Source organism: Edwardsiella anguillarum ET080813 (assembly GCF_000264765.2).
Classification (GTDB): domain Bacteria; phylum Pseudomonadota; class Gammaproteobacteria; order Enterobacterales; family Enterobacteriaceae; genus Edwardsiella; species Edwardsiella anguillarum.
On the sequence record NZ_CP006664.1, the window covers coordinates 3385314 to 3442984 of the forward strand.

Below are 57671 nucleotides of genomic sequence, written 5' to 3' on the forward strand. Positions count from 1 at the left end.
TCATTAATTATTAATATATTAGCTCTATCGGGTATCTTGTTTTCGATGCAGGTATATGACCGGGTGATTCCTGCGCAATCGCTTCCGACACTATATGTGCTATATGCTGGAGTGATATTAGCGGTTTCTTTTTCATTTTTATTAGGGTTAAGTCGTGGCCATATTTCAGATATTTTAGGTAAACGAGCAGATTTGCGAGTCTCAGAGCGGGTTTTCGGCCATACATTACGTTTGCGTGAAAGTGCAACTCCTCGCTCGACAGGAAGTTTTATTGCACAACTGCGCGAGTTGGAGCAGATTCGAGAAATGGTGACCTCTACTACGGTAACGGCTGTAGTCGATATCCCATTTTTTATATTTTTTATATTTGTGCTATTTCTAATATCACCGCAGTTAGCCTGGGTTGCACCATTAGCTGCATTGTTCATGATTATGCCAGGCTTTTTCTTGCAGAGAAAAATGGGGGAGCTAGCTAAGAATTCCATTCATGAATCTGTGTTACGTAATGCTGTATTAGTTGAAAGCGTTCAAGGGCTTGATGATATTAAGCAACTGCAAGCAGAAGAGCGTTTTTTACAGCAATGGAATGGTTATGTTCGTATAATTTCTGAATCAAATATTAGACTCCGTAGATTGACACAAGGATTAACTACTTGGGGAGGCGCGATCCAAAGTCTGGTCTACGCGACGGTGATCTTTGTAGGGGCTCCAATGGTAATTGATGGTGACCTCACGACTGGCGCAATTGTTGCAGTGTCGCTGCTTTCATCGCGGATGATTACACCCATGACCAAATTATGTGGTATCTTGGCCCGCTGGCAGCAATTGAAGGCGGCTAAGGCAGGGTTAGATAGTATCCTACAGCTTCCTATCGAAATAGATAATGAGCAGCAATGTGTGCATTGTCCCGTATTGTATGGGCACTATCAATTTAATCATGCCGTGATGCAATACACTATTCATGATCCATTAGCTCAGTTGAAAATTAATAAATTGGAGATTAGGCCTGGTGAACGTATAGCGCTGTTAGGTCCTAATGGAGCCGGGAAATCAGCCTTGTTGAGAGCGTTGTCTGGCGGGATGACGCTCGTTTCTGGGGAGGTTCGCCTCGATAATATAAGTTTACCTCATATTGATGTTTATGATGTACGGCGTAATGTGGGATTTTTGACACAAAATGCTAGATTGTTTCACGGAACATTGCGTGAGAATTTAATGTTAGGCGCTCCCCATGTTAATGATGAAAAATTATTTGAAATATTAGAAATAGTCGGAGCAGCCAGCTTTGTACGTCGTTTACCATTGGGCATAGAACATATGGTAATGGAGGGTGGGGGCGGGCTTTCTGGTGGCCAACGTCAATCTCTTCTGCTAGCAAGAACTCTACTGCGTGATCCTAATATCATCCTGTTGGATGAGCCCAGCGCGCTACTGGATGAGAATACTGAGCGGGAGTTTATTAAGCATTTTAATAAATGGCTAGCGGGACGCACACTTATTGTTACAACTCATCGCCGTGCGATATTAGAGTTAGTTGATCGTGTCATTGTGTTACGAGATGGCATGATAGCGCTCGATGAGAGAAAAGATAAAATCATTAAATAAGTATTAGAGGAATGGTATGAAGCGTATGTTTGAGCGCTTTTTAAAACCGAGAAAAAAACAGAACCAGGGCTTCGAAAATGATGAGGTCACTGGGTCTATATGTCTCATTATAACAATATTTTTATTATGTCTAACACTTATGATTTGGGCTTGGGGGGCCGTATTGGATGAAGTGTCATCAGGGGCAGGAAAGGTCATTCCGAGCACTCGTGAGCAGATTGTTCAATTGATTGATGGTGGCGTCTTACTTGAGCTAAATGTTCGCGAAGGGGAGACGGTAAATGAGAATGATATTATTGCAAAACTGGATCCAACTCGTCATGAATCAAATGTAGGAGAGAGTCTTGCACGATACCATGCTGCATTGGCTGCCTCTGCACGCTTACATACTGAGGTAAATGATTTGCCTCTACATTTTCCAGATGAGTTGCAGGAATTTCCTGAATTAATTGCTAGCGAGACGCGACTTTTTAATTCACGTCGAAAGCAACTTAATGATGCGACGGCAAGAATTAATGAGTCTTTATCCCTAGTTAATAATGAGCTGCTGATTACTGAACGGCTTGCTAAGAACGGTGCGGCCAGTGAGGTTGAAGTATTAAGGTTACGTAGACAACAGTCTGAATTGAGACTAAAACTGACGGAAATAATCTCCCAGTATTATGTTCAGGCACGTGAGGAGTTGGCTAAAGGTAACGCTGAGGTTGCCTCGTTAGCTCAGGTCATTAAGGGTCGGGCAGATTCGTTGGCTCGTTTGGTCGTTCGCTCTCCGGTTCGCGGTATTGTTAAGAACATTAAGGTGATGACTATTGGAGGGGTAATTCCAGCAAACGGTGTATTAATGGAGATCGTACCATTAGATGATCATCTATTGATCGAGGTGCGTATTTCACCTCGTGATATCGCATTTATCTATCCCGGACAGCAAGCAATGGTTAAAATATCTGCCTATGATTATGCCATTTATGGGGGGATGACGGGTGTCGTCGAGAGTATATCACCAGATACACTGCAGGATGAAGTTCGTCCTGAAATATATTATTACCGAGTATTTATCAAAACAGATGTCGATTATCTGAAAAGTAAATCTGGTGCGCAGTATGCTATTGTTCCAGGAATGGTGGCAACGGTGGATATAAAAACAGGTGAGAAAACTATTCTTAATTATCTGATTAAACCATTTAATACAATGCGCGAAGCATTACGTGAAAGATAGCCAGGAGGGCTGGTATGCAGTGTCAGCAAGAATATATAGGGCGTGAGATCGTTATGCTTTATCCTAGAATTGGCGCTAAGAAAAATGGATTAGTTATGGCGATGTTAAAGCGAGCTAATACGTTGGGAAAGGCTGGATGTAGTGTAACCATCTTAACGGTGGAGTATGATTCTGACCTTTTGCTTATTTATCAGGATTTGTTGGCAAGAAATTTAATACATCCGCGGGTAAGGTTTGTTAATATGTATGCATATTACCTTGGTATGCCATTTACGCCGCACAAGCAGCAGATTGATCCTCCTCCTGTGACTCGATATCTGGCGCCAGATGCTTCAGGGAATTTTGTTTTTGATAACGTAAAGGGAGAAAAGCGTTATGAGGTGACCCGAGATAATGGAGTGCTTGCTTATGTTAATTACTTGCGGAATGGACAGATCATTTTACGTGCTAAATATGATGGGCATCAGTGTCTAAGTTGTGTTCAATCATTAGTAGATGGAAAGGTTCTCGTTGAATATTACTTTAAGCGTGATGGTAAACTTAAAATAATTAATAGCTACGATGCCAAAAAAGAGGGTAAGGTATTAACTAGTTGTTTATTATTTACTGATGATGGTTTTATCGAAAATACGTTTGCCAGTGAGAAGGATTTATTTTTATATTTTTTTGATAAACTATTTTTACGCACTGATTATTTTTATCATTTTATCATAGATCGAGCTATCTACTTTGGTGAAATTCTTTTATCTAGAGTAAAGAAAATAAATCACGCTTATTATGCCGCAATCCATGCGGCACATTATGTGCGCGCTGACGATATAAATTCACGGCCAAATAAAAACTACGTTTTTTACTTTGAGAACGTGAAGGAGGTAGATGCATTTGTATTTTTAACGCGCCGGCAATTGCTTGATGCACAAGCAAGGTTTGTGCTCGGCGAAAAATGCCATCATATTCCTCATGTGGCAGATAATCTCATCAGAGAAAAAGCTATTGAGCGCAAGAAATATAAATGTATTTCACTCGGTCGCTTTGATCCTGTTAAAAGATTGCCCGAGTTAGTTAAAATATTTTCTTATGTGGTTCAAGCGATTCCAGAGGCAATGTTAGAGATCTATGGTTATGGGTCTGAAAGTGAGAAGATCATGCAGGCGATCGAGACGTATGGTTTGCAAAATAGTGTTAAGTTGTGTGCTTATACTGAAGAAGTGAGTGCTATATATCAATCTGCAGATTTGATGCTATTTACTAGCTCTTCAGAGGGATGGGGGTTAGTGATTATGGAAGCATTAGCTAATGCTTGCCCTGTGATTGCTTTTGACATTAATTATGGCCCTGCTGATATGATCCGAGACGGTGAGAATGGTTTCTTGATCGAGGATAAGCAGTATAGGGTGTTTGCCGAAAAGGTTATTGCAGCATTGCGGGATCGAGATGGCATACAATTATTACAAGATAATGCAATCCGTAGTGCGAAAGAGTATACAGAGTTCAATTTTTCACAACGTTGGATGACGTTGTTGAGTCAGATTGAGTTAGCTAAAGGTTGTCAATTACGCTTATTTTAAGAATGTGTCATCAGTCGTAAATAAAGTGGCGCGGATATGAGCCGTCTATTACCTTAGTGTAGTCGTGGAGAGTAAGGGCGTTCTCAATCCTCAGCTGGAAGAGGAATACAACATAATACTTATGCTGAGATATAGTTTATCTTTTCCTTTTAGTATCTATTATCATTCAATTGATTCTATTCGTGTCATATGATTGAAATATCAAAATAATTGATGCTGAATGTTTTTTATTCAAAAAATTAGTTGATAGCGTGTGATGTCACCGCCTATTTCACCGATGCGCGCAGGGGGAGAGCGCGTCAGAAAGAAGGGCCAGCGCCGCCTGACGGAATGGGGCTAAGGTCAATCCATCAGGTTAACCTCCTGCAGCAGATCGCTCGCCGAGGGGCGTGGATGCTGACGGGGTATCGCCGTGAAAGGGGCCTCGCGCCGAAGGGAGAGCGGGGCGTATGACACGCCCCTTTCACCGCCTGAACGGCGCCAGGCAGGGTTAGCGGGACGCCGCGTCTTCCGCCGGTGAGCGGCGTCGCGGGGGAAAGGCGGGCAGCACCGCCTGCTGGAGTGCCTGCCCGGCGGCGGAGGTGAGCGTCAGGCGTTCACCGACGCTCTGCGTCTCGACGATCTGCCCCTGATCCATCACGAGTACCCGCTGACAGAAGCGTTCGACCAGGCGTAGATCATGGGTGATGAACAGGTAGCCGGTGTCCCGCTGCTGCTGGATCCGTTTGAGTAACGCGATGATCTCGGCCTGTAACACCAGGTCGAGACTTGAGACGGCCTCGTCGAGGATCAGCAATTTGGGGTTGACCACCAACGCCCGCGCCAGGCAGACGCGCTGGAGCTGGCCGCCGCTCAGCTGGGGAGGGCGCTGATCGAGCACCCCCTCGTCCAACTCCACCGCCTGCAGTATCTCGCCGGCCCGCACCCGCTGCTCCGCCGAGGAGAGCGACAGCAGATGGCACATCGGCTCGCGCAGGATCGCCCGTACCGTCTGGCGCGGATCGACCGCGCCGATCGCATCCTGGAACACCAGTTGGATGTCGCGGCGGAACGCCTTTTTCGCCCGGCGATCGAGCTGTGGCAAGGGGGTATCATGCCAGCATACGCGCCCCTGCGTGGGCGACTCCAGCCCGACTAACAGGCGCGCCAACGTGCTCTTGCCGCAGCCGCTGCGCCCTAGCAGGGCGACACTCTCGCCGCGATGCAGTTGCAGCGAGATCGTCTGGAGAACCGGTTGCGCCTGGCGTCCCAATGCCGCGTGGCGATAGTGGTGGGAGAGGGTCTGCGTACTGAGTAGGTTCATCCGGCGATCTCCAGGCCATACAGGGCCAAATGCGCGGCGACTAACGCCCGCGTCACGGCGTGGCGTGGTGCGTGAAACACCTGCTCGACGGCGCCCTGCTCCACCACCCGCCCCTCGGCCATCACCGCCACATCGTCCGCCAGGCGGGCGACGACCCCCATGTCATGGGTGATCAGCAGTATGCCGGGCGCGCGTTGGCGCATGATCGCCGCCAGCAGATCCAGGACGCGCGCCTGGGCCACCGCGTCGAGATCGGTGGTCGGCTCGTCGGCGATGAGAAACGGCGCGTCGCTCAGCAGCGCCATGGCGATCATCATCCGTTGCAGCATGCCGCCGCTCATCTCGAAGGGATAGCTCTGCAGCACCCGCTGGGGATCATCCAATCCGACCGCCGTCAGGGCGCGCGTCAGCGTGTCGTCGTCTGCCGGCGTCGCCAACGCCAGGCAGGTTTCTCGGGCATGGCTGGCCAGGGTGTGCAGGGGATTAAAGGCGCTGCGCGGATTCTGCATGATGGTGGCGATATGGCGGCCGCGCAGCGCGGCGGGGGCGATGGGCACGCCATCCAGCCGGATCTGCCCGGCCAGTTGGCGTACCCCGGCGGGCAAGACGCCCAACGCGGCGGCGCAGGTCAGGGACTTGCCGCTGCCGCTGCTGCCGACCAACGCCAGCACCCGGCCGCGTCGTAGGGTCAGCGAGACCTCGTGCACCAGCGGGAGCGCCGCCTGGAGAGAGATCTGGTGTAAATCGAGTCGTTGCGGCATCAGTGTGCGTGCTCCGTTACCAGATGGGGATCGAGATGGTCACGCAGTGCGTCGCCCACCAGATTAAAGGCCATTACGCTGAGGAACAGCGCCAGGCCGGGCCAAAACATTTGTAGCGGCTGAGTCCAGATGTACTGGCGGGCGTCGTTGATCATCACCCCCCATTCGGCGGTCGGCGCCGCCACGCCGAGGCCGAGGAAGGACATGCCGGCGACGTGTAGCATCATGTGACCGATGTCCAGCGTCGCCAAGACCAGTAGCGAGGGGATCACCGCCCCCGACAGGTGGTCGACGAATATCCGGAGATGGCTGGCGCCGGAGAGGCGGGCGGCGAGGATGTACTCGCGCTGGCGTAGGGAGATGACCAGGCTACGCACCATGCGCGCATACCAGGCCCAGTGCGACAGGGCGATGGCGATGATCACGTTGGTCAGGCCGGTGCCCAGCACCCCGACCATGAAGAAGGAGAGGATCGAGGTCGGAAAGGTCATGAACATGTCGGCGAGGCGCATGCTCGCCTGATCGATGCGCCCGCCGAGTAACCCGGCGCTGCCGCCGATGATCAGGCCCAGCGCCAGTACCAGCAGCAGGCAAGCCAGTACCGATCCCAGCGAGACGCGTGTCGCGGCCAGCAGGCGCGAGAGGATGTCACGCCCCAGATGGTCGGTGCCGAGCCAGTGTTGGCCATCCGGCGCACGCAGGCGCGCGGCGAGATCGATGGCGTAGGGATCGTGTGGCAGCCAGTAGTGGCTGCTGAGGGCGATTAGCGTCAACAGGGCGATGAGCAGCAGGGCCAGGCGCACCGACCCGCGGGCAGAGCGGTAAAAATTCATGCCTGTGCTCCCTCGTGACGGCGAATACGCGGATCGAGCGCGGCGTTCAGTAGGTCGACCGCCAGGTTACAGAGCACGAAGACCACCACCATGATCAGGGTGAAACACTGGATCACCGGATAGTCACGATTGAAGATGGCCGACACGGCATAGCGGCCGACGCCGGGCCAGGCAAAGATGTTTTCGATGATCATCGTGCCGCCGATTAGCTCGCCGATGTGCATCCCGACGGCGGTGACGATGGGCAGCGCGGCGTTGCGCAGGATATGACGCCGCTCGGTCTGGCGGCGATCCAGCCCGCGCAGCCGCGCCCACGTGACGTGGCGCTGACCGGCGACCTCCAGCATGCTGGCGCGCAGTAGGCGGGCGTTGATCGCCAGCGACATGAAGGCGATCGAGGCGGCGGGCAGGATCAGATGACGCCAGCTGCCGTAGCCCATCGCCGGCAGCCATTGCAGGTAGACCGCGAAGAGCATCACCAGCAGGAAGGCCAACCAGAAGTTCGGCATCGAGACACCGAGGAAGGCGATCAGCCGGACGATGAAGTCTGGCAGGCGATCGCGATGGCGCGCCGCCCAGATCCCCAGCGGAATCGAGATGAGTAGGATCAGCAGCAGGGCCGCCCCCGCCAGTAACAGCGTCGCGGGCAGGAAGCCCAGCACGTCATCCAACACCGGGCGCTGGGTGGCGTAGGAGAGGCCGAAGTCTAGCTGTAGCGCCCGCCATAGCCAGTGGGCGTACTGCATCCATAGCGGCTGATCCAGCCCGAGCATGGCGCGGGTGGAGGCGACCATCTCGGGAGTCGGCGGGAGATTGGAGAGGCGCAGGTAGTCGAGCGCCGGATCGCCGGTCCCCAGGCGCAGCATCAGGAAGATGAGTAGCGAGGCGGCGAAGATCATCGGGATTAACAGCAGCAGGCGCCGCACAACGTAACGCCACATCAGGGGGCCTCCGGGGTGATCTGTTCGAAGGGGATCTCCGAGGCGATGGGCGCATACGGGATGGGGCCGAGCGCCGGCTTCGCGACCACCATCGTCGAGACATAGCTGATGGGCAGATAGACCGCCTGGCGATGTAGTCGAGTCAGGATGTCTCGATACAGCTCCCGGCGCTGTTGCTCGTCGCTGGTGGTGAGGACGTCGCCGATTAGCCGATCGATCTGCGCCTTATCGGGCAGGCCGCGTTGCGCCTGGAAGTCGGCATGCGACGGGACGCGCATCGAGCTCATGAAGGCGTGCGGGTCGTAGGGTGCGCCCCAGGTCCGGTTGAAAATCATGCCGAAGCGGCCATCACGCTGGCGGGCGAAGATGCTGCTCTCCTCCTCCGCGACGAGCGTGATGTCAACGCCGATCTGGCGCATATCCCCTTGAATGATCTCGGCCATCGACTTACTCAGGGCGTCGGTGCCGACGAAGGCCAGCTCGATGCGTAGCGGCTTGCCCTGTTTTTCACGGATCGTTTTGCCTGCGGGCAGTAGCCACCCCGCCTGTTCTAACCGCGCGCGAGCCTGCTGGGGGTCATACTGCCGTGGCGCGAGCCCAATGTCGGCGTAGGGAACGCTGGGGGCGAACAGAGTATCGGCCACCCGTTGGGTGCCATACAGGGCGTGAGCGATCAGCGCGGGCTTATTGACCGCGTGATTCAGCGCCTCACGCACCGCCAGCTCGTCGGTCGGCGCCTGGGCGGAGTTGAGCGCCAGCACGACCGTCTCGACGGGGGCGGAGAGCTGCGTGCGGTAGCCGGGGGTCTGGCTAAAGCGGGCGAAGGTGTCGAGGGGCAGCAGCCCCTCATTGCCATACAGCAGATCGATCTCGCCGGTCTCGAAGGCCACGGCGCGCGTGGTGGCGTCGGGGATCACCTTGACGGTGATCTGACGCAAGGCCGGTTTGTGGCCCCAGTAGCGTTCGTTACGCACCAACACATCGTATTGATTGAGTTTGCTACTTTTTAGCATCCAGGGGCCGGTGCCGATCGGTTGCTGGATACCGAGATGGCTGCCCTGCGCCTTGAACTGTGACGGGGCGATGAAACGGAAGGGGCGCGGCAGCGCCAGCTCCTGCAGGAAGGGGTAGTAGGCGCTTTTGAGGGTGATCTGCAACGTCTGCGGGGCGGTCGCCTGGACGTCGACGATCTGATTGGCCAACTCCAGCCAGGCGTGGCGCTGGCGATTCGCCAGTACCGCGTGGAAGTTGGCGGCGGCGGCCTCGGCATCGAACGGCTCGCCGTTGGAGAAGGTCACCCCTTGGCGCAGGACAAAGGTCCAGACCTTACCATCGGCGGAGTGGTGCCAACGCTCGGCCAACCAGGGGATCACTGAACCATTCGCCTGGTACTTGACCAGCGGTTCATACACCATGCTCTGGGCGAACATCTGATTAGGGGCATACAGGTGTGGATTCAGCGGTCCGACATTGGTCGGCCAGGCGGTGGTGATTTGCTCCACGGCGGCGTGGGCGAATAGGGTGGCGCAGCTGAGCAACGCGCAGAGGGTGCGGCGGAGTCGGGACAAAGCGGTGGCCTCAAGTTAGGGATGAGTAATGAGTATGATGATTTTATAAATTCTGCATACGATTAATGTGTGATGGATCAATGAAATGGCAATATGTAAAAATATGTTGCTGGCGTGACCTGCAGGACCGATGAGATCGGCGTGATCGGGCCGGGGGGGCGTGCTTCATATCGTCCGGAGGGCAATCGATATGGCGGCGGCGATACCGGGGGAGGCGGGTCGGGAATAGGCCGCTGCTCGCTGACCGTGTCGTAGCCTACCTAGGGGGCGTAGCGAGGTTTCCCCCTGTTTTCGATCCTGTGTTAGGATAAACGGGTTTACCGTGATTGACTGCTGACCTGAATGGACGCTATGAACGACTTCGATCCCACCACGCTCTCCTCGCCTGCGGCTATCGGCCATAACCTGCGCCGTCGTCCGTTGGTGCGCAAGAAGCTGTCGGAGATGGTGGAAGAGGAGTTAGAGCAGATGATCCGCCGCCGCGAGTTTGGCGAGGGAGAGCAGCTGCCCTCCGAGCGTGAGCTGATGGCGTTCTTCAACGTGGGCCGTCCGTCGGTGCGTGAGGCCCTGGCGGCTCTGAAGCGCAAGGGGTTGGTGCAGATCAACAACGGCGAGCGCGCCCGCATCTCGCGCCCCTCCGCCGATACCATCATCGGTGAGCTGTCCGGCATGGCCAAGGACTTTCTCTCCCATCCGGGGGGCATCGCCCACTTTGAACAGCTGCGCCTGTTCTTTGAGTCTAGTCTGGTGCGCTATGCGGCCGAACACGCGACGGATGCGCAGGTCGCATTGCTCGAGCAGACCCTGGCCATCAATAGCCAGTCGCTGGACGACAACGCCCTATTTATTCGCTCCGACGTCGATTTCCACCGGGTACTGGCCGGGATCCCCGGTAATCCGATCTTCATGGCGATCCATGTCGCCCTGCTTGATTGGCTGTTGGCGGCGCGTCCTGCGGTCGCTGATGCCGATCTGTATGAGCATAATAATACAAGTTATCAACAACATATCGAAATCTTCAACGCCATCCGCCGCCATGATCCCGACCAGGCCGATCGCGCGTTGCAGACGCATCTCAACAGTGTCTTCGCCAGCTGGCAAACCCTGAGCGCACAGTCGTCATCCGACGAATAGTGACGATCCTAACGATCATTTAGTGAACTCGATCGCACAATAACGCTGTGGTCGTGGGCTGTCGATTATTTAGTCTGGTATAACAGGTATACAGGTATGTAGTTAGACAATATACACTATCGACAGAGGTCATCATGGCAAGAGAGTTAAGAGGCGTAATGCCCGCATTGTTAACACCGTTCGACCATCAACAGCGGCTGGACACCGAGAGTCTGCGCCGCCTGGTGCGGTTTAACATCGCACAGGGCATCGATGGGCTGTATGTCGGTGGCTCCACCGGGGAAGCCTTCATGCAGAGCCGGGAAGAGCGCGAGCAGGTGCTGGAGATCGTCGCCGATGAGGCGCAGGGGAAGGTGACCCTGCTCGCCCACGTCGGCGCGATCGGCACGGCGGAGAGCCAGCAGTTGGCCCAGGCGGCGCGGCGTTACGGTTTTGACGCCGTCTCGGCGGTCACCCCGTTCTACTACCCCTTTAGCTTCGCCGAACACTGCGACCACTACCGTGCCATCATCGAGGCGGCCGATGGCTTACCGATGGTGGTGTACAACATTCCGGCGTTGAGCGGCGTGAAGCTGACGCTCGATCAGATCAACACCCTGGTCACCCTGCCGGGTGTCGAGGCGCTGAAGCAAACCTCCGGTGACCTGTACCAGATGGAGCAGATCCGCCGCGCCCATCCCGACTTGGTGCTCTACAACGGCTACGATGAGATCTTCGCCAGCGGCCTGCTGGCCGGGGCCGACGGGGGCATCGGTAGCACCTATAACATTATGGGATGGCGCTATCAGGCGATCGCCCGGGCGCTGCAAGCGGGTGACGTGCCGACGGCGCGCTCGCTGCAGAGCGAATGCAACCAGGTGATCGATCTGTTGATCAAGGCCGGGGTATTCCGCGGGTTGAAGATGGTGCTGCACTATATGGATGTCCTCTCCGTACCGCTGTGTCGCAAGCCGTTTATCCCGGTTGAGGCGTGCTACTTGCCGGCGCTGAAGGCGTTAGCCGAGCAACTGATGGCCGAGCGGGCGGGTTAATGGCCTAACCTCCATGCGGGAGGCGTGACGCCGTTCCGGCCGCACAACGCGAGGAACCTAGGCCGGCTGTCCGCGCCTCCCTGCACATAACAATGAAAAACAGAGCATCGGGAGAGTGACATGAGTAGTACAACCCAGAACATCCCGTGGTATCGCCATCTCAATCGGTCGCAGTGGAGAGCCTTTTCCGCCGCCTGGTTGGGGTACCTGCTTGATGGTTTTGACTTTGTTTTAATTGCCCTGGTATTGACCGATGTTCAGGCTGAGTTCGGGCTGACGACGGTACAGGCGGCTAGCCTGATCTCCGCCGCCTTTATTTCCCGCTGGTTCGGCGGGCTGATGCTGGGCGCCATGGGCGACCGCTACGGCCGTCGTCTGGCGATGGTATCCAGTATTATCCTCTTTTCCGTCGGGACCTTAGCCTGCGGCCTGGCGCCGGGCTACACCACCATGTTTATCGCCCGCCTGGTGATCGGCATGGGGATGGCGGGGGAGTATGGCTCCAGCGCCACCTATGTCATCGAGAGCTGGCCCAGGCAGCTGCGTAACAAGGCCAGCGGTTTCCTGATCTCCGGCTTCTCCGTCGGCGCGGTGGTGGCGGCTCAGGTCTATAGCCTGGTGGTGCCCACCTGGGGCTGGCGCGCCCTGTTCTTCATCGGCATCCTGCCGATCATCTTCGCCCTCTGGCTGCGTAAAAATATTCCGGAGGCACATGACTGGAAAGAGAAGCATGCCGGTAAGGCGCCGGTTCGTACCATGGTAGATATCCTCTATCGTGGTGAACATCGGGTGATTAACATGCTGATGACGGCGGTCGCCGCCATCGCCCTGTGGTTCTGCTTCGCGGGTGACTTACAGAATGCGGCCATCGTGGCGATCCTGGGGCTGCTGTGCGCCGCCATCTTCATCAGTTTTATGGTGCAGAGCAGCGGTAAACGTTGGCCCACCGGGGTGATGTTGATGGTGGTGGTGCTGTTCGCCTTCCTCTACTCCTGGCCGATCCAGGCGCTGCTGCCCACCTATCTGAAAACCGAGCTGGACTATAGCCCGGCCATCGTGGCGCAGGTTCTGTTCTTCAGTGGCTTCGGCGCGGCGGTTGGCTGCTGTGTCGGCGGTTTTCTCGGTGACTGGCTGGGTAGCCGTAAGGCGTATGCCTACAGCCTGCTGGCCTCTCAATTACTGATTATCCCGGTGTTTTCCATCGGTGGGACGCAGGTTTGGGTACTGGGTATTCTGTTGTTCTTCCAGCAGATGTTGGGGCAAGGCATCTCGGGGATCCTGCCGAAGCTGATCGGCGGTTACTTCGATACCGATCAACGGGCGGCCGGTTTGGGCTTTACCTACAACGTCGGGGCGCTCGGGGGCGCATTGGCGCCGATCCTCGGGGCGTTGATCGCCCAACGTCTGGATCTCGGTACCGCCTTGTGTTCTCTCTCTTTCAGCCTGACCTTCGTGGTGATCCTGCTGATCGGTCTCGACATGCCCTCGCGGGTACAGCGTTGGCTGCGTCCGGAGGCGCTGCGCACGCACGATGCGATCGACGGCAAACCCTTCAGCGGCGCGGTTCCCTTCGGTGGTTACAAGGGTAACGTAGCGAAGAGTAAAGGGTAGGTGGTCAGAGGTATATCGGCTCGGCAGTTTACCGGGCCGGTTGTGAGGGGGCGGGAGGGATATTGCGTATGTCATGTCTTGAGCGTGCGGCGCATTGCACCAGCGCGCCGCGGGGAGCCGTCATCCCCTGCGTGCCGGCGCTGACGGGCGCCTGGTCGGGGTACCGGCGATGCGGGGCCGCATTAGGTCAACACGGCGGGAGGCGTAGCGTCGCGGTATCTTTCCTACGCCTGACACAGCCAGATTTCGGACATCGCGCCGCGGTAGGCGGGGTAACACGATGAGTACGTTAGCGATCGATATCGGTGGGACGAAGCTGGCCTGCGCCCTGGTCGGGGCGGATCGACAGATCCGTGAGCGGCGAGAGCTGCCGACGCCGGCCAGCCAGACGCCGGATGCGCTGCGCACCGCCCTCCAGACGCTGGTGGCGCCGCTGCAGCGCCAGGCGTCACGCGTCGCCATCGCCTCCACCGGCATCATCCGCCAGGGGACGTTGCTGGCGATCAATCCCAGCAACTTGGGCGGTTTGCTGCGCTTTCCCCTGGTCGAGACCCTTCGCGAGCTGACCGGGTTGCCGACCTTGGCGCTGAACGATGCTCAGGCCGCGGCCTGGGCGGAGTATCAGCCCCTAGCGGTGCAGGTGCGCGACATGCTGTTTATTACCGCCTCCACCGGTGTCGGCAGCGGTATGGTGCGGGATGGGCGTCTGGTGCAGGGGCAAGGCGGATTGGCGGGCCACATCGGTCATACCCTGGCCGATCCCCAGGGGCCGCGCTGTGGCTGTGGCCGGGTGGGCTGTGTCGAGGCGATCGCCTCGGGATGCGGGATCGCGGCGGCGGCACGCGGGGCGTTGGCCGGCGCCGACATCAAGGCGGTGACGGATTGCCAGTGCGTGGTGATCGGCGGCAGCGTCGGGTTGGCCGAGGGGTATTTGCAGCAGGTGGCCCAGTTTTTAGCGGCAGAACCGGCGCCCTATCAGGTGGCGCTACGGGCGGCGTATTATCGCTACGATACGGGACTGTTGGGCGTGGCATGGCTGGCGCAAGGAGAGGGATGATGCTGCTGGGCGATGTACAGGGGCTGAATGGGGCCGGACTGCATCCACGGTTACACGCGGCGTTGTGCCGTGCCTTGGCGGCGATGCCAGACGGCGGCGGATAAGGCACCGGGGCGCTATGCGTTGGACGGCGACGATATCTTTATGAATGTCATGTAGCTGACCACGCAGGTACTGCAGGAGAAGGCGGCGGAGCTGCATGCGGACTATATCGACATTCAGCTGCTGCTGAGCGGGGAGGAGCGCATCTTCTACGGGGGTGCCGGTACGGCGCGCGCCTGCGAGGCGTGGCGTGAGGAGGAGGATTATCAGCGGTGTCAGCAGATCACCCGTGAACAGTGGGTCATGCTGCATCCCGGGATATTTGCCCTCTTTATGCCGGGCGAGCCGCATAAGCCGGGCTGTCGGGTGGGGGAGGCGCAGGCCATCGCCAAGGTGGTGATCAAGGTCCGCGCCAGCCTGTTGGCCGCCTAAGTTAGGCCGCCGAGAGGTGACCGGTTGCTGCGATCTGGCGCGCCGCGCTTAGTGGATCAGGCGCTGCACGACGTCCATGATCTCCTGCTGCGCCAGGGCGACGCCTTCGGGGGTCGGATCCAGGATCAGCTCATCGGCATAGCCATTGATCAGGGCGATGATCTGGCGCGCGCGGCGCGGGGCGTCGGCAATGATAAACTCGCCCACCTGCGCTCCGCGTAGCAGGATGTTCTGCAGGGTGCGGTGCCAGTCAACGAGGATTTGGCTGTAGCTGGCGGCAAACTGTGGGTCGCACAGCGAGGCATTCCAGGCATCCAGGTAGATACGCCAGGAGGCGTCTTGATGAGTGGGTAAGTTATCGCGAATAAACACGCTGAGTGCCTCGCTGGGCGTCAGGGGCGCCAGACGACGCTCCAGCTCGGCGATCTCGTGGTGAAAGAAATGCTCCACCGCACAGATGGAGAGGGTGTTCCAGTCCTTGAAATAGTGGTAGACATGGCTGCGCGCCAGCCCCGCTTTTTCGGCGACGTCGCGCGTCGATACCGCCGCCATTCCCTTCTCCTTAAACAGGGCCAAGACCGTCTCGATAATCATGTTTTTGCGTTGTTCGGTGGATGGACGCGCCATGGTAACCTCGTTCGTCATACCGCTATGGAATGCCATGCGCTGCACGGCGTTGGCGCGTATTATTACATGTTCGGCTGCGAAAACTAATGGTTTACTATCTCTTGTGCCGCCTGTAAGCCGGAGAGTAGAGCGCCGTGGGCGGTGCCATAGTATCGGCGTGAGGCAGCCTCGCCGGCGAAATAGAGCCGATCCGCCACCGACTTACCTAAGGTGCGCCGATCGCGCGGGGTCGAGCCGGTGCGGTAGTAGGAGTAGGAGCCAGCGCTGTAGGGATCGCGGGACCAGCGGGTGATTTGGTAGCGTAGCGGCTGCGGGATCGTCGGGCCGAAGAGGCGCTGTAAGACCCCCATGGCGTCCGCGACGATCTGTTGATCGCTCTGCGCCTCCATGGCGACGCCTTGGCGCGCCGCGTTAAAACCGAGCAACACGGGCCAGCGGGCGGCGCGGGCGAAGCTGACCCACTCGCTCCAGATGCCGGGCTGCGGGGAAATATACTCTAACCAGTCGATATCGTCGGGCCAGAAGATGTGGGGAAACTGTAGGTAGCATTTATTCAGCGTACCCATGCCGAGGCGCTGAATGGCACTCAGTTTGTCGGCCGGGAGCGCGGGGGAAAACGCCACGTGACCGCGCTGCAGCACCCCGAGCGGCAGCGTGATCACGACGCGATCGGCCTGGAATACCCGCCCCTGCAGGGTGTGCACGCTGACGCCCGTCGCCGAGTAGTCGATCTGGCTGACCACCTGGCCGAGGGCGACGGAGAGCCCTTGGGCGAGATGATCGGTGATCTGGCTAAATCCTTGCGGGAAGAGGGCGTCCTCGCCGCCGAAGGCCCAGTCGTCATCGACGTAATAGGTCGACATCTCGCCGAGCGCGCCTGAGAGCTCCTGCTCCAGGTTCGAATTGAGCAGATACCAGATGTTGAGGCGTTCGGCGGGGCTGGCATCCTGGACGATTTCCGCAACGGTGGTCAGGATACTCTTATCCTGGGTCGCCGACTGGCCCTCCTGGATCGCCTCGAATAATACCGCCTTGAGGCGGTCTAAGACGCGCTCTTCCCTGGCGCTCAGCGGGTGGCCGTCTTGGGCGAAGACCAGCGCCTCCTCGTAGTGCGTTGGCTGCAGGCGAGCACCGATCTGCTCGGCGATACCGGTCAGGGGATTCTTCCGGGTACCGTGGATCCAGGTGGCGCCGAGATCCAACGGCATCTCCGACCAGGCGTGGCTGGTCCAGATACGTCCGCCTATCCGTTGGCGTGCCTCCACCACCTGGACGGCGAATCCCTGCGCCTGCAGCGTTCGAGCGCAGGCCAAACCGGCTAATCCCGCGCCGATCACCAGCACCCTATCGCGCGTGGGGCGCCGTTCGGCGGCGTGTGTCGGTAAGGCGCCGAGCCATAGCGTCGCCAAGGCGGCACTCATCATGCGTAACATCTTTCTACGGTTCATCTCATTCATTCCGGTCGACGGCGTGTCGGTGTGAGAGACACCAAAGGGGCACGCGCGATTAAGTATAGTTATTCCGCGGCGACGCGTTGTGCGATGGTGTGCCAGGCGTAATAACGTGCGCTCTTTGTACCACTGAGCGCCTCGCGCGGGGGCCGTGGTGTCCTGGCCTCTTCCCTTTGTTCAGTATCTTTAAAGGATGGTTTTTCTTTAAGTTAAGGTATAAGTCAGGGGAGGTCATATGTTCCCCCATGCTCAAGTTATAGAGTAGGACTACTACCTGTGAGTGGTAAAAACTATTTAGTAATTAATGAGTTTAGCAATAATGTAATCATGAATTTCTATTTCAGTAATATAATCTTCATGGTTTTCATGATTGTAATTACAGATATAATAGTAACCAAAGCTAGCATTGAATTTAAACGCCAAAATGAAGATTGTGAGAATTTTATACTCAAATAGCTGTTACTGAGTAGATGTATTGTCAATATGAATAAAATAAAAACAAATATATAATTATAAGTGGTAATAAATAACCTTGCTAAATAACTAACTAAGATAATACAGGAAAGGAATGTTCTATGCCAGGATAGAAGAGTTCTTTCATATTGTAGTCCACTATCAGATGATTGAGTCATAGAGATTGCCTATAGTATGTAAAAAATAATTAAAACTGATGCGATGGATATATAAATAGAAAGAATTGGCATGCCGTTCATTAATTTTAAAGGGCGTGAATGCCTCATTGCTATTTCATTATCTCTCCAACGGAGCCATGAGAATATACTAATGACAGCCCCCATCATTGCCAATGAAAGTGCCAGAATGCTCCATTTTAATGGTAAATTATAGTGTAATATCAGTTGATCAAGAGCAATTGCACTAGCAAGTAAAGCTAATGATGTTCGAATCCAAGCTAAAAAAGTTCGCTCATTAGCTAGAGAAAAACGATAGTCTGGTCGTTCTCCCTCTTTCCACCATGGATTTAATTTGCGTTCAAATAGACACTTCATTCTTGTTTTCCTAGATAATTTAGCAATGATACAATCTTATTGTGAAAGTTCAGTAATCAGACTAGATAATATTGTTTTAACATAAAAATATAATAGGGTGATACGCTATGCTAAGGAAGGTGCGAATAAGCGGGGAAATTCTTCTCGGCTGACTCAGTCATTTCATTTCTTCATGTTTGAGCCGATTTTTTCTCCCGTAAATGCCTTGAATCAGCCTATTTAGACCGTTTCTTCGCCATTTAAGGCGTTATCCCCAGTTTTTAGTGAGATCTCTCCCACTGACGTATCATTTGGTCCACCCGAAACAGGTTGGCCAGGGTGAATAACATCGCCAGTTGGTTATCGTTTTTCAGCAGCCCCTTGTATCTGGCTTTCACGAAGCCGAACTGCCGCTTGATGATGCGAAACGGGTGCTCTACCTTGGCACGGATGCTGGCTTTCATGTATTCGATGTTGATGGCCGTTTTGTTCTTGCGCGGATGCTGCTTCAAGGTTTTTACCTTGCCGGGACGCTCGGCGATCAGCCAGTCCACATCCACCTCGGCCAGCTCCTCGCGCTGTGGCGCTCCTTGGTAGCCGGCATCGGCTGAGACAAATTGCTCCTCTCCATGAAGCAGATTACCCAGCTGATTGAGGTCATGCTCGTTGGCCGCGGTGGTGACTAGGCTGTGGGTCAGGCCACTCTTGGCATCGACACCAATGTGGGCCTTCATGCCAAAGTGCCACTGATTGCCTTTCTTGGTCTGATGCATCTCCGGATCGCGTTGCTGCTCTTTGTTCTTGGTAGAGCTGGGTGCCTCAATGATGGTGGCATCCACCAAAGTGCCTTGGGTCATCATGACGCCTGCTTCGGCCAGCCAGCGATTGATGGTCTTGAACAATTGACGGGCCAGTTGATGCTGCTCGAGCAGGTGGCGGAAATTCATGATGGTGGTGCGATCCGGCAGGGCGCTATCCAGGGATAATCGGGCAAACAGGCGCATGGAGGCGATTTCGTACAGGGCATCTTCCATGGCACCGTCGCTCAGGTTGTACCAATGCTGCATGCAGTGAATACGCAGCATGGTCTCCAGCGGATAGGGCCGTCGGCCATTGCCCGCCTTGGGATAAAACGGCTCGATGACAGCGGTCATATTCTGCCATGGCAGAATCTGCTCCATGCGGGAGAGGAAAATCTCTTTTCGGGTCTGACGGCGCTTAGTGCTGAATTCACTATCGGCGAAGGTGAGTTGATGGCTCATGATGTCCCTCTGGGATGCGCTCCGGATGAATATGATGATCTCATATCAGGAACTTGTTCGCACCTTCCCTAATATTTATTAAGATGGTGTAACTATTGTATTAATAGGTTATTTATAGCATTGTGAAAAAGTCATGGTCAATAAGCTCATTCATATCATATTTACTTTAGGATTATCTTAATAGTCAGTCATTTTGTGAATATAAAATAACAAATCATTAATATAATTTTTTCCTGTTTGGACAAGAGGTTTCTTTCTCAAAATAAAAACAATATTTGTAATTGACATTGTAAGCGTAACAAGTGGATTCTATTTTAACATTAAATAAGATAATGGAGATATAGAGAATATCAAAAATCCTTTGTTAAGAAAAAATATCATTCAAATTTAAAGCTATAATAAATGGAACAGTCTGGCATAGAATGTATTAATTATATTTCTTTAAGTGATGTTGATTAGAGACAGATATTCTAGATTCGTATAGAATATCTGCCAGTGTTTATTTAATATAAATCCCTATATAAATCGCGCAGCACCAACTTTAGGAACTGGCCAGTGCCCACCTCGTTGATTATATAAACCAAAGTCAATGCTTGGTTCATCAAAGCTTTCACTAGGTAGACCGACTAATTTACCATCTTGAACCCACTTCTCATCTCCACCATATAGATTTGAGATCAAAAATGTAGTGAATTGGTCTATGATAGTTCTAAATTCATATATTTTTGCTAAATTGTTGATTTCGTCTATATCATTCTTAATATCAAATAGCTGTATGTAATTTCCATTAGGGTAATATATTAATTTATATTTTCCATCTGTTACCATTCTTGTGGCTAAAGCTCCTTGATTAACTTCGCCATATAGGAAGTCTCGTTTCGCTTCACTAAGTAGATTAATACCCTCAACAGTAGCTGGAGGCGATATATTGCATGCAGACAGCAGCGTTGGCATAATGTCTTCTAAACAGGCAACTCTATTATCAATAGTTCCGGCAAAATGACTTATTTGTTTGCCTGATAAAATAAGTGGAATATTAGTAGAGTTACGATAGAAATTTCTTTTTGCCACTAGTCCATGGTCGAAAAATGTATCACCATGGTCTGATGTAAACACCATTATCGTATTGTCCAGCAATCCTTCTTCGCGTAGAGTTCCGATAAGAAGTCTAATTTGATGGTCTATATGTGTGCATAGTGCATAAAAAGCCCTTTTAGCGCGTTGAATATCCATTGTTTTATACGGTGTCGCTTGTAAACGCAAACGACGAAGAACATCTACATCATCATTATCCCAGTCACCCTGAGCCGACTCAGGAAACGTTACATCGGCATACATATCCCAGTATGCTTGCAACGGTACTAATGGTGGGTGAGGATGTACATAAGATGCATAAAAAAATGCGGGTCTAGTAGGATCTTTACGTTTAATCATTCTTACCATCTGAGCCGTTGTCCAATTTGTCTGATGTGCTTCTTCTGGTAAATGCCATGGTCGAGTAAAATACTGATTATTTGACATACCATGAGTATATTCTTTTCCAAGATAACCATTATCCCCAAGCCATATTTGATAATCATCAGTTACGCCATAATTGTATCGAGCCTCTTCTGATAAAATCACATCATCAAAACCGATTCGATCACGCTGTGGATAGACATGAAGTTTTCCTACAGCATAGGTTTGATATCCAGCCTCACCGAAAGAGCCTGCTAGTGTTTTCATAGGTGGCATGGGGAGTTCATCAGTAAATACTCGATCACCATGCGTACGAGGAAAACTGCCAGTCATCAATGAGCGTCGGGCTGGAATGCAAACAGGACATGTACTGAAACAGTTTTTGAAACGAATACCACCACGAGCAAGCTGATCTAGAGTTGGGGTCATGATGGCGCTGTTTCCGGCGCATCCCATCATTGATGCAGCCCAATGATCGACAGTGATAAGTAAAACATTAGATTGAGTCATAGTATTTTCTCGCGTGAAATAAGTTTTCCTATTTATTATTACTCTAACTAAATTTTTCCACATAAAGAAACATATAAAATATTTAACTCACTTCTCATATCTCTTGTTGTTTGAACGGTGAAGATATATATTTCCACAAAATTATTGCAGCTAGTACATCAAAGAATGCAAGGCTAACGAATAAAGGGTCATAACCAATTGTAGTTACTGCAGCGCCAATAACCAATGAGAAGCATGCTTGACTTAGCCAAGCAGCTGAGCCTGTCCATCCACTCGCTGTGGCGACTTCATTTTTAGGAAAAATATCAGATGATAGTGTAATCAAAGCTCCTGAAATTGCTTGATGCGCAAAACCACCGATACAAAAGAGAGCTACAGCCATATACTTATCTGTTACTAGGCCAATACATGCGGGAGCAAACATTAATAGAGACCCTATAAGGACGACAAGTTTACGTGAAGTAATAATTGAGGTTTTAAATCGATTAACAAAAAATGGACATAAATATCCCCCTATAATACTACCGAGATCTGCTGCTAAAAATGGCATCCAGGCAAATAAGGCGATTTCTTTTAGACTCATGCCTCTTACTGTAGCCAAATAGATAGGGATCCAGAAAGTGAATGTTGCCCAAGCCGGTGCAATAAGGAAACGAGTAGACATTAATACCCATAGGTTTTTTTTTCTAAGCATATTACGCCAAGAAGTTTTAATTCCGTTTTTTTCGTCAACTGCTAATGTTTGCCCACTAATAATATAGTGCTTTTCATCAGGGCTAAGTCGGGTATGTTTTTGAACATCTCTATAAAACATCAGCCAAATGATTACCCATATAAAACCAAGTCCACCTACGATAACGAATGCCTCCTGCCAAGAGTAAGTTAAAATACACCAGATCACTAGTGGCGGTGCTATCATAGCGCCAATAGATGTTCCAGAGTTAAACCAACCAGTTGCGACGGATTTTTCTTTATCAGGAAACCATTCAGATACTACTTTCATTGATGCAGGGATAACTGCTGATTCTGATAAACCAAGTAATGTGCGAAAAAAAGCTAATGATATCCAACCCGTAGCAAAAGCATGAATCATACATGATAATGACCATAAAATAGCAAAAACTGCGTAACCTATTCTACTGCCAAGTATATCAAGTATATATCCTGCAATAGGTTGCATTATCATATAAGCGCCTTGAAATGCAGCAACAATATATGAGTACTCCTGTGTAGTAAGACCAATATCATCTTTAATTGTTGGCATTGCGACAGCTAAAGCACTTCTATCAAGATAATTAAGTATCACAGCTAGTGTCACGAGTCCTATTATCCACCATCTTAAACCTAAGATATGTTTTTTCTTCATCTTTCACCTCTAATTTATAGATCTTCCCAGTTATTGGATAATTGAAAAATGTTAACATTGTATGGTTTGTACAATAATGATGTTTAAATTAAAAAACGCTAATAATCCTATGTGGAACAGTGGTAGAACCACAGGACCACATACTATCATCATCCCAAATGAATATTTTGTGATCTGAACTGAAGAAAAGTAAAACTTACACATAGAATACTATTAACAATGAAATATGATTAATTCGTGCTTTTTTTATTTATTTTTAATGATTCTGTTTTGTCATTTTGTTCTTTTGTGGTTATTTATTCTTTTTTGTGAGAAAATTATGTTGTGGGAATAGTCAAAGTCGCCATTTAACTATTTATAATATTTATGTCTTGGCGATATTCATTATTGATGCCAATGTTTTTGAGCCGTTAATTGAGATACCCTGGATTTTTAGGAGAGCATGTCCTTGTGCGTGCAACATTCCAAAGCAAGTTTTTAGTAGGTTGTTACATCGTGACATTGTTTCCAGATTGCTGATGTAGTTATGTGAAATAGATAGATTAACTGATTGTTCTTTTGATGCTTATTATATATGTAAGCTAACTTGTATGAGATAGTCTGCATATAAAGATAAAGCGTGGTTGATCATATGAAAGATCTCTCGATAGAGTCGTATTTTAGCTACTCGTGTCAAATGTATTTGAGAGATCTGCTAAATTGGCAAATATGGTGCTGGAAAGTCAGATCGGGTCGAAATACTCATGTCAAATTCGTAGAGGAGAGGTTAGAAAATCGTCCGACTACACCTTTTTCTTATCCAACGCCGAACTTGGCATGGCTTCGCGTATGTGGCGTTAATTATTAATATATTCACCTAGCTTATCGTTGAGGGGATGGCCAGCGTCCGATGTAGGCAATGTTCCCTCTACAAGCATTAGAGCTGGCATCGTGAATCGTTGATAAACTGGTATTATCCATCATAGTGATAAGAGCGCACAGTGCGTGTTACGGGCATGTACGTAATGACTGTAGAAGGCAGAGGTGCTGCTCCTAATAGGCAGTACAAGTGGCTCTTATGATAGCGTAATGGTCGAAAGTACCAACAGATTGCAGGAAAAACTGCATAGAAATGAATCGACGATGCTGACGTGGGTAGTTTAGTAGAGTTGATACAACAACCAGCCATGCTGGAACGACATTGATAATGTCTTACATGTTGAAATTGAAAAAGTATAATATATTTCCATCGAAAGCATTTTTATAGCAACCTGAGCTCTCGGATTAAAAATTTCTATCAAATTAGATTGGTTTATATTTTAAAAAAATCAGTGACCTATTTGTATTATTGTCCAACGTCAAGGATATCTACCTGTAGCCAGCCGTGTTATTGATGGAGGGCCCTGAACTTGAATCGTCGCCATAACGTGAAATAAGTGCACTAATTAATACCTCATCAATTAACAGAATGTGTGAGCATCAAATAATACTTGATGGAAGAGTCCCTACTTCCAGTATACTCTGCATAGCTACTCTGAACGGAATAGGAGATATTTCAATAATTAATACGTTTTATATATTGTCATAGATGAAAATCATAAAAAATTCGCATTAATTATTTTTATTAAAAAGATGTTAAGTGTCCTCAATACTATTGAAAGTAATGAAGCATGGAGTCATTACATTACCATGCTTCGTTATTGAAGGGGAGATCTAACAATAAAAGCCATCTAATATATCTGCTAGCACATCAGTCTATGACTTCATCAAAAAAGAATGAGGTGACACTTTCTACATGTTTAATCATAGCATCTCTAGCTCCGCTAGAGTTTCTTTCCTCAATGCAAGTTATAATTTGTTTGCGATAAGCCTGACGATCCTTGCGCTGATAGTAGATTTTTGTTTTTAAACGAAATGATTCAAGTAGCGGTGTTCTCATTAATTGCCATATTTGATCATTAATTAACGACCAGACTGGATTATCAGTTGCTGAAGCTAACCTCTTATGAAATAAGAGGACCCAATCTGCATCAGGAGAAGGGTAATCATCATTGCTCATTATTCCATTTAAAGCCTCCTTTAACTGTTCTATGTCACTTGGCGTTGCATTAAGAGCGGCAAGTCCTGCAATTTCAGCATCAACAACACGCCTTACACTCATGAGATGAGTTGGACTAATTTCTTTATTTAATAATAAAATAGAGTTTGTAATAGGAGTTTTTGAAGCTACGATTGAACCAACCCCATGCTTTATCACAACATAACCAGCTAGCTCAAGAGAAAGCAAAGCTTCACGCACAACGTTTCGGCTAACATGAAGGATGCGCGCTAGCTCTCTTTCTGCTGGTAAGCGTTGATGTAAAGAAAATTCCCCAGAGACAATCTTTGCTTCAATTCTCTCAGCTACGTACTGGTAAGTTTTCTTATTTTCAATAGGTTCAAAAGACACTGATTTTCTCCATGTGATTTAGCTCATTATCCGTCGGTTTCCAGACCGTGAGAAGTCCATTGCTATACCGTTGTCATACGCCCAGAGATCCAGCATTTTAGATATAAATTCACTACCCTTGTCTGTCTACAGCAGTTCGAGAACTCGCTGCTTTAATGCCTTTGGACGCGCCATCACCGAGACAACATCCTCCCTGCAGCCCTTGACCCATGAGGATCGCCAGGTACTCACGACTAAAATTATCGACTATAGTCAATGCGCAGATACAGCGTCCATTGAACAGATTATCAGCAATGAAGTCCATGCTCCAGCACTGGTCTATTGCCGTTACTTCCGGATGGACGCTTTTGTGCCTGACTCGTCACATACCGTCAGGGCGTTTTGCTCGTAAATTCAGACCTTCCTGACAATAAATTCGGTGTGTTTTCTTATGAGTAACCAGCAGCCCTCCCGGCGTAGAAGAATATGAATATGCTGAATACCGTAGCAAATGTGGGTTTCTGCTATTTATCTTATCCGTAAAGCGATGGCCCGCTCATCACGGCAGCTACAATAGTTATATACTGTGCTGTTTTGCATCATCAGACGATAACCTCGATGTAACCCGATATGGTAGGTCTCCAGCAGCCAGGCGATAGCTTCGCGCTTCTGCGCCGGTCTTAGGATTTTTTTGATAACTTCCTGCAGCATCTCTTTGTCCAGACTTAAATCTGCCATCATGCCGCCAAACTTTTTTGCCAATTGTAAAAAGTAGCCTCAGAAACACCAATCTTTCTGAAGACCTCCCCCACTCGAGTGCTGGTTTCGGCTTGTTTCAGAGCAAAAGCAACCTCTTTCCCTGTATAACGTGTTTTTTTCATGCTAGATAACCTCTTTTTTCAGGAGAAGAAAGACTGAAAACTCTACTTTGCGCTGGTCTTGAACAAAGGGAAGAGTGCTGTACTCATCCATCTCCTTATTTTCGACTGGGTTGTTACGAGATGAGTTGAGACATTATGAAATGAAAAATCCACGCAATTGCGTGGATTTTATGGGGTTTTCCAGTCTTCATGCGATTCACTGAGATCGCATGAGACAACAGAAGCGAATTAGACGTTAAACAGGAAGTTCATGATATCGCCATCTTTGACGATATAGTCCTTACCTTCAGAGCGCATCTTACCGGCTTCCTTGGCACCCTGTTCACCCTTATAGGTGATGAAGTCGTCAAAGGCGATGGTCTGGGCGCGGATAAAGCCTTTCTCAAAGTCGGTATGGATTTTACCGGCGGCCTGCGGGGCGGTAGCGCCGACGGGAATCGTCCAGGCGCGCACCTCTTTTACCCCGGCGGTGAAGTAGGTCTGCAGGTTCAGCAGCGTGTAGCCGGCGCGGATCACGCGGTTCAGGCCCGGCTCTTCCAGACCCAGCTCGGCCATGAACTCGTCGCGATCGGCGTCGTCTAGCTCGGCGATATCGGCCTCAACGGCGGCGCATACCGGAACCACAACGGATCCCTCTGCGTCGGCGATGGCGCGCACCTGATCCAGGAACGGGTTGTTCTCAAAGCCATCTTCGTTGACATTGGCGATATACATGGTCGGTTTTAGGGTCAGGAAGCTCAGGTACTTGATGGCCCCTTTTTCTTCATCGCTGAGGTCCAGCGCGCGCAGCATGCCGGCCTGCTCCAGGTGCGGCAGGCATTTTTCCAGCGCGGAGAGCTCCAGCTTGGCATCTTTGTCGCCGCCTTTGGCTTTCTTCTGCACGCGGTGAATCGCACGTTCACAGGTATCCAGATCCGCCAGCGCCAGCTCGGTGTTGATCACCTCGATGTCTTCCGCCGGATTTACGCGGCCGGAAACGTGCACGATATTGTCGTTTTCAAAGCAGCGGACCACGTGGCCGATGGCTTCGGTTTCACGGATGTTGGTCAGGAACTGGTTGCCCAGGCCTTCCCCTTTAGAGGCGCCCTTTACCAGGCCGGCAATGTCGACAAACTCCATGGTGGTCGGCAGGGTGCGCTGGGGTTTCACGATCTCGGCCAGCTGATCCAGACGCGGATCCGGCATCGGTACGACGCCGGTGTTCGGCTCAATGGTACAGAACGGGAAGTTGGCTGCTTCGATCCCCGCTTTGGTCAGCGCATTGAACAGCGTGGATTTACCGACGTTGGGAAGCCCGACGATACCGCATTTAAAACCCATGTTTAATCACCTTAACTCATTGAATTTTTGGCTGTTTATAGATTAACCGCCAAAGAAACAGGAAAATATTGCCCAATTATACACGCAACGCGTCATTTTCTCGACTTATCCGTAGGGGGCGTGCGGGAGGCGGCGTTGCTGCGTCGCGCTTAGCGGACGCTGGCCTTGAAACCGTTGAGGCGATTCATCGCCCTGTCCATGCCCTCCTGCATCAGCAGATCGGTGCAGCGCAGCGCCTCGTCGATGGCTTCATCGATCAGGGGCTGCTCGCTGGCCAGCGGTTTACCCAGAACAAAGCCAACGACCTTGCTTTTGTCGCCGGGATGGCCAATGCCGATGCGCAGGCGATGAAAGTTGGGGTTGTTGCCCAGCTTGCTTTGAATGTCCTTCAGGCCGTTATGGCCGCCGTTACCGCCGCCGAGCTTCAGTTTGGCGACGCCCGGCGGCAGATCCAGCTCATCGTGTGCGACCAGAATTTCATCCGGGGCGATGCGGTAAAAACCGGCCAGGGCGGAAACGGCTTTGCCGCTCAGGTTCATGAAGGTGGTCGGCACCAGCAGGCGCAGGTCATGGCCTGCCAGGCTGAGGCGGGCGGTATAGCCAAAAAATTTGCTCTCTTCTTTCAGGGACTGGCCGTGGCGTTCGGCGAGGGCGTCAACGAACCAGGCGCCGGCGTTGTGGCGGGTCTGGGCGTATTCAGCGCCAGGGTTAGCCAGGCCGACAATCAGTTTAATCGTCATCTGTGCATTCAGTCTTTATGTGATAGGCGCGGGCAGTGCCGCGGCAGATAGTAGGCAAAGCGCCAAAGCGTAATTAGACCATAATTTGCCGTCGCTCACTACCCTGCCGGCGTCTACAGAGGGGGGGGGGAAGGGGAGGCGCTTTCCCGTTTTTCGGCGGCGTGCGGCGCGGTGTCTCCGGGGGTATCGCATCGGGAATGTAAAATCCGTGTGATTTGTCAAGATAAAATGTGAGCTATAACCAAGCAGATGAATATCAAGGGACTATACTGTCACTAATGGGATAGATTAGCGCTCTTGATGAGTGGCTGGCTATACATCAGTAGATTTGACTGATACAGGGGAGGTGACCAATGAAACGTAAAGGCGCGGAGCTGCTTGGCAACGTTCTAATGGGGCTGGGGCTCATTACCATGGTGGGTGGTGTGGGCTACTCTGTGCTGGCTCAGTTACCCCAACTGGATTTACCCCAATATTTTTCTCACGGCGCCGTCATGAGCATCTTTATCGGCGCGCTGTTATGGCTGGTCGGTGCGCGCGTTGGCGGTCGTGAGCGCGTCGCCGACCGCTATTGGTGGGTACGCCACTACGATAAACGCTGTACCCGTAAAACGCGTGAACGTCATTCTTAAAACAACGACGTGTCATTAACGTTTAGACGCCGCCGGGAGGGCGGCGTTTTTTATGGGCGCGCGTCGGCGCCGTGCGGCAGCAGCTGAACGTCAAACTCGGGGTACTGCTGAGATCCGAGATAGCGGATGACGACCATTCCCTGATCATAGCCAGCGCTGGTCAGGTTGTTGCTCAGATCGCGCGGCTGGCGCGATAGGTGAATTTGGTAGCGTCCGTCCGCCTGGCGAACAATCTCTTGTCCGGTTAGGTAGGTTTTGGCCATCCGATAGTCTGGAGTTATATAGTAAGGCGTATAGAAAACGACAGAGATATAGGTTGCATCCCGGGGCAGGGTACCGCTGATACGGATCACGCTGTCGTCGTGGGGCAGCGAGACGTAAACGCCGTCGTAGCGGTTATCCGTGGTCGGATATAGCGCATCGGACAGGCTGCGATCGACCTCGACCTCCTGGCTGCTGTTCCGAACCCGGCTCATCTTGGCGGAAAGATCCAGCGAGCTGAGCACCAGGCTACGGTAGAAGCTGGCCGCGAGGGCGCTGCGCCGCGGCGCATCGGCGATGGGCGGCGCGGGGTGACCCGTCAGGCGGCGAATATGGTAGCGGGCGGGGCGCTGTGCCTTTTGCTGTCCGCTGTGATAATACTCACGCACGATGACCATATAGTCATCCGGCGTGGTGACGATCGCATCTTGCCCCGGCGGGGGTGTCGCCGGCGTCAGGCGCAGGCTAAAGTTGCCCTGCCGGTCGATCTGCATATCCTTGGTCGACCGGTTCTGCTCTGCCCGGGCGACGTTACGGCCATCGTGCATGGCATAGACCTGAAAACCCACATAGTCGGCAGCGCCAACGTTGCCGCTGATGACATAGTCGCTGCGGCTGTCAAACAGGGCGGAGTTGTAGGTTGTCCAGGGGTTGTCACCTGCGACCTTACGAGTCCCGCTCATCCAGTCGACAAAGTAAGGCGTCGCCTCCGCCGCCTGGCGTAGAAAGATCGCACTAGAAAGCGAGGCGGCGCTGTGCAAGAACTGCTGGGTGGCGGCGTCATACGGCTGACCGAGCTGCATACGCTGGTTAAAGCGGTCGGCCCGTCGGGCCATCTCTGCCTGGGGCAGCGGGCTGGCAAACAGGGAGGTGCAAAGCACCGTGGCTGATAGGGTAAGCAGGGTGGCGCGTAATACGCTGTACATGATGGCGTCCGTTGCAGGCCGTGGCGTCGGCGATGAAAGAAGACTATCACAGGGTGCGGGACGGGGCGGGAATGTCGGTGCGGCGTATAGGGATGGTTTAACGTTGGCGAGGGCATCTAGAAGAAGGGCGGCGTGCGGTGGGCCCTACCCAGCCCACCGCGCGACAGAAACGAAAAACGGCGGATAAATCCGCCGTTGTTATCTGGCGCAAGCTATCAGTGTTCAAACATCGCAGAGATGGACTCTTCGTTGCTGATGCGGCGGATGGCCTCGGCCAACATGCCGGACAGCGTCAGGCTGCGCACCTTGTCCAGCGCCTTGATCTCCGGCGCCAGCGGAATGGTGTCGCACACCACAAACTCATCGATGACGGAATTCTTGATGTTGTCGATGGCGTTGCCGGAGAAGATCGGGTGGGTCGCATAGGCGAATACGCGCTTGGCGCCGCGCTCTTTCAGCGCTTCGGCCGCTTTGCACAGGGTGCCGCCGGTATCGATCATGTCGTCGACCAGGACGCAGTCGCGATCGGCGACGTCACCGATGATGTGCATCACCTGGGAGACGTTGGCGCGCGGACGACGCTTATCGATGATGGCCATGTCGGTATCGTTGAGCAGTTTGGCGATGGCGCGGGCTCGTACGACGCCGCCGATGTCCGGAGAAACCACGATCGGGTTTTCCAGCTTCTGCTGCAGCATGTCTTCCAGCAGGATCGGGCTGCCGAATACGTTATCTACCGGTACGTCGAAGAAGCCCTGGATCTGTTCTGCATGCAGGTCCACGGTCAGTACGCGGTCAACCCCTACGCTGGACAGGAAGTCAGCGACGACTTTTGCCGTGATCGGCACACGGGCGGAGCGCACGCGGCGATCCTGGCGTGCATAGCCGAAGTAGGGGATTACCGCCGTGATGCGGCCGGCGGAGGCGCGGCGCAGTGCGTCAACCATGACAACCAGCTCCATCAGGTTATCGTTGGTCGGGGCACAGGTGGACTGGATGATGAAAATATCACCACCGCGTACATTTTCGTTGATTTGCACGCTCACTTCGCCGTCACTAAAACGGCCTACAGCGGCGTCGCCGAGGCTGGTGTACAAACGGTTGGCAATACGTTGTGCTAGTTCCGGGGTAGCGTTACCAGCAAAAAGCTTCATATCAGGCACGAGAAGAACCTCAGGCTTGCGTCCAGAGAAGTTGATAGTACGGCGCGCTAACTAGGAGTGGGCTGACGCGCCGCATTACCCTACGGGTATTGTTTGAGTCACGGCAGACTCTGCATTCGTTCGGCGAACAAATGGCCGCGCAGCACGTAAAGCGATTGTCAAACACTGCATAATGCTTTAAACGTTAACCAGTTACGTGCATAGAGGCCAGCAGCTCGGAGCGGACACGGTGCAACGGCGACGTATTGACGCCACGCGCCACGAATCCCTGCATCCACTCGGGGGCAATGCTGAGCACCTGACGGGCCGCCTGCTCGGTGTCGAATTCCGCAAACACGCAAGCGCCAGTCCCTGTCAGACGCGACGGCGCGTATTCTAGCAGCCACGAAAGCGCCTGTTCAACCTCACGAAAACGTTTTCTTGCTATTGGCTCGCAATCATTACTGTACGGTGTTGCCAACAGTTCAGCCAAAGTTCTTACCGGAGAGTCTCTTTTCAGCGCAGGATCGGCGAAGATCGCCGGCGTGGAAATGCTGACGCCAGGATGTGCAACAAAGTACCATTTTTCTTCAGGATGTGCGGGCTGTAACAATTCGCCAACACCCTGCGCAAAGGCGGCAACGCCATTAACAAAAACCGGTACATCTGCGCCCAGGCTCAATCCAATCTCAGCCAGACGCGCGTCGCTTAACCCAGCCTGCCACAGGGTGTTCAGGGCGACCAGGGTGGTGGCCGCATCCGACGAGCCACCGCCGAGACCGCCCCCCATGGGCAGAATCTTTTGCAGCGCAATGTCGGCCCCGCATCCGGCAAAGTCGGGTGGCAGCGCGGCACGCAGCGCCCGCGCCGCGCGGAGGATCAGGTTATCCTCATCCGCGACCCCCGCTACCGGCGTCAGCAGACGCAGCCGGCCATCGCTACGTGCCTGAATTGTGAGCGTGTCGCCGTAGTCCACAAACTGGAACAGGGTCTGCAGCAGATGGTAGCCGTCGGCCCGCCGCCCGGTGATGTAAAGAAACAGATTCAGCTTGGCCGGCGCCGGCCAGTGGGTCAGCGCGTCGATCATGGCCGTAGCGTCCAGCTGTCCATCTTCAGCTTGATCCGCTGGTCGCCCTGGCTCAGCTCCAGCTGTGCCGGTAAGGGTGGGGTGACGCGGGTGTCATAACGCAGGTAATCGACCTGCCAGTTCTGGCCAGCATGGCGGTAAGTTAACTGGCTGAGGTGTTGTGTGCTATCCAGGCGAACCTGCTGTGCCTGGCCGGGCAGCCCCAGCATCCACTGACGCAGGTTATCCAGCGGGATCTGCATCCCGGTGAGCTTTTCGAGCATGACGGCGGCGTTGTCGCTCACGTAGCGGCGCCCCTGGCTGTCGGTGATCTGTGCTACGCCCGGCTGAACGTTTAGCTCCAGCTCGGTGCTGCCGAGGGGATTGGTCAGCAGCAGGCGATAGTGCCCGGCGGCCGTCTGTTGCCAGAAGAAACGCGCATATACCTTTTGCTTATCGGAAAGATAGGCAAATGCCCCACGAGTCTGATAAACCGTGATATTTTCTACCTGCTGCTGGTGGGCTTGCCACTGCGGCGAACTGACGCTGCCGCCGCTATTTTTATCGGGCAGCGTGCCGCAGGCAGCGAGCAACAGACAGCTAACTGGCAGTAAACGCAGGAGATTTACCTTTTTCATTCTCATAATCCATGGTGAGTATACTCTGGGGCTAACGCTAGCCTGCTTGTCGGGGAGCGTCAATGGGCGCGGCGGCCTAATCCGGGGGAAAAGGGTAAAAAATGTCTGTTGGCGCACGCGCTCCGGCGGCGCGGTGGCTTTTATTGCTTCGGTGCATCAAGTAGAATGCAGCGATAACCGATAACCCTAATGAAGTCGCGACTACTTGACGGTTTTTCATGAGTCTTCTTGCACTTGGAATCAATCATAAAACGGCGCCGGTCTCCCTGCGGGAACGGGTAACGTTTTCGCCCGATACGCTGGATCGGGCTATTGAAAGCCTGCTGCGACAGCCGTCGGTGCAGGCCGGGGTAGTGCTGTCGACCTGTAACCGCACCGAGCTGTATCTGAGCGTGGAGCAGCGGGCCGATCTGCGTCAGCAGATCGTTGACTGGCTGTGCAGCTACCATCAGCTGAGGCCGGAGGAGGTGAGCGACAGTCTCTATTGGCATCAGGATAACGAGGCGGTCAGCCATCTGATGCGGGTGGCCAGCGGTTTGGACTCGCTGGTGCTGGGCGAGCCGCAGATCTTGGGTCAGGTGAAGAAAGCCTTTTCGGAATCTCAACGTGAGCAGGCGCTGTCTGCTGACTTGGAGCGTCTGTTTCAAAAGACTTTCTCGGTAGCCAAGCGGGTACGCACGGAGACCGAAATCGGTTCCAGCGCGGTATCGGTGGCGTTTGCCGCCTGTACGCTGGCGCGCCAGATCTTTGAGTCCCTGACCCGGCTTAACGTGCTGCTGGTCGGGGCGGGCGAGACCATTGAGCTGGTGGCTCGTCATCTGCATCAGCACCAGGTGCAGCATATGATGATCGCCAACCGCACCCGCGAACGTGCTCAGGCGCTGGCCGATGAGGTCGGGGCCGAGGTGATTTCGCTGGCGGATATCGACGCCCGCCTGGCGGACGCCGATATCGTTATCAGCTCGACGGCCAGCCCGCTGCCGATCATCGGTAAAGGGATGGTTGAGCGCGCGCTGAAGGCGCGGCGCAACAGGCCGATGCTGCTGGTGGATATCGCCGTTCCACGCGACATTGAGCCGGAGGCCGGGGATCTGGCCAACGCCTATCTGTACAGCGTGGATGATCTGCACGCCATTATTCAGGGTAATATGGCTCAGCGGCAGGCGGCGGCGGTGCAGGCCGAGCATATCGTGCAGCAGGAGTGCGCCAACTTTATGGCCTGGCTGCGCGCGCAGGGGGCCGTCGACACCATCCGTGAATACCGGGCCCAGGCGGAGCAGCTGCGGGCCGAAGCCGAAGCCGAAGCGCTGGCGGCGCTGTCGCAGGGCGTCGAGGCCGAGGCGGTGATCCGCCGCCTGGCGCATCGCCTGACCAACCGCCTGATCCATGCGCCGACCAAATCCCTTCAGCAGGCCGCCGGCAGCGGCGATGCCCAGCGTCTGCAGACGCTGCGCGACAGCCTTGGGCTGGATCATAATTAGTTCTCTCCTTTCTTACATATTTACAGGTAAATAGCCACGCATGAAGCCTTCTATCGTTGCCAAACTAGAAGCATTACAGGAGCGCCATGAAGAAGTTCAGGCACTGCTCGGTGATGCCGGAGTCATTGCCGATCAGGACCGTTTTCGCGCGCTGTCGCGTGAGTACGCACAGCTGACCGACGTATCGCGCTGTTTTCTGGCCTGGCGCCAGGTGCAGGACGATCTGGCCACGGCGGAGATGATGCTGGACGATCCGGAAATGCGTGAGATGGCGCAGGAGGAGATCAAAGAGGCGCGCGGGCGCCTGAGCGAGCTGGAGCAGCAGCTGCAGATCCTGCTGCTGCCCAAAGATCCTGACGATGAGCGCGACTGTTTCCTTGAGGTGCGCGCCGGCACCGGCGGCGATGAGGCCGCGCTGTTTGCCGGCGATCTTTTCCGGATGTACAGCCGCTACGCCGAGGCGCGCCGCTGGCGCATCGAGATCATGAGCGCCAGCGAGGGCGAGCACGGCGGCTACAAAGAGGTGATCGCCAGGGTGAGCGGCGACGGCGCCTATGGACGCCTTAAGTTTGAGTCCGGCGGCCACCGCGTGCAGCGCGTGCCGGCGACGGAGTCTCAGGGGCGTATCCACACCTCTGCCTGCACCGTGGCGGTGATGCCGGCGGTGCCGGAGGCCGAGCTGCCGCAGATCAATCCGGCGGATCTGCGTATCGATACCTACCGCTCCTCCGGTGCGGGTGGGCAGCACGTTAACACCACCGACTCCGCCATCCGCATTACCCACCTGCCGACCGGGATCGTGGTGGAGTGCCAGGATGAGCGTTCACAGCATAAGAACAAGGCCAAGGCCATGTCGGTGCTGGGCGCGCGTATCCGCGCCGCCGAAATCGCCAAGCGCCAGCAGGAGGAGGCATCGACCCGCCGCAATCTGCTGGGCAGCGGCGATCGCTCCGATCGCGTCCGCACCTATAACTTCCCGCAGGGGCGGGTGACCGACCACCGTATTAACCTGACCCTGTATCGCCTGGATGAGGTGATGGAGGGTAAGCTGGACACCCTGATCGAGCCCATCGTGCAGGAGCACCAGGCCGATCAGCTCAGCGCGCTCGCCGAGCAGGAGTGATGCGCTACGATCAATGGCTGCGTCAGGCCTGCGCGCGCCTGACGCCGGGCGACAGCCCACGGCGCGACGCGGAGATCCTGCTGGAGCACGTGACCGGCAAGGGGCGCAGCTTTCTGCTGGCCTTTGGCGAGACGCTGCTGACGGCGGCGCAGCTGGCGCAGCTGACGTCTCTGTTGGCGCGGCGCGCGCAGGGAGAGCCGGTGGCTTACCTGATCGGCGAGCGTGAGTTTTGGTCGCTGCCGCTGACGGTGTCCCCGGCGACGCTGATCCCGCGTCCGGATACCGAATGCCTGGTCGAGCAGGCGTTGATGCGTCTGCCGGCGATGCCGGCGCAGATTGTCGATCTGGGCACCGGCACCGGCGCCATCGCTCTGGCGCTGGCCAGCGAGCGCCCCGATTGCCGGGTAAGCGCGGTGGAGTTCAACCCCGACGCCGTGGCGCTGGCGCAGCATAACGCCGCCCGTCTGGGGCTGTCGCGGGTCGAGATCCTGCAGGGCAGCTGGTTTACGCCGCTGGCCGGACGGCGTTTTACCCTGATCGTCTCTAACCCGCCCTATATCGACGCCGCCGATGGCCATCTGAGCCAGGGCGACGTGCGTTTTGAGCCGGCCAGTGCGCTGGTGGCCGCCGAACAGGGACTGGCCGATCTGCGGGCGATCGCCCGTCAGGCGCCGGCTCATCTGGAGCCGGGGGGATGGCTGCTGCTGGAGCACGGCTGGCAGCAGGGGGCCGCCGTGCGCGCCCTGCTGACGGAGTATGGCTTCTGCGGTGTGGAGAGCGTGCGGGACTACGGCGATAACGAGCGGGTGACCTTAGGACAGTACCGCCCGCCGCGCTGAGGCGGCGGGAGATGCCGAGTGTGATGATGAAACAGACGATCAACGGGCTGCCGCTGATGATGGAATGGGTATGAGTGTAATAGCCGATTTTGCCTTTGATGAGGCGTTGCTGAGCGACGGCGTGCTGCAGATGCAGCATGCCGTCCGCTCCGAACTGGATCCGGTGCGTCTGCGCGCCGAGCTGGATGGCCTGGCCACGCAGGCGCAAGCGGCGCTGCAGGGGATAGGCGACGAGCAGGCGCGTCTGCAGCGTCTGCTTACGCTGTTTTTCGGCGAGTGGGGATTCGGCGGAGTCAGCGGCGTCTACCGGCTCTCCGATGCGCTGTGGTTGGACACCGTGCTGGCGCGCCGCCAGGGAACGCCGGCCTCGCTGGGGATCATCCTGCAGCATATTGCCCAGGCGCTCGCGCTGCCGCTGCAGGCGGTGGTGTTCCCGACGCAGCTGCTGCTGCGCGCCGACTGGCCGCAGGGTGGCTACCGGCTGATCAATCCCCTGAACGGGGAGACGCTGGAGAACGCCCTGCTGGCGGTATGGCTTAAGGGACACCAGGGCATGCAGGCCCGCATGAGCAGTGGAGACATTGAGGCGGCGGACAACAGCCAGGTGGTGCGTCGTCTGCTGACAACGCTGAAGGCGGCGCTGATGGAGGAGCAGCAGGTTGAGCTGGCGCTCAACGCCTGCGAGGCGCTGCTGTGCTTTGAGCCGGAGGACCCCTATGAAATCCGCGATCGCGGGCTGCTCTATGCCCGCCTGGAGTGCCCACACATCGCGCTATCCGATCTGAACTACTTCATCGAGCAGTGCCCAGAGGATCCGGTGGCCGAGGTGATTAAGCTCCAGATCCATGCCATTGAACAGTTTGAGGTGGTGCTGCACTAGCCATGGGCCCCCCTGTGGGGCATCGGCGCCGCGTGGCGCCGTGACCCGGGTTTTCTTTTGCCTGCGCAGGAGCGGCGACAGGCGGCGGAGTATGGCATACTCTGCGCGTTCGCTGTTCGGTCAGCAGGGTTTTTCTCAAAATTTAAGGCGCAAGCATGAAACAGAAAGTTGTCAGCATTGGTGATATTCAGGTCGCAAACGATCTGCCGTTTGTTCTGTTTGGCGGGATGAACGTGCTGGAGTCGCGCGATCTGGCGATGCGCATCTGTGAGCACTACGTCACCGTGACCCAAAAGTTGGGCATTCCCTATGTCTTTAAGGCCTCCTTCGACAAGGCCAACCGCTCCTCTATCCACTCTTACCGCGGCCCGGGCCTGGAAGAGGGGATGAAGATTTTCCAGGAGCTCAAGCAGACCTTCGGGGTGAAGATCATTACCGACGTCCATACGCCGGAGCAGGCGCAGCCGGTGGCTGACGTGGTGGATGTCATTCAGCTGCCTGCCTTCCTGGCGCGCCAGACCGACCTGGTTGAGGCGATGGCCAAAACCGGTGCGGTGATCAACGTGAAGAAGCCGCAGTTCTTAAGCCCGGGCCAGATGGGCAACATCGTGGATAAGTTCCAGGAGGGCGGCAACGAACAGGTGATCCTGTGCGATCGCGGCAGCAACTTCGGTTACGATAATCTGGTGGTCGACATGCTGGGCTTTGGGGTGATGAAGAACGTCAGCCACGGGGCGCCGGTGATTTTTGACGTGACCCACTCCCTGCAGTGCCGCGATCCGTTTGGCGCCGCCTCCGGTGGCCGTCGAGCCCAGGTGACGGAGCTGGCGCGCTCCGGGATGGCCATCGGCCTGGCCGGGCTGTTTATCGAGGCGCATCCGGATCCGGCGCACGCCATGTGTGACGGCCCTTCCGCGCTGCCGCTGGAGAAGCTGGAGCCGTTCCTGGCCCAGATGAAGGCCATCGACGATCTGGTGAAGAACTTCCCGCCGCTGGATACCGCCAACTAAGGCGCGGGCCGTACGCTCTGCATACGCAGCGGGGGAGCCTAGGCTCCCCCGTTTTTTATCCGCGTTCGCAGAATATCCCCTGTACGCGTCCGCCGGCGTCCAGGCAGGCATCCTGCATCAGGAAACGGTCGGCTCTGATACCGGCATAGAAGGCGGCGCACAGGGCAACAAGGGCTATTAGGGCTCTTTTCATGGCGTTCTCTCTCCGTGTGGGAGCGCGATCATAGCGGGGCGCGGGGCGGGGAGACAGGGAAAAATGGCGCCCGTTTGGGCGCCATTGCAGGAGCGGACGGCGTTAGCGCTTCTCCTCTAGCGTGCGCAGGGCATCCGGCAGGGTGGCAAAGAACGCCATACGCCCTTCGATCGGCACCACGCGCGCGCGCGCCAGGGTCTTCAGCGGCTGGAACGGCATATCCGTGACTATCAGGCGCTTGCCCTGCGGCAGCGAATCGACGAAGCGCAGGAACGCGTTCAGGCCGCCGGCGTCCAGCACCGGTACGGCGTCCCACTGCATGACGACGGTCTGGTATTTATCCCCCATCGCCAGGATCTCGTTAAAGATACGCTCGGCGGCGGCGAAGAACAGCGGACCGCTGACGCGCAGCACCAGCACCCCGCGCGTATCGTCATGGCTCACCTCGCTGATGCGGGTCATCCGCGCAATGCGGCGCATAAACAGCAGTGAGGCCAGCACGATACCAACGGTGATGGCGATCACCATATCAAACAGCACCGTCAGCGACATGCACAGCAGCATGACTATGATGTCATCCTTGGGAGCCCGGCGCAGCAGGTAGACGACTTTGTGGGCCTCGCTCATGTTCCAGGCCACTATCAGCAGCAGGGAGGCCATGGCCGCCAGTGGCAGATAGGAGAGCCAGGGGGCAAGGACCAGCAGCGCCAGAATCACCAGCAGGGAGTGGATCACCGCGGAGACGGGCGAGGTAGCGCCGGCGCGGACGTTGGCCGCCGAGCGTGCAATCGCTGCGGTTGCGGTAATACCGCCGAAGAAGGGGGCGGCAATGTTACCCAGGCCCTGGCCTATCAGCTCGCCGTTGGAGTGGTGCTTTTTACCGGTCATGCCATCCAGCACGACGGCGCACAGCAGAGACTCGATCGCGCCCAGCATCGCCATGGAGAACGCCGCGGGCATTAGGGCCGACAGGCTGTGCCAGCTCAGGCGGATCTCCTCTCCCCCCGGGGAGGGGATGTTCCACGGCAGGACAAACTGCGGCAGGATCGGCGGGATGCCCTGACCGTGGCTGCCGTCGGCCAGCACATAGCTAAAGCGGGAGCCGATGGTGGCCACGTCATGGCCGAACAGTGAACAGATCCCCATCACCGCGCTGCCGGCTAGCAGCGCCGGCAGATGCCCGGGCAGGCGTAGCCCCAGCTTGGGCCAGAAGATCAATACCGCCAACGTGGTGGCACCGATCAGGGTGTCCGCCCAGTTGATGGTCGGCATGGCCTGCGCCAGCGCTGCCACCTTAAGCAGGTAGCTTTCCGGCACGTGCTCCAGATGCAGGCCGAAGAAATCCTTGATTTGCATGGTGCCGATGGTGATCGCGATCCCGGAGGTGAAGCCAAGGGTAACGGAGAGCGGAATGTATTCAATCAGGCGGCCAAAGCGCGCCATCCCCATCAGCAGCAGGAAGATCCCCGACATCAGCGTGGCCACCAGCAGTCCGGAGAGGCCGAACTGCTGCGAGACAGGATATAGGATGACGACAAAGGCGGCGGTGGGGCCGGAGACGCTATAGCGCGATCCCCCGGTCAGCGCGATCACGATACCGGCCACGGCCGAGGTATACAGGCCGTACTGCGGCGGTACGCCGCTGCCGATGGCCAGCGCCATGGCCAGCGGAATGGCGATGATGCCAACGGTGATGCCGGCGATGAGATCCTTGGTGAAACGCTGGAGCGAGTAAGGATCGCGCCAGCAGGATTCAATCAGCGCGCTGAACGGCATAACGCCGCCAATTTTATGGGTTTTCATTATGCGATTAAACCAACTATAGAAAAATCAAAGAAAGGCGGGCCATAGGCGGTCCGTCGCGAAGAGGAACAATACGATACGCCTTTAGCTAAGCGGAAATATAGATATATATCAAATCAGATGAGCAAACTAGGTAGGTGCTAAAAAAATAGGTTTTTATTCTGACGTCTTACGGCGCAGAGCAGGCGGGAGCTGGGTTGCTCGATCCCCCGCCGTTGGAGAAGTAAAAGACTTTTACCCATTAGGCAGATTTTTGTTGGCTAATGCCAAGAAAGCGGGCAATAACCTCACTGACCAACAGATGGTCGTCCAGCTGGGGCGCGCCGGACACGCTGATGGCGCCGACGCAGCCGCAGTTGACGATACGTAGGGGGAAGCTGCCGCCCTGGGAGGCATAGTCTGCCGGATCCAGGCCGTAAAAGGCCTCCAGCGTGGTATTCCGCAGGGTCAGGCGCATTCCCATCGCATAGGAGCTGCGCTGGAAGCGCAGTACAACGTTGCGCTTACGGCGGATCCATTCGGCGTTGTCCGGCGAGGTGCCGGGCATGGCACAGTGAAAGAGGGTCTGTCCGGCAAACTGGATATCGATGGTGACGTGCAGGCCGCGTTGCTCGGCCTCCTGGCGCAGTGCGCAGCCTAACTGCCAGGCGGTATCGGGATTGAATAGGGGAAACTGGAGCTGCTGCTCCTCGGCGGCCAGTCGCGCCAGCGCTTCTTCACTGCTCATAGGCGTTCCTTCTCTTGCGGTGTCATGACATAACTATCGGCAATCGATCGGGAAGGGGGCGCGACGGGGATCGGATTTTGTGATAAATCCGGGGACAGAAATGCAAAAAGCCCGGCCATAGGCCGGGCTTTCTAGAATCTGGCGGTGAGGAAGGGATTCGAACCCTTGATACGTTTTCACGTATACACACTTTCCAGGCGTGCTCCTTCAACCACTCGGACACCTCACCAAATTTTCCGCTGCGGCGTTGTGCGCTGCAACGGGGCGCTACTATAGGGATAGAGCCCCGCAGGGTCAAGCAGATTTTTTCACACTCTGTCCATCTGACGAATGCGTAGCCAATCTGGGGCGTTTATCGGCATACTCTACCGTTAGATGCCGAGGTGGTAGTACACCGCGTTCCAGCGTAACTGCTGTTTTAGCTGCTCCAATTGGGTTTCTTGATCGATCAACACAAACTCGATGCCCATCAACTCGGCGAAACGCTGTAACTGCGACGCATCGACCGCTTGAGTAAACACTGAATGGTGGGCGGCTCCGGCGAGTATCCACGCCTCGGTGCTGGTTTGCAGGTCGGGTAAGGGTTGCCATAGGGCACAGGCTACGGGGAGGCGGGGCATGGCCTGCGGTAGATCGACCACCGACACGCGATTGACGATCAGGCGGAAGCGGTTACCCATGTCGATCAGGCTCGCATTACAGGCTGCTCCTGCGGGCGCATGGAAACGGAGTCGTGCCGGAGCGGCTTTGCCACCGATACCTAGTGGCTGAGCATCCAGTAAGGGGCGCTCATCGGCGATGGAGGGGCAGACCTCCAGCATGTGAGCACCGAGAACCCATTGTTGTCCCGGTTGGAGATGATAGGTGTAATCCTCCATGAAGGAGGTTCCGCCAGGTAATCCCTCCCCCATGACCTTGATGGTACGTAGTAAGGCCGCTGTTTTCCAATCGCCCTCTGCGCCGAAACCATAGCCTTGTTGCATTAAACGTTGGCAGGCGAGTCCCGGTAGTTGATGTAGGCCATGCAGATCCTCAAAGGTCGTGGTAAAGGCCGAGAAACCGCCCTGCTGGAGAAAGCGCTTGATTCCAATCTCCTGGCGGGCGGCCTGTACTAAAGAGTCGCGCAATGCTCCTCCACGCTTGACCGCATCCGTCAGGGTATAGCTGTGCTCATACTCATCGATGAGCGCCGTAACGTCTCCGTTGGCGATTTCGTTGATAGTCTGTACCAGATCACCCAGCGGGTAGTAATTAACCTGATAACCGAAGCGGATCTGGGCCTCGACTTTATCGCCTTCGGTCACCGCTACGTCGCGCATGTTGTCGCCGAAACGTGCGATCTTCATCTGGCGACTGTCGTGGATGGCTGCCGCTAAGCGCATCCAATCGCTGAGTCGCCGCCAGACATCCGGCTCTTGCCAGTGTCCAACCACGACGCTGCGCGCTAGGCGTAAGCGAGCGGCCATAAAGCCGAACTCGCGCCCACCGTGAGCCGTCTGGTTGAGATTCATAAAGTCCATATCGATCTCTTGCCAAGGCAGATCGCGGTTGAATTGGGTATGGAACTGCAACAGTGGTTTTTGCAGTTGGCATAGCGCCGGGATCCACATTTTGGCGGGTGAGAAGGTGTGCATCCAAACCATTACGCCGACACAGCGGGCATCATGATTGGCGTCTAAGATTCGGCGGCTGATCTCGTCGAGGGTGGTCGCGCAGGGTTGTAATACGATCTTCAATGGTAGACTGGCTAAGGTGTTTAACTGGCTGACTAACGTATGGGCGTGATCGGCCACCTGTTTTAGGGCTTCAGGGCCGTAAAGATGCTGACTTCCGACGATAAACCACACCTCATTCTGTTTCATTGATTCCATCTTGTGATCCTCATTAGTGACCGCGTCGCCATTAGGCGTGAGCCTGACCGTAATAGGCATGTTTGCCATGTTTACGTTGGTAATGTTTACGACGGATGTATGCCGGTAGCTCGGTAACGCCTGGGGCCAGTTGTAGCGTCATCCAGGCCATGCGAGCCACCTCCTCTAACACCACGGCGTTGTGTATGGCCTCGCGGGTATCCCGGCCCCAGCTAAATGGACCGTGTTGGGCAACCAGAATGCCGGGGAGGGTTAGAATAGGTGCCTTATCCAGGGTTTCGATGATCACCTGGCCAGTTTGAGCCTCGTAGTCGGTGGTGACCTCTTGCTCTGTAAGTAGGCGTGAGCAGGGAACCGCGCCGTTAAAGTAGTCGGCTTGGGTGGTACCGAGCAGTGGAATGGCACGCCGTGCCTGCGCCCAGGCTGTGGCGTGTGTCGAGTGGGTGTGGACGATGCCACCCAATTCGGGATAGTGGCGATACAGCGCCAGGTGTGTCGCGCTGTCGGAGGAGGGGCGTAACTTGCCCTCAATCAGCTGGCCGTCTAGATCAAGAACGACCAGATCCTCCGCACGGAGTTGCGTGTAGCTGATGCCGCTGGGCTTGATCACCATCCATTCGCGTTGACGGTCAATGCCACTGACGTTGCCCCAGGTGAATGTCACCAAATGGTGGCGGGGAAGGGCCAGATTAGCCTCTAGTACCGCCTCACGTAGCGCGCGTAGGCTCATGCTAAGGTCTCCTCATCGTGGTAGAGCGGGGCGGTCTTCTGCCCCCAAAGGCGATAGCGTTGATAGAGATGCTGATACTCGGCGACACGTTCGGGACGTGGCTGGTGTAGTCGTTCGATACGGCTGGCCATCTGCCCTTGAGCCGCTGCGACCGTCGGGTAGCAACCGGCGGCGACAGCCGCAAAGATAGCGGCGCCGAGGGCACAACATTGGTCGGAGCCCACGACGCCAATGGGACGGTTCATTACATCAGCACATACCTGCATGATGGTGGGAGACTTGCGGGCAATACCGCCTAGCGCGATGACCTGCTCGACGGCGATCTGCTGTTGGGTGAAACACTCCATGATGCTGCGGGCGCCACAAGCGGTAGCAACGATCAATGCGCCGAACAGGTCGACGGCGTCACTGGCTAAGGTGAGATTACCGATGGTGCCTTGTAAGCGTTGATCGGCATAGGGGGTTCGCCGGCCATTGAACCAGTCGAGCACTAAGGGTAAGTGGCGTAAATTTGGGTCAGCATCCCAGGTCGCGGCTAGCGTCGGCAAGAGGGTGTGTTGCTGTTGTTGGACGGCACTACTCAGCTCTGGGTATTGCACCGCTAGCCGCTCCAGTGGCCAGCTCAGTAAGCGTTGATACCAAGCGTAGATGTCACCGAAGGCTGATTGACCCGCTTCTAGCCCGATTTGCCCCGGTAATACGCTTCCCTCAACCTGCCCACAGATCCCGTTAAGCGTGCGCCCTGCGACGGTGGTTGGATCGGCGATCAAAATGTCGCAGGTGGATGTACCGATGACTTTTACCAAAACGTTAGCGCATGCGCCAGCTCCCACGGCGCCCATATGGCAATCGAAGGCACCGCCAGCGATGACAATGCCAGCATGAAGATGCAGTCGTTCCGCCCACTCGGGAGTCAGGGTGCCAACGGGGTGATCGGCGAGTTGGCTGTGGCGAAACAGTGGTTGGTCGAGTTTTTCAACCAGCAAGGGATCAAGTGCGTGGAGAAAGTCGCTACCAGGCAGGCCACCCCATTCGGGATGCCATAATGATTTATGTCCCGCGGCGCAGCGGCTACGAGTCAGGAGGGCAGGGGCGGTGTTACCACTGAGTATCGCCGGAATCCAGTCACAGAGTTCGACCCAGTTACAGGCGGCTTGGCGTACGGCGTCATCCTGACGTGATATGTGCAAGATCTTGGCCCAGAACCACTCACTGGAGTAGATCCCTCCGACATACTGGCAGTAGTCGGGAAAATGACCGCTATGGCAGAGGTCGGTGATCTCCTCAGCTTCGACGATAGCGGTGTGATCCTTCCACAGAATAAACATCGCATTGGGGTTATCGGCGAACTCGGGACGTAAGGCGAGTACCTGTCCTTGTTCATCGATCGGGGCAGGCGTTGAACCGGTACTGTCGACACCGATGGCGCGGATAGCCGCGCGTTGAGGCGGGGTTAACTGGCTCACGACTTGGACGATGGCCTGCTCCATCGACTCTAGGTAATCGCGAGGATGATGACGGAACTGATTATGTTGCGCCAGGCAGTAATGTCCAGCTTGCCAACGTGGATAATAAGCTACATGTGTAGCCAGTTCAGCACCATCTTGGCAGCGGACGGCGAGCGCACGAACTGAGTCGCTGCCGAAGTCGAGGCCGATGACGATCTCTCCAGACATAGTGAACTCCTGACCAGCAAGGGGGAATAGGCTGGAACTTAGGCGAGTTGGTTACCGAAGGGTTAGGCACGGATCGCTGTAAATATGGATATTGCTGCTATTAGGCGGGCAAAGTGATTTACCTAACAGAATAGTCATATGACTATTCAGCTAAAAATATAGACAAAATAGCTACATTTTTATCACGTGATCTAGCTCGCTATACCGCCGAGAGAAAATGCCTACATATTTAGGACTACAACAGCTAACTGATTTAATTTCATATCTAATCAATAAAATAATTGTCATGGTGATGAAGGCATCACACGGCGGTCACCGTGATATCCGTATGGATAGAACACCCGGAGATAATATATGAACAGAATGGTTAACGGTTTGCTTCTCGCTGCAGGCTTAGCATTGGGTATGGTAAATACTGTCGCGGCGGAGACATTAAAATTGGGCTATCTGGTGAAACAGCCGGAGGAACCATGGTTCCAGACCGAGTGGAAGTTTGCCGATCAGGCCGGTAAGGATCTGGGATTTGAGGTGATCAAGATTGCCGTCCCCGATGGAGAGAAGACGCTGAATGCTATCGACAGTTTGGCCGCTAACGGTGCCAAGGGATTTGTTATTTGTACGCCGGATCCTAAGTTGGGGCCGGCCATTATGGCGAAGGCGCGTAGTTTAGATCTGAAGGTCGTCACCGTGGACGATCAGTTCGTTAATGCCAAGGGACAACCGATGCAGGATGTTCCGTTAGTGATGATGGCGGCTAGTAAAATCGGTGAACGCCAGGGCGAGGAGCTGTATCGGGAGATGCAGCGTCGCCAGTGGGATCCCGCGCATAGTGCGGTATTGGCGATCACGGCGAATGAGTTGGACACCGCTCGGCGTCGAGTCGAAGGATCGCTCTCAGCCTTGAAGGCGGTCGGTTTCCCTGCGACGCAGATTTATAGCGTTCCGACCAAGAGTAATGACATCCCTGGCGCCCTGGATGCCGCGAACTCGATGCTAGTCCAGCACCCAGAAGTGAAGAATTGGCTGATCGTCGGTATGAACGATAACACCGTATTGGGTGGGGTCCGCGCCAGCGAAGGGCAGGGTTTTAAGGCAGAGAATGTGATCGGCATCGGTATCAATGGGGTCGATGCGGTTAATGAACTCTCCAAATCTGGGGCGACAGGCTTTTACGGTTCTTTGCTCCCTAGCCCGGATATCCATGGTTACAAGAGTATTCAGATGCTACATGACTGGGTCGCGAAGGAGACACTACCAGCGATGTTTACTGAGGTGACTGATGTGGTGTTGATCAAACGAGATAACTTCCAAAGCGAGCTACAGAAGAAAGGACTGTAAGCGCGGTCAGCATCCACTGGCAGGCATCGCCTGCCGTTACTGGGGAGTGCGGTTATGGAGCATGCAGTAGCCTATTTACAGTTCTGTGGTATCAGCAAGGCGTTTCCCGGAGTACAAGCTTTGCAAGATATTACGTTCGACTGTCATCAAGGGTCGGTACATGCCCTAATGGGCGAGAATGGGGCGGGTAAGTCGACATTACTGAAAATTCTGAGCGGTTTTCAACGGCCAACCAGTGGAGGGATACGGCTAGGAGGTGAGGAGCATATCTTTCATACGACTCAGGAGGCGTTGGATCACGGTATCGCCATCATCTATCAGGAGCTGCACCTGGTGCCGGAGATGACGGTGGCGGAGAATATCTATCTGGGTCAATTGCCAACCCGGCATGGTGTCATCAATAAGAGCCGCCTTGAGCACGATGCCGCACGCCAGTTAGCGCGTCTCGGTATGGATATCGCACCGCAGACACCGTTGAAATACCTTTCTCTAGGGCAATGGCAGATGGTGGAGATTGCTAAGGCGTTGACGCGTGATGCCAAGGTGATTGCTTTCGATGAGCCGACCAGTAGCCTCTCGACGCGTGAGATCGCACAGCTATTCCGAGTGATCCGCCAATTGCGTGATGAGGGTAAGGTTATCCTCTATGTTTCGCATCGCATGGATGAAATCTTTGATCTCTGCGATGCCATCACAGTATTCAAGGATGGTCGCTATGTTCGTACCTTCCCCACGCTGGCGGGGGTGTCGCGAGATGAGCTGGTTAAGACCATGGTCGGACGTGAGTTAACGGATATTTATGACTATCGTCCACGTCCATTAGGCGAATGGGGACTAGAGGTCAAGGATATTGAGGGGCCGGGAGTGGCGATGCCGCTTTCATTCTCGGTAAGACGCGGTGAGATTCTGGGTATCTTCGGTCTGGTTGGCGCGGGGCGTAGCGAGCTGATGAAGCTGATCTTTGGTGCGGAGAGGCCACGCGCTGGCGAGATCTGTGTGCATGGGGCACCGGTGCGCATCCGTAATCCGATTGATGCTATCGCCAGCGGCATCATGCTTTGTACCGAGGATCGTAAAGCGCTAGGCATTATTCCCATTCACTCGGTACAGGAGAACATTAATATCAGCGCCCGGCGTCGTAAGGCATGGGGCGGATTCTGGGTTAATCGGCGTTGGGAGCGGGAGAATGCGCAACAACGGATCGTGGAGATGCGGGTAAAAACCCCCTCCGCCCAGCAAGCCGTGATGCATCTCTCCGGCGGGAACCAGCAGAAAGTGATCTTGGGGCGTTGGCTATCCGAGGAGATGAAGGTGATCCTGCTGGATGAGCCAACTCGCGGGATCGATGTCGGAGCCAAGAATGAAATCTATCGTGTGATTTACAACCTGGCCGCCGCCGGTATTGCCGTGGTGGTGGTGTCGAGCGAGCTGCCTGAGGTCTTGGGGGTAGCCGATCGTATCCTCGTGATGCGTGATGGTCTGATCGCCGGTACGTTTTCCCATCAGCAGGCGACGGAGGCTGGTGTTCTGACGCTGGCCATGCCGACTCGCTAACTCCAGACGTGAGGAATAAACCATGGATACAAGCAACACGGCCGCCGCCCAGCAGGCTCCTGCGGGCATGGCGCGTTACCGCCGCTCATTAGCACGCATCTGGGATCAGTATGGCATGCTGGTAATCTTTGTGATCCTGTTCTTATTGGCCTGTGGGTTGGTACCTAACTTTGCCAGTTGGATCAATATGAAGGGACTAGGACTCGCCGTATCGATGTCCGGCATGGTGGCCTGTGGTATGTTATTTTGCTTAGCCTCCGGCGAGTTCGACATGTCGGTTGGTTCAGTGGTCGCTTGCTCGGGAGTGAGTTGTGCGGTGGCTATTAATCTCACGGAAAGCATTACCATCGGTATTTTGGCCGGTCTGGCGGTTGGCCTGCTATTCGGTTTGATCAATGGCATTGTCGTTGCGAGGTTTAAGATCAACGCGCTGATCACGACGTTAGCAACCATGCAGATTGCACGCGGTATGGGGTACATTATCTCCGATGGTAAAGCGGTCGGTATCGCTGAAGAGGGCTTCTTCGAGCTGGGAAACTCGGCCTTGTTTGGGATCCCAACACCGATCTGGTTAACCGCTATCAGTTTTGTGTTGTTTGGCTTGTTGCTGAACAAGACGACCTTTGGTCGTAATACCTTGGCGATGGGGGGAAACGAGGAGGCGGCCCGCCTCGCCGGAGTTCATGTGGTACGTACTAAGATTATCATCTTCACCATGACCGGCATGATTGCCGCACTGGCGGGGATCATCCTTGCTTCGCGCATGACTTCAGGTCAGCCGATGACCTCGATCGGCTTTGAGTTGGTGGTGATCTCGGCTTGTGTTCTTGGGGGCGTCTCGATGAAGGGGGGGATCGGTAAGATCTCCTACGTTATTGCCGGGGTATTGATCTTAGGGGTGATGGAGAATGCGATGAATCTCCTCAATATCTCTCCGTTTGCTCAATATGTGGTGCGTGGCGTGATCTTGTTGGCGGCGGTACTCTTCGACCGTTACAAACAAGTACGCAAGGCACGGCTCTAGGCCATTCTACCTCCCTGCTTGCTTGCTTGGTGGCTGAACGCTTATCTAAGATGAGGCTAAGGGGCGAGGGGCGCATCGGTTACGCTCCGTCGCCACCGACTACGCGAAGATGAACGGTGAGTGGCGGGGGCTATCGAATGCCATTGCATTCTGAATGGGGGTTACGCTGTGAGCTGGCACGGGTTTTCGTGCCTTAGCAGGGAGGATGCATAGCGGTAGGGGGGAGGATTCTTACAATAAAGCGCTGTGAATCCGATTTTTTGATGGGGATGTCGACAGTTATGGCGGTAACACCTCACGACAAGCCGCAGCAGCTCAATCCACTGCTACCCGGCTATGACTTCGATATTTTCCTGGTTTCTGGGTTAACGCCTATCGAACAGGGGAGTCCGCTCGACTTTATGATCGACCGCCCTCACGGAATGAAGGGATATATTATCAATCTAACCATCCGTGGTAAGGGGCACATCGTCAGTGGTGAGCAACATTTTGATGTGATGCCGGGTGAGTTACTGCTGTTTCCTCCGGGTATCGCGCATGATTATGGTCGGGCACCAGCTTCACACGACTGGTACCATCGTTGGGTCTACTTTCGCCCTCGAGCCTACTGGATTGATTGGCTAAAATGGCCCTGGATGACGGGGCAGGTTGGGCGACTTAGTCTTGGCCAGGGAGCACTATTGCGTGAGTTTGAAGATCTGTTCATCTCGATAGCAGAAACTCATCAAGCGATAAGGCCGATGTCGGAGCAACTGGCGATGAATCTGTTGGAGCGTCTGCTGATTCGTTGCTACGAGATCTTCTCTCAGGCGGATCGACCGACGCTCGATCTGCGGGTTCAACAGGCATGCCAGTTACTGAACGAGAATCTGGCGGTGGAGATCTCCATTGAGGCGTTGGCCGAGCAGGTCTTTTTGTCATCTTCGCGCTTAGCACATCTATTTCGCCAGCAAGTCGGTGTGAGCATTGTGCGTTGGCGTGAGGATCAGCGCATCACCCGCGCGAAGCTGTTGTTGCAGACGACGCCGCTAACGGTCGCGGTGATTGGTCAACAGGTCGGTTATGATGACCAGCTCTATTTTTCCCGTGTTTTCCGCAAACGAGTCGGGGTCAGCCCAAGCGAATATCGACGTTGTGCTATCCCGCTATAGTGAAGCACTGATATCTATGTGGCGAGGTAGCAAGCGGTATCGTAGAGCTCGAATGAGGAGGAGCTTTTGCTATCATCGTGCTATTCAACAGTTGCGCGCTGCCGGGTACGTTGGCTGATCTTGCCGGGGGAGGGGATACCCGTGGTGTTTATACACGGCCTGGGATGTGCCGCATCGTATGACTATCCTCGCGTGGTTGGCGATCCTCATTTTAGACGCAGAGCCGCTATTCTGATCGACTTGCCCGGCTACGGGTATAGCGACAAGCCGTGGGAGTATGGGTACACCATCAGGGAGCAGGCCCTCGTGGTTAACGAGGTCATTCGGGCTATCGGGTTGCGCGATTATTTCATCTATGGACACAGCATGGGGGGAAGCATTGCCATCGAGAGTGCTGCCGAGGCGGCGGCGGGGGTTCGCGGACTGATCGTCTCTGAGCCGAATTTTCATCCTGGCGGCGGCCTGTTTAGTCAGAAAATCTATGCGAGTACCCAGCAGGATTATATTGTATCGGGGCACTCTGCTTTCGTGGCGAGCGAGGATAGCACCTGGGCGGGCAGCCTCGCGGTCGCCGCGCCGTGGGCGGTTTGGCGCTCGGCGGCTAGCCTGATCGCCGGAAACGCCTGGTTAGCGCTATTCCTGCGAATGATGGGGCCAACCGGGTTGATCTTCGGTGAGGCGTCGCTGCCCGATGCGGATTTTTCACGGCTACAATCCTTAGGGACGACGTGTATTACCGTGGCGCAGTGCGGCCACGCGATGGCCTGGGAGAATCCGGCGGGCTTAGCCGGTGCGCTTAGCGCCTTCTGCGCACGCTATGAGTAAGCAGGATCCGCGGGCGATGAGCTCGCGGAGCTTACCCTCTCCGGAGGACGATGGCGCCGGTGAGTCATCAGACACTGACCGCCTGCTTGATTCGCTAACGAGCGAATACGAGAGGCGACCCCACTCCCGGAGCGAGATGGCGCGACGTTAAAGGTGAGAGCGTGGCCCTCGATGACGCATTCAAGGCGGCGATGTGAAGGCTGAGCGAGAGGGAACGCGGCCGCTAGGTCGGTCATCACGAAAAAGCAAAAAGCCCGGCCATAGGCCGGGCTTTCTAGAATCTGGCGGTGAGGAAGGGATTCGAACCCTTGATACGTTTTCACGTATACACACTTTCCAGGCGTGCTCCTTCAACCACTCGGACACCTCACCAAATTGTTTTCGCTGTTGCGCAGTGCGCTGCGATGGGCGCTAATGTAGGGAAAAGCCGTCGCGGCGTCAATACTCTTTTTTCGTAAAACCAACCGTTTAGCTAAACATTCAACAAATTGGTGAATTACGCCGCATTCGGCGGCGTAATTTGCAGCATCGGCGGCGCCGGAGCTCAGTCAGTGCCCGTAACGTTTTTGCCACTCGGCATCCAGCGCCTCCTGCCACGAGGGGTGCGGTTCGGCCAGCGCGTGGAACAGCGTGGGCGCCTTGCCAAAGGTGCGCCGTTGCTCAGGCGGCAGGCGGGCAACGTCCACAATGGTCGGATCGCCCCAGATTCGGCCGTCGGCCTTACGCGCCTGCGCCTCGGGCGAGAGCAGGAAGTTAATGACCACCTGCGCGGCGTCTTTGGCCGGGGCGTTGAAGGGGATCGCCAGAAAGTGCACGTTGCTCAGGGCGCCGGCCTTAAAGGCATACGCCTGGGTATCGGGCGGCACCTCTCCGGCGGCAATCGCCGCGGGAGCCATGCCGGGGTTGAAGCTGATGGCCAGATCGAGGGCGCCGTCATTGAACAGCTGTAGCTGCTGGGCATCGCTGGTCGGGAATACGCGTCCCTGGCGCCACAGAGAGGGGTGGATCTGATCCAGCCAGGCCCACAGCGGAGCGCTATCGCGGGCAAAGGTCTGTGGATCCACGGGCTGACTCAGCGGCAGCGTCGGATTGAGCTGCATCAGGATACTTTTTAGAAAGCTGCTGCCGTGAAACTGCGGCGGTCGCGGGTAGGTCACCCGGCCAGGATGCTGTCGGGCATATGTCAGCAGGGCCTGAGGATCGGCCGGTGGCGTCGGCAGCGCGGCGGCATCGCGGAGCAGCACCAACTGACCGACGCCCCAGGGCGCCTCATAGCCCTCGGTGGCGACGGTGAAGTCGCTGCGCACCGGCAGCGATAGGTTTACCCAGCGCCAGTTGGGCAATTGTTCGGCGAAGGGGCCATACAGCAGGCCCGCGCGCTTCATCGCAGTAAAGTTTTTTCCGTTGATCCAGAGCAGATCCACGCTGCCGCGCTCAAGGTTGCCGGCGGCTTGCTCCGCCCGAATACGGCCGACGGTTTCGGCGATGTCGCTCACCTTAACCTGCACCAGATTGATGCCGTAGCGTTGCTTAACCTGTTGGGCTGCCCAGCCCAGGTAGTCATTGACCTGTGGGCTGCCGCCCCAGGCGTTGAAGTAGACGGTCTCACCGCGCGCGCGCTGCAGGTGGGTGTCCCAGGGCGTAGCGGCGGCATGGGTGTTGAGGGTTAACGCCAGGCACAGCGCCGCGGCGCCGCGGAGCAGGGAGGAGAGTCGCATGGATCGCCTTATCGAAGGTAGGTGAAGGCGCCATTGTAATCGCTGGCGGAGGCGGCGCCTAGCGGGGAGGAGCAATGGCGGGCGGCAGGCGCAGGGGGCCATGCCTATTCCGAATTAAACAGCACAAAGTATGGGTAAAAGTGAATAGTTACGCTTATAAATTGCTTAAATAATAGCTAAACAGGTAATTAATTAAGATTAAGGCTGGTCTTTTGGTCGTTTATCCCGCTAAATGTGAATGCGGCCTACACAAACGGTATGGAACAACAACAAAGGCCGACCGGCACAACACCGGGAAGTTCTCAGGATGAGTCGTAACCAGCCCTTTCGTTCAAGGAGAAAAGCGGTGAGCGCTTCAACCACCCCCTCTCACCCAGGTGCCGTCCCATCGGGAACCGGCGCTCTGTTTTTTATTCAAACGTTTGCCACGCTCGGCTTTGCCGTGCTCTATTCCACCCTGGTGCTGTATGCCACGAAACGTCTCGGATTCAGCGAGACGCAGGCTAACGCCATGATGGGGATCTTTGGCGCCTTTAACTATGGCCTGCACCTGTTCGGCGGCTATTTGGGCGGGCGCTGTCTCAGTAACCGTAACCTGTTTGTGCTGGGGATGGTGCTGCAGGTGATCGGCTGTTATCTGATTGCCGAGATGGGCGTGACCGGCCTGTATTGGGGGCTGGCGATGTTTCTGACCGGCAGCGGGCTGAACGTGACCTGTATCAATATGATGCTGACCCAGCGTTTTGCGCCGGACGATAATCGACGGGAAAGTGCGTTTTTATGGAACTATGCCGGGATGAACCTGGGCTTCTTCATCGGTTTTTCCGTGGCGGGGTATTTCCAGCTGACGGAAAACTATCGGGCGCTGTTCCTGTTTGCCACGTTGGGCAATGCGGTGGCGATCGTGGTGACCTTGTCCCGCTGGCGTATTCTGGCCGACATCAATACGCCGCTGCGTCAGATCCGCGGCCGTGCCTTTTATCGGCGAATGCTGGTGGGACTGCTGATCCTGGTGGCGCTGGTGCCGGTGCTGCGTATCCTGCTGACTCACGCTGATTTCAGCAGTAACTTTGTGATCCTGCTGGGGATCCTGGTTTTCGTGCTGCTGTGCGCGATGACGGCGCGTCACCGCCAGGCGGATGAGCGTCGCCGCATGGTGGCCTACCTGATCCTGGCGCTGGGATCGCTGGTCTTCTGGTCGCTGTATCAGCTGGCGCCGATGGGGCTAATGCTGTTCTCTGAGCACAACATCGATCTGAACGTCTATGGCTGGCGGGTCGCGCCCCAGTGGATCCAGAATATCAATACGCTGGTGATCGTCATCGGCGGTCCGCTGATGGCCTGGCTGTTTAAGTATCTGCGCGGTATCGGCCTGCGCATCGATATCCCCTCCCAGTTTGCCGCCTCGCTGTTTTGCATGGGGCTGGGCATGCTGGTGCTGCCGCTGGGGATTTCGCTGGCCGGTGCCGATGGGCTGGTCGCGTTTAAATGGATCGCCATCAGCTATCTGCTGCAAAGCCTGGGCGAGCTGCTGATCTCGCCGATCGGCTATGCCATGATAGGCAAGCTGGCTCCCGCCCGTCTGCAAGGAATGATGATGGGGTGCTGGATGATGGTGACCGGGGTCGCCTCCGTGCTGGCGGGCTATGTCTCCGGGCTGATGCCGCAAAACAGCGGCAATACGCCGCTGGAAACCAACCCGGGCTACAGCGCGGTGTTTAATGCGTTGGGATGGGGCTCTATCGCCACCGGGGTGATCCTGGTGCTGCTGGTGCCGTTGCTGCGTCGGCTGATTGCCTACAGCAAGAGGTCAACGGCCTGAGCGATAGGCAATAATGGCGCTTGACGTTGACAGACGGCGGAGATCCTGACAAAAGGGTATTCGCCGTTTTTTTATCCGCGGGGAAAACGGCGGAGAGCGTCGTCAACACGATCAGGAGGCCGTCATGGAGATCATCTACTACCATCCTTTTTTCACTGCTCAGACCTGGCTTGACGGTATGCGCCAGCGTCTTCCGCAGGCCCATATCCGTCAGTGGCAGCCGGGCGATGATAAGCCCGCCGACTATGCGCTGGTCTGGCAACCCCCCTATGAGATGCTGGCCCAGCGCCAGGGACTGCGGGCCATATTTGCCCTTGGCGCCGGCGTGGATGCCATTCTGGCCCAGGCGCGCGCACACCCCGGCATTTTGCCGGCGGGGGTGCCGCTGGTGCGCCTGGAGGACACCGGCATGGCTCAGCAGATGGAGGAGTACGCCGTCGCAGCGGTGATGCGTTATTTCCGCCGCTTTGATGAGTATGAGCTGCAACAGCGTCAGGGGATCTGGCGTTATCTGGCGCCCCATGAGGCCAGCGCGTTTACCGTGGGGGTGCTCGGCGCCGGCGTCCTGGGGGGGAGAGTGGCGCGTCGCCTGGCCTCCTTTGGTGTGCCGGTGCGCTGCTGGAGCCGCACGGTGAAGGACTATCCGCAGGTGCAAAGCTTTTACGGCAGCGAGCAGTTGCCCGCCTTTTTGCAGGGGCTGCAGCTGCTGATCAACCTGCTGCCGAACACGCCGCAGACCGAGGGCATGCTGAATCAGCGCCTGTTTGCCCAGATGAATGCCGGCGCCTATATCATCAATCTGGCCCGCGGGGTGCATCTGGATCAGGATGCGCTGCTGGCGGCGCTGGGGAACGGTCAGGTGGCGGCGGCGACGCTGGATGTCTTCGCTCAGGAGCCGCTGGCGGCGGATCACCCGTTCTGGCAGCATCCGCGGGTGACCATAACGCCGCATATCGCGGCGATCACCCTGCCACAGGTGGCGATGGACTATATCGCCGACAATATTCATGCGATCGAGGCAGGGCGGCGCCCAGAAGGGGTGGTCGACGTCGCGCGCGGCTACTGATCCGCCTGCGCCGGCGCAGGGGAGGAGGGCGTGCCCTCCGTGCGCCGGGGCGGCAGGGTAACGCAGTGTTTTCCCCGGTGCTTGCTGATATACAGCCGATTGTCCGCCAGGGTCTTTAGCACCAGCAGCTCGCTGGCCTCGTCGCTGTCGCTGGCCCCGATGCTAAGGCGTGCGCCGTAGCGTTCGGCCTCGGCCAATAGCGCACGGCAGCACTGCGTCAGCGTGTCGATGTCCGGCACGCGTTTTTTATCGAGCAGAGCGGCAAACTCATCGCCGCCGATGCGGTAAAAGCGCCAGCCCTCCTGACGGCGGGCAAAGGCCGCCGCCAACTGGGCCAGCAGGCGATCCCCCTCATCCTGTCCCTGCTCATCGTTTACCTGGCCAAAGGCATCCAGATCCAGCAGCAGCAGGTAAAAGGGCTGCTGCTGATAGAGGCGCTGGGCGATGTCATAATCATACTTGCGCCGGTTATACAGCTTGGTCAGCGGATCGCGCAGCAGCGCCTTTTTGTCTAGCTCGACGCGCCGCTTGACGGCGTCATTAAAAAAGAGACCGTTTTGCCGCGACGGCGTTTTACCGGAGAGAAACTCCTCGCGCTCGCGCTCGATTTCACGCTTGATTTTTTTATAAAAGTAGCTCAGAAAAAAGATAGCGCAGCCAAATGACAGAATAAAATAGAGCAGGTTAAATCCAATCAGCTTTAACAGATAGATGACGGGGATATAGCCCACCAGCGTTGCCTTTTTCCCGTTAAGCAATTCGTTCTGCTGGATTACCTTTATTTCCAATGGTCTGTTACGCCACAGATTTTCACCGCGGATGCTGTCCGGCAGCAGCTGTGGCGCATTGGCTGAGCGGGCGATGAGTTTATTGTCGTCGTCAAACAGATAAAGATAAATCGGGGTGGTGGCGCTGTGTTGATCTAATACCTTTTCCAGACCATAAATATCCAGAAGGAATACCATGACCTTGCCGTCACCGGTGGTATATTTCAGATAGGGCAGCACGGTTTCGCCCCGATCCAGATGGCCATACCATTGACGCTGCTGGTGTCCGCGCATCTGCGCAATCAGCCGCTGCTTCTTGTCGTCAGAGAGCCAGTCATGGGCGCTGTCATCCAGCAATCGTAGGTGCTCGCCATCCAGCAGATAGACGCTGTTACCCCAGTGCAAATCGCGGGCGACGGCAAACAGATCGGGGATCTGGCTGCCTTTTTTAGAGACATATTCAATAATTTTACTGCGTCGTTGGATATTGCGGTTGTCGTTGTCCAGCTGACTTTTTGAAATACCATTGACAATGGCAGAGGTTACCAGACGCATATTCTGCCATTCGCGCGCGCTGCTATAAATAACCAAGGCGCCGGAGCTGATAAATAAAATAACAAACAGACCGGCTACGGCTCTGCGTAAAGTCCTTTCCAGAACCATCCCACGCTCCTGATAAAGACAGTAATCCTGGCGAGCCGCCTAGGGCAACGGGCGGCGACCAATAGGACTATTTCAAGAGGCGCATGGTAAAGCAAAAATCATACAGTGACAATTTTTTCAATAAGCGGTTAGGGATGGCATTATATCGTGATTAATGTAATGGATTGGATGCTAACGTCTATCCTGCCTATCCTGCCTATCCTGCCTATCCTGCCTATCCTGCCTATCCTGCCTATCCTGCCTATCCTGCCTATCCTGCCTATCCTGCCTATCCTGCCTATCCTGCCTATCCTGCCTATCCTGGCTAGGCGGAGATTGGTCACGGCGCGTTTAGCATTACGCCGGGACACCCCGCGCGGCGGTGGCTGAACCTGTGCGGGATCTTTGTTAGAGTATTATCCTGTCTCGCCGCCGAACAGGGCGTCGATGCCACGACCCGTTACGAAACGCCGCCGAGGGGGCGCCGCCGAGGCGGCCCGACGCAGATTCCAGGAGAGGTGAGAGGTTTATGTATTCTGTCGATTTACATATGCATACCGTGGCCAGTACCCATGCCTACAGCACGCTGCATGACTATATCGCTCAGGCGGCCGCGCGCGGCCTGCGCCTGTTTGCGATTACCGATCATGGCCCCG

General features: G+C 55.3%; 49 protein-coding genes, 2 tRNA genes and 2 pseudogenes (2 of these 53 cut by a window edge). 22 read left to right on the forward strand and 31 right to left on the reverse strand.

The features are described from left to right. The 3 genes from ETEE_RS15230 to ETEE_RS15240 all read left to right on the forward strand — a co-directional run. Window positions 1–1605, forward strand: the 3' portion of a protein-coding gene (locus ETEE_RS15230) for a type I secretion system permease/ATPase (RefSeq protein WP_049703756.1). The gene continues 531 nt to the left of window position 1, outside the view; only the last 1605 of its 2136 coding nucleotides appear in the window; its start codon lies off the left edge, out of view; it ends in the stop codon at window positions 1603–1605. Window positions 1606–1702: 97 nt separating this feature from the next. Next, complete coding sequence (locus ETEE_RS15235; RefSeq protein WP_370634783.1) at window positions 1703–2821, forward strand: HlyD family type I secretion periplasmic adaptor subunit; 1119 nt, start codon at window positions 1703–1705, stop codon at window positions 2819–2821. A gap of 14 nt (window positions 2822–2835) precedes the next feature. Continuing rightward, window positions 2836–4389, forward strand: coding sequence for a glycosyltransferase (locus tag ETEE_RS15240; protein ID WP_034164288.1), 1554 nt, complete (start codon window positions 2836–2838; stop codon window positions 4387–4389). Window positions 4390–4879: 490 nt separating this feature from the next. Here the strand turns inward: ETEE_RS15240 and nikE are convergent, their stop codons facing one another. From nikE to nikA, 5 genes are read right to left on the reverse strand one after another with little or no spacing between them, the layout of a single operon-like run. Further along, window positions 4880–5692, reverse strand: coding sequence for a nickel import ATP-binding protein NikE (gene nikE, locus ETEE_RS15245; RefSeq protein WP_034164287.1), 813 nt, complete (start codon window positions 5690–5692; stop codon window positions 4880–4882). Next, a complete protein-coding gene (nikD, locus tag ETEE_RS15250; RefSeq protein ID WP_034164286.1) occupies window positions 5689–6453 on the reverse strand; it encodes a nickel import ATP-binding protein NikD in 765 nt (254 codons plus the stop codon). Before nikD ends, nikE begins: the two co-directional genes overlap by 4 nt. Then, the gene (gene nikC / locus ETEE_RS15255) at window positions 6453–7286 is read right to left on the reverse strand and encodes a nickel ABC transporter permease subunit NikC (RefSeq protein ID WP_005294026.1); all 834 of its coding nucleotides are present in this window, start codon (window positions 7284–7286) and stop codon (window positions 6453–6455) included. Before nikC ends, nikD begins: the two co-directional genes overlap by 1 nt. Then, on the reverse strand, window positions 7283–8227 hold the full coding sequence (gene nikB / locus ETEE_RS15260) for a nickel ABC transporter permease subunit NikB (RefSeq protein ID WP_034164285.1): 945 nt from the start codon (window positions 8225–8227) through the stop codon (window positions 7283–7285). Before nikB ends, nikC begins: the two co-directional genes overlap by 4 nt. Continuing rightward, on the reverse strand, window positions 8227–9795 hold the full coding sequence (gene nikA, locus ETEE_RS15265) for a nickel ABC transporter substrate-binding protein (protein ID WP_034164284.1): 1569 nt from the start codon (window positions 9793–9795) through the stop codon (window positions 8227–8229). Before nikA ends, nikB begins: the two co-directional genes overlap by 1 nt. Window positions 9796–10137: 342 nt before the next feature. Between nikA and nanR the strand changes: the two genes are divergently transcribed. The 5 genes and pseudogenes from nanR (at window position 10138) to nanQ (ending at window position 15102) form a co-directional block, all read left to right on the forward strand. Further along, a complete protein-coding gene (nanR, locus tag ETEE_RS15270) occupies window positions 10138–10929 on the forward strand; it encodes a transcriptional regulator NanR (RefSeq protein ID WP_034164283.1) in 792 nt (263 codons plus the stop codon). A gap of 134 nt (window positions 10930–11063) precedes the next feature. Continuing rightward, window positions 11064–11960: an N-acetylneuraminate lyase gene (gene nanA, locus ETEE_RS15275; RefSeq protein WP_034164282.1), complete on the forward strand. Its 897-nt coding sequence runs from the start codon at window positions 11064–11066 to the stop codon at window positions 11958–11960. A gap of 120 nt (window positions 11961–12080) precedes the next feature. Next, a complete protein-coding gene (locus ETEE_RS15280; RefSeq protein ID WP_034164281.1) occupies window positions 12081–13571 on the forward strand; it encodes an MFS transporter in 1491 nt (496 codons plus the stop codon). Window positions 13572–13851: 280 nt separating this feature from the next. Continuing rightward, the gene (locus ETEE_RS15285) at window positions 13852–14628 is read left to right on the forward strand and encodes an N-acetylmannosamine kinase (protein ID WP_034164280.1); all 777 of its coding nucleotides are present in this window, start codon (window positions 13852–13854) and stop codon (window positions 14626–14628) included. Beyond that, a pseudogene (nanQ, locus tag ETEE_RS15290) lies at window positions 14628–15102 on the forward strand (N-acetylneuraminate anomerase). Before ETEE_RS15285 ends, nanQ begins: the two are co-directional and overlap by 1 nt. A 48-nt stretch (window positions 15103–15150) precedes the next feature. Here nanQ and ETEE_RS15295 read toward each other — a convergent pair. From ETEE_RS15295 to pth, 11 genes and pseudogenes are all read right to left on the reverse strand, one after another. After that, on the reverse strand, window positions 15151–15729 hold the full coding sequence (locus ETEE_RS15295; RefSeq protein ID WP_034164418.1) for a TetR/AcrR family transcriptional regulator: 579 nt from the start codon (window positions 15727–15729) through the stop codon (window positions 15151–15153). Between the two features lie 83 nt (window positions 15730–15812). After that, window positions 15813–17177 carry a flavin monoamine oxidase family protein gene (locus tag ETEE_RS15300; RefSeq protein WP_034164279.1) on the reverse strand — a complete coding sequence of 455 codons (1365 nt, stop codon included), beginning with the start codon at window positions 17175–17177 and terminating at the stop codon, window positions 15813–15815. A gap of 338 nt (window positions 17178–17515) precedes the next feature. Then, on the reverse strand, window positions 17516–17812 hold the full coding sequence (locus ETEE_RS22370; protein WP_071844174.1) for a DUF202 domain-containing protein: 297 nt from the start codon (window positions 17810–17812) through the stop codon (window positions 17516–17518). Between the two features lie 9 nt (window positions 17813–17821). Then, window positions 17822–18187 carry a YidH family protein gene (locus tag ETEE_RS20380; protein WP_045426876.1) on the reverse strand — a complete coding sequence of 122 codons (366 nt, stop codon included), beginning with the start codon at window positions 18185–18187 and terminating at the stop codon, window positions 17822–17824. A gap of 260 nt (window positions 18188–18447) precedes the next feature. After that, a complete protein-coding gene (locus ETEE_RS15305) occupies window positions 18448–19428 on the reverse strand; it encodes an IS5-like element ISKpn26 family transposase (protein WP_000019440.1) in 981 nt (326 codons plus the stop codon). A 516-nt stretch (window positions 19429–19944) separates the two neighbouring features. After that, window positions 19945–21396: a sulfatase-like hydrolase/transferase gene (locus ETEE_RS15310; RefSeq protein WP_034165785.1), complete on the reverse strand. Its 1452-nt coding sequence runs from the start codon at window positions 21394–21396 to the stop codon at window positions 19945–19947. A 94-nt stretch (window positions 21397–21490) separates the two neighbouring features. After that, a complete protein-coding gene (locus ETEE_RS15315) occupies window positions 21491–22762 on the reverse strand; it encodes an MFS transporter (protein ID WP_034165786.1) in 1272 nt (423 codons plus the stop codon). 1729 nt (window positions 22763–24491) lie between these two features. Further along, window positions 24492–25190: a FadR/GntR family transcriptional regulator gene (locus ETEE_RS20390; RefSeq protein WP_071881926.1), complete on the reverse strand. Its 699-nt coding sequence runs from the start codon at window positions 25188–25190 to the stop codon at window positions 24492–24494. A gap of 25 nt (window positions 25191–25215) precedes the next feature. After that, window positions 25216–26050, reverse strand: a pseudogene (locus tag ETEE_RS22015) (DDE-type integrase/transposase/recombinase); the annotation flags it as partial. A 228-nt stretch (window positions 26051–26278) separates the two neighbouring features. Beyond that, window positions 26279–27370 (reverse strand): redox-regulated ATPase YchF, encoded by a 1092-nt coding sequence (gene ychF / locus ETEE_RS15330; RefSeq protein ID WP_012848252.1) that lies wholly within the window; start codon window positions 27368–27370, stop codon window positions 26279–26281. Window positions 27371–27519: 149 nt separating this feature from the next. After that, on the reverse strand, window positions 27520–28110 hold the full coding sequence (pth, locus tag ETEE_RS15335) for an aminoacyl-tRNA hydrolase (RefSeq protein WP_012848253.1): 591 nt from the start codon (window positions 28108–28110) through the stop codon (window positions 27520–27522). Window positions 28111–28463: 353 nt separating this feature from the next. On the opposite strand from pth, the gene ychH reads away from it, so the two are divergent. Next, a complete protein-coding gene (ychH, locus tag ETEE_RS15340; RefSeq protein WP_034165789.1) occupies window positions 28464–28742 on the forward strand; it encodes a stress-induced protein YchH in 279 nt (92 codons plus the stop codon). A 50-nt stretch (window positions 28743–28792) separates the two neighbouring features. Here ychH and ETEE_RS15345 read toward each other — a convergent pair whose 3' ends face one another. The 4 genes from ETEE_RS15345 to lolB form a co-directional block, all read right to left on the reverse strand. After that, window positions 28793–29929, reverse strand: a complete 1137-nt coding sequence (locus ETEE_RS15345) for a DUF1214 domain-containing protein (protein ID WP_034165790.1) — start codon at window positions 29927–29929, stop codon at window positions 28793–28795. A 215-nt stretch (window positions 29930–30144) separates the two neighbouring features. Continuing rightward, window positions 30145–31092, reverse strand: a complete 948-nt coding sequence (prs, locus tag ETEE_RS15350) for a ribose-phosphate diphosphokinase (protein WP_005293094.1) — start codon at window positions 31090–31092, stop codon at window positions 30145–30147. A gap of 184 nt (window positions 31093–31276) precedes the next feature. Continuing rightward, complete coding sequence (ispE, locus tag ETEE_RS15355) at window positions 31277–32158, reverse strand: 4-(cytidine 5'-diphospho)-2-C-methyl-D-erythritol kinase (RefSeq protein WP_034165791.1); 882 nt, start codon at window positions 32156–32158, stop codon at window positions 31277–31279. Beyond that, a complete protein-coding gene (gene lolB / locus ETEE_RS15360) occupies window positions 32155–32781 on the reverse strand; it encodes a lipoprotein insertase outer membrane protein LolB (protein WP_167549810.1) in 627 nt (208 codons plus the stop codon). The genes ispE and lolB overlap by 4 nt, the downstream gene beginning before the upstream one ends. Window positions 32782–32993: 212 nt before the next feature. Here lolB and hemA point away from each other — a divergent pair, with 212 nt between their 5' ends. From hemA to kdsA, 5 genes are all read left to right on the forward strand, one after another. Continuing rightward, window positions 32994–34256: a glutamyl-tRNA reductase gene (gene hemA, locus ETEE_RS15365; protein ID WP_034165793.1), complete on the forward strand. Its 1263-nt coding sequence runs from the start codon at window positions 32994–32996 to the stop codon at window positions 34254–34256. Between the two features lie 40 nt (window positions 34257–34296). Continuing rightward, complete coding sequence (prfA, locus tag ETEE_RS15370; protein WP_034165794.1) at window positions 34297–35379, forward strand: peptide chain release factor 1; 1083 nt, start codon at window positions 34297–34299, stop codon at window positions 35377–35379. Next, window positions 35379–36218 carry a peptide chain release factor N(5)-glutamine methyltransferase gene (gene prmC / locus ETEE_RS15375; protein ID WP_034165795.1) on the forward strand — a complete coding sequence of 280 codons (840 nt, stop codon included), beginning with the start codon at window positions 35379–35381 and terminating at the stop codon, window positions 36216–36218. The genes prfA and prmC overlap by 1 nt, the downstream gene beginning before the upstream one ends. 70 nt (window positions 36219–36288) lie before the next feature. After that, on the forward strand, window positions 36289–37098 hold the full coding sequence (locus ETEE_RS15380; protein WP_034165796.1) for a transglutaminase family protein: 810 nt from the start codon (window positions 36289–36291) through the stop codon (window positions 37096–37098). Between the two features lie 155 nt (window positions 37099–37253). Next, complete coding sequence (gene kdsA / locus ETEE_RS15385) at window positions 37254–38108, forward strand: 3-deoxy-8-phosphooctulonate synthase (RefSeq protein ID WP_034165797.1); 855 nt, start codon at window positions 37254–37256, stop codon at window positions 38106–38108. 55 nt (window positions 38109–38163) lie between these two features. Here the strand turns inward: kdsA and ETEE_RS21645 are convergent, their stop codons facing one another. The 7 genes from ETEE_RS21645 to ETEE_RS15415 form a co-directional block, all read right to left on the reverse strand. Next, window positions 38164–38301: a hypothetical protein gene (locus ETEE_RS21645; RefSeq protein WP_005284782.1), complete on the reverse strand. Its 138-nt coding sequence runs from the start codon at window positions 38299–38301 to the stop codon at window positions 38164–38166. A gap of 102 nt (window positions 38302–38403) precedes the next feature. Further along, on the reverse strand, window positions 38404–40104 hold the full coding sequence (dauA, locus tag ETEE_RS15390) for a C4-dicarboxylic acid transporter DauA (protein ID WP_034165798.1): 1701 nt from the start codon (window positions 40102–40104) through the stop codon (window positions 38404–38406). A gap of 241 nt (window positions 40105–40345) precedes the next feature. Continuing rightward, window positions 40346–40831: a heme-degrading domain-containing protein gene (locus tag ETEE_RS15395; RefSeq protein ID WP_034165799.1), complete on the reverse strand. Its 486-nt coding sequence runs from the start codon at window positions 40829–40831 to the stop codon at window positions 40346–40348. Between the two features lie 139 nt (window positions 40832–40970). After that, window positions 40971–41060, reverse strand: a tRNA-Ser gene (locus tag ETEE_RS15400). 142 nt (window positions 41061–41202) lie between these two features. Further along, on the reverse strand, window positions 41203–42702 hold the full coding sequence (gene araA / locus ETEE_RS15405) for an L-arabinose isomerase (RefSeq protein ID WP_034165957.1): 1500 nt from the start codon (window positions 42700–42702) through the stop codon (window positions 41203–41205). A 31-nt stretch (window positions 42703–42733) separates the two neighbouring features. Next, window positions 42734–43432, reverse strand: a complete 699-nt coding sequence (locus tag ETEE_RS15410; protein WP_034165955.1) for an L-ribulose-5-phosphate 4-epimerase — start codon at window positions 43430–43432, stop codon at window positions 42734–42736. After that, on the reverse strand, window positions 43429–45108 hold the full coding sequence (locus tag ETEE_RS15415; protein ID WP_034165954.1) for a ribulokinase: 1680 nt from the start codon (window positions 45106–45108) through the stop codon (window positions 43429–43431). The genes ETEE_RS15410 and ETEE_RS15415 overlap by 4 nt, the downstream gene beginning before the upstream one ends. A gap of 363 nt (window positions 45109–45471) precedes the next feature. On the opposite strand from ETEE_RS15415, the gene ETEE_RS15420 reads away from it, so the two are divergent. The 5 genes from ETEE_RS15420 to ETEE_RS15440 all read left to right on the forward strand — a co-directional run bounded on the left by ETEE_RS15420 (window position 45472) and on the right by ETEE_RS15440 (window position 51000). After that, a complete protein-coding gene (locus tag ETEE_RS15420) occupies window positions 45472–46446 on the forward strand; it encodes an arabinose ABC transporter substrate-binding protein (protein WP_174434958.1) in 975 nt (324 codons plus the stop codon). 54 nt (window positions 46447–46500) lie between these two features. Then, window positions 46501–48000 carry an L-arabinose ABC transporter ATP-binding protein AraG gene (gene araG, locus ETEE_RS15425; RefSeq protein WP_034165950.1) on the forward strand — a complete coding sequence of 500 codons (1500 nt, stop codon included), beginning with the start codon at window positions 46501–46503 and terminating at the stop codon, window positions 47998–48000. Window positions 48001–48022: 22 nt separating this feature from the next. Next, window positions 48023–49024, forward strand: a complete 1002-nt coding sequence (gene araH, locus ETEE_RS15430) for an L-arabinose ABC transporter permease AraH (RefSeq protein WP_034165949.1) — start codon at window positions 48023–48025, stop codon at window positions 49022–49024. Between the two features lie 281 nt (window positions 49025–49305). Next, a complete protein-coding gene (gene araC / locus ETEE_RS15435; protein WP_045427030.1) occupies window positions 49306–50175 on the forward strand; it encodes an arabinose operon transcriptional regulator AraC in 870 nt (289 codons plus the stop codon). 66 nt (window positions 50176–50241) lie between these two features. Then, the gene (locus ETEE_RS15440) at window positions 50242–51000 is read left to right on the forward strand and encodes an alpha/beta fold hydrolase (protein WP_034165948.1); all 759 of its coding nucleotides are present in this window, start codon (window positions 50242–50244) and stop codon (window positions 50998–51000) included. Between the two features lie 282 nt (window positions 51001–51282). Here the strand turns inward: ETEE_RS15440 and ETEE_RS15445 are convergent. Continuing rightward, a tRNA-Ser gene (locus tag ETEE_RS15445) sits at window positions 51283–51372 on the reverse strand. 176 nt (window positions 51373–51548) lie between these two features. Beyond that, entirely contained in the window at window positions 51549–52718 is a 1170-nt protein-coding gene (locus ETEE_RS15450; protein WP_034165165.1) for an ABC transporter substrate-binding protein, read from the reverse strand. Window positions 52719–53064: 346 nt separating this feature from the next. On the opposite strand from ETEE_RS15450, the gene ETEE_RS15455 reads away from it, so the two are divergent. Continuing rightward, complete coding sequence (locus ETEE_RS15455) at window positions 53065–54540, forward strand: peptide MFS transporter (RefSeq protein WP_034165166.1); 1476 nt, start codon at window positions 53065–53067, stop codon at window positions 54538–54540. A 124-nt stretch (window positions 54541–54664) separates the two neighbouring features. Further along, window positions 54665–55606, forward strand: coding sequence for a glyoxylate/hydroxypyruvate reductase GhrA (gene ghrA / locus ETEE_RS15460; protein WP_034165167.1), 942 nt, complete (start codon window positions 54665–54667; stop codon window positions 55604–55606). Here the strand turns inward: ghrA and ETEE_RS15465 are convergent. Both ETEE_RS15465 and ETEE_RS22020 read right to left on the reverse strand, forming a co-directional pair. Beyond that, window positions 55600–56928, reverse strand: a complete 1329-nt coding sequence (locus ETEE_RS15465) for a GGDEF domain-containing protein (protein ID WP_225865167.1) — start codon at window positions 56926–56928, stop codon at window positions 55600–55602. The two genes, ghrA and ETEE_RS15465, sit on opposite strands and share 7 nt — an antisense overlap. A 248-nt stretch (window positions 56929–57176) precedes the next feature. Continuing rightward, entirely contained in the window at window positions 57177–57359 is a 183-nt protein-coding gene (locus ETEE_RS22020; RefSeq protein ID WP_227625189.1) for a hypothetical protein, read from the reverse strand. Between the two features lie 185 nt (window positions 57360–57544). Here ETEE_RS22020 and ETEE_RS15475 point away from each other — a divergent pair, with 185 nt between their 5' ends. Continuing rightward, on the forward strand, window positions 57545–57671 hold the beginning of the coding sequence (locus tag ETEE_RS15475) for a phosphatase (protein ID WP_034165169.1). 611 nt of this gene lie beyond the right edge of the window; the window shows 127 of its 738 coding nt (coding positions 1–127); it begins with the start codon at window positions 57545–57547; its stop codon lies beyond the right edge, outside the window.

Bases quoted from the DNA above. Each gene is read 5' to 3' on its own strand.
- ETEE_RS15240 (WP_034164288.1), top strand. From the start codon at position 2,836: ATGCAGTGTCAGCAAGAATATATAGGGCGTGAGATCGTTATGCTTTAT.
- nikE (WP_034164287.1), bottom strand. From the start codon at position 5,692: ATGAACCTACTCAGTACGCAGACCCTCTCCCACCACTATCGCCACGCG.
- nikD (WP_034164286.1), bottom strand. From the start codon at position 6,453: ATGCCGCAACGACTCGATTTACACCAGATCTCTCTCCAGGCGGCGCTC.
- nikC (WP_005294026.1), bottom strand. From the start codon at position 7,286: ATGAATTTTTACCGCTCTGCCCGCGGGTCGGTGCGCCTGGCCCTGCTG.
- nikB (WP_034164285.1), bottom strand. From the start codon at position 8,227: ATGTGGCGTTACGTTGTGCGGCGCCTGCTGCTGTTAATCCCGATGATC.
- nanR (WP_034164283.1), top strand. From the start codon at position 10,138: ATGGACGCTATGAACGACTTCGATCCCACCACGCTCTCCTCGCCTGCG.
- nanA (WP_034164282.1), top strand. From the start codon at position 11,064: ATGGCAAGAGAGTTAAGAGGCGTAATGCCCGCATTGTTAACACCGTTC.
- ETEE_RS15280 (WP_034164281.1), top strand. From the start codon at position 12,081: ATGAGTAGTACAACCCAGAACATCCCGTGGTATCGCCATCTCAATCGG.
- ETEE_RS15285 (WP_034164280.1), top strand. From the start codon at position 13,852: ATGAGTACGTTAGCGATCGATATCGGTGGGACGAAGCTGGCCTGCGCC.
- ETEE_RS15295 (WP_034164418.1), bottom strand. From the start codon at position 15,729: ATGGCGCGTCCATCCACCGAACAACGCAAAAACATGATTATCGAGACG.
- ETEE_RS15300 (WP_034164279.1), bottom strand. From the start codon at position 17,177: ATGAACCGTAGAAAGATGTTACGCATGATGAGTGCCGCCTTGGCGACG.
- ETEE_RS22370 (WP_071844174.1), bottom strand. From the start codon at position 17,812: ATGACTCAATCATCTGATAGTGGACTACAATATGAAAGAACTCTTCTA.
- ETEE_RS20380 (WP_045426876.1), bottom strand. From the start codon at position 18,187: ATGAAGTGTCTATTTGAACGCAAATTAAATCCATGGTGGAAAGAGGGA.
- ETEE_RS15305 (WP_000019440.1), bottom strand. From the start codon at position 19,428: ATGAGCCATCAACTCACCTTCGCCGATAGTGAATTCAGCACTAAGCGC.
- ETEE_RS15310 (WP_034165785.1), bottom strand. From the start codon at position 21,396: ATGACTCAATCTAATGTTTTACTTATCACTGTCGATCATTGGGCTGCA.
- ETEE_RS15315 (WP_034165786.1), bottom strand. From the start codon at position 22,762: ATGAAGAAAAAACATATCTTAGGTTTAAGATGGTGGATAATAGGACTC.
- ychF (WP_012848252.1), bottom strand. From the start codon at position 27,370: ATGGGTTTTAAATGCGGTATCGTCGGGCTTCCCAACGTCGGTAAATCC.
- pth (WP_012848253.1), bottom strand. From the start codon at position 28,110: ATGACGATTAAACTGATTGTCGGCCTGGCTAACCCTGGCGCTGAATAC.
- ychH (WP_034165789.1), top strand. From the start codon at position 28,464: ATGAAACGTAAAGGCGCGGAGCTGCTTGGCAACGTTCTAATGGGGCTG.
- ETEE_RS15345 (WP_034165790.1), bottom strand. From the start codon at position 29,929: ATGTACAGCGTATTACGCGCCACCCTGCTTACCCTATCAGCCACGGTG.
- ispE (WP_034165791.1), bottom strand. From the start codon at position 32,158: ATGATCGACGCGCTGACCCACTGGCCGGCGCCGGCCAAGCTGAATCTG.
- lolB (WP_167549810.1), bottom strand. From the start codon at position 32,781: ATGAGAATGAAAAAGGTAAATCTCCTGCGTTTACTGCCAGTTAGCTGT.
- hemA (WP_034165793.1), top strand. From the start codon at position 32,994: ATGAGTCTTCTTGCACTTGGAATCAATCATAAAACGGCGCCGGTCTCC.
- prfA (WP_034165794.1), top strand. From the start codon at position 34,297: ATGAAGCCTTCTATCGTTGCCAAACTAGAAGCATTACAGGAGCGCCAT.
- prmC (WP_034165795.1), top strand. From the start codon at position 35,379: ATGCGCTACGATCAATGGCTGCGTCAGGCCTGCGCGCGCCTGACGCCG.
- ETEE_RS15380 (WP_034165796.1), top strand. From the start codon at position 36,289: ATGAGTGTAATAGCCGATTTTGCCTTTGATGAGGCGTTGCTGAGCGAC.
- kdsA (WP_034165797.1), top strand. From the start codon at position 37,254: ATGAAACAGAAAGTTGTCAGCATTGGTGATATTCAGGTCGCAAACGAT.
- ETEE_RS21645 (WP_005284782.1), bottom strand. From the start codon at position 38,301: ATGAAAAGAGCCCTAATAGCCCTTGTTGCCCTGTGCGCCGCCTTCTAT.
- dauA (WP_034165798.1), bottom strand. From the start codon at position 40,104: ATGAAAACCCATAAAATTGGCGGCGTTATGCCGTTCAGCGCGCTGATT.
- ETEE_RS15395 (WP_034165799.1), bottom strand. From the start codon at position 40,831: ATGAGCAGTGAAGAAGCGCTGGCGCGACTGGCCGCCGAGGAGCAGCAG.
- araA (WP_034165957.1), bottom strand. From the start codon at position 42,702: ATGGAATCAATGAAACAGAATGAGGTGTGGTTTATCGTCGGAAGTCAG.
- ETEE_RS15410 (WP_034165955.1), bottom strand. From the start codon at position 43,432: ATGAGCCTACGCGCGCTACGTGAGGCGGTACTAGAGGCTAATCTGGCC.
- ETEE_RS15415 (WP_034165954.1), bottom strand. From the start codon at position 45,108: ATGTCTGGAGAGATCGTCATCGGCCTCGACTTCGGCAGCGACTCAGTT.
- ETEE_RS15420 (WP_174434958.1), top strand. From the start codon at position 45,472: ATGGTTAACGGTTTGCTTCTCGCTGCAGGCTTAGCATTGGGTATGGTA.
- araG (WP_034165950.1), top strand. From the start codon at position 46,501: ATGGAGCATGCAGTAGCCTATTTACAGTTCTGTGGTATCAGCAAGGCG.
- araH (WP_034165949.1), top strand. From the start codon at position 48,023: ATGGATACAAGCAACACGGCCGCCGCCCAGCAGGCTCCTGCGGGCATG.
- araC (WP_045427030.1), top strand. From the start codon at position 49,306: ATGGCGGTAACACCTCACGACAAGCCGCAGCAGCTCAATCCACTGCTA.
- ETEE_RS15450 (WP_034165165.1), bottom strand. From the start codon at position 52,718: ATGCGACTCTCCTCCCTGCTCCGCGGCGCCGCGGCGCTGTGCCTGGCG.
- ghrA (WP_034165167.1), top strand. From the start codon at position 54,665: ATGGAGATCATCTACTACCATCCTTTTTTCACTGCTCAGACCTGGCTT.
- ETEE_RS15465 (WP_225865167.1), bottom strand. From the start codon at position 56,928: ATGCGTCTGGTAACCTCTGCCATTGTCAATGGTATTTCAAAAAGTCAG.